Origin of the sequence: Bradyrhizobium sp. CCBAU 51627 (assembly GCF_028128765.1) — a bacterium.
GTDB lineage: Bacteria > Pseudomonadota > Alphaproteobacteria > Rhizobiales > Xanthobacteraceae > Bradyrhizobium.
The window spans coordinates 1,370,605-1,426,575 of record NZ_LBJG01000024.1 but is presented as its reverse complement, the minus strand read 5'-3'; the positions used below and the strand labels follow the sequence as shown (position 1 = coordinate 1,426,575).

Sequence of the window (55,971 nt, the reverse complement as noted above, 5' to 3'; positions counted from 1 at the left end):
CTCGCGCGACGGCTGCGCCTCGGCGACGCTGTCGAACAGATCAGCCGTCAATGGTTCCGCTCATTTGGCATCGTGGAAGATCACACCCAGCGTGTGGCGTTGGCCGGACCTGATCCGGCTGACGCCATGGCGCAGGTTAACGCGGTAGGTGCCGCGTGTCCCCTGCACCGGGCGGTGATGCACAGCGAAAGCGACCGCATCGCCCTGCGCCAGCGGCACGACCTCGGCGCGCGACTGCATGCGCGGGCGCTGTTCCGTCAGCACGAACTCGCCGCCGGTGAAGTCGCGGCCGGGCTCAGACAGCAGGATTGCGACCTGAATCGGGAAGACGTGCTCGCCGTAGAGGTCCTGATGCAGGCAATTGTAGTCGCCCGCCTCGTATTGCAGCAGCAGTGGCGTCGGCCGCGCCTGCCCGGCCTCGTGGCAGCGCTTCAGGAACGCCGCATATGCGGCGGGGTAGCGGATGTCGATCCCCATCGCCTCGTTCCATCTGTTGGCGACGGCATGGAAGTGCGAGTACAGCGCCGGACGCAGCTGCGCGATGATATCTGGCAGCGGGTAGGAGAAATATTTGTACTCGCCGCGGCCAAAGCCGTGGCGGCCCATGACGATGCGGCTGCGGAAGTGCGCGTCGTCAGGATAGAGCGCAGAGATGGTATGGCATTGATCGGGCGTTAGCAGGTTCTTCAGGACGGAGCAGCCCTGGGAGTCGAGCTCGGCAGCGATTTGGGGCCAGTCGAGGGCCTCGACGCGGGTGGCGATGTCGACGGATGGTTTCTGGGGCAATTTGCGTGCTGTTGCTGTCATGGCTGCGACCTTCGCAAAGCAGACTCGCCCTCCGCCACCCGATTTCCGACACTCTCCCCCGTCGTTGCGAGCGAAGCGAAGCAATCCGGAATCCCTTTGCGGAACCAGTTTGGATTGCTTCGTCGCAAGAGCTCCTCGCAATGACGTGGAGAGAGCGTCAGCCCCGCACCGGCAGCGTCACCACGTCGTAGCCGTGCCTGATCGTGCGCTTCAGCACGGGATCTTCCAGCTCGAGTTCGAAGCGCTCGGCGGGGCGGATGCCGCCCTTGGCCGCGAATGTGCCGCCGAACATGACGCAGCCGTCGGGGAATTTGCCGCCTTCGAAGCCGCGCGCAATGAGGTCGACGACCGGCAGCATCGCGTCCAGCGTTCCCTCCTGGTAGAGCATGCGCTCGCCCTTGATCGTGGCGTAGGAGCGCAGGATCATCTTGTCCCAATGGCCGATGACGTCCTCGAGCTCCCACAGCGTGGAGGCGATCGGCTTGTCGCACATCTGCTTGGAGACCGTGACGTTGTAGGCCTCGACCTTGCGATCGGTATGGTCTGAGCCGCAGCCCACGAAGATGCGGCCCTGCCAGCCGATCAGCACGAACTCGACCTCGCCCGAGGAATCGCCGCCGGTGCATTCGATGCTGTCTTCCTGGGTCAGCCGCCGCGCCGAAGCGCGATAGTAGATCGGCGTCGATGCCGGCGGAGCGATGCCCATCTCCTGCAGCTCGGCGATGTGCTTGTCGCGCGCGACGGGATCGCGGCCGGTCCAGCCAGCGATGACCATCTGGTCGAGCGCCAAGGTCAGCGGCGTGGTGGAGTCCTGGGCGTCTACGGTGAAAGTGAGGTCAAACACGAATGACGGCCTCCATGCCGGCAGCAAGTTCAAAGATACGACGATCAGAGCCGCCCGCGCCTGCCAACATCAGGCCGACAGGCACGTTGCCCTCACGATGCGCGGGCAGCGAGATGGCGCAGCCGTCGATCATGTTGATCAGGGTGCAGTTGCGTAGCGCGCGGAGATTTTGCGTGGTGAACGCCTTGTCGTCGGCAAGGTCTGCGATCTTCGGCGGCGTGTTGGCCGTGGTCGGCAGCACCAGGGCATCATAGGGAGCGATGCGTGCATTGACACGGGCGATCAGCGAGCGACGCTCGTTGAGCAGGTCGATATAGTCGGCCGCGCTCTGCGCCTCGCCGCGCATGATGCGCACGGCGACGCGAGGATCATAGACGTCGCCCTTGGCAGTGATGAGATAGCGGTGCCAGGCGTAGCTCTCGGCGGCCGCAAAGCCGCCCTTGGCGTTCATCGGGCCGATGTCGTGGAATTCCGCCATCTCGATGCGTTCGATGATGCCGCCGTGGTCGGAAAGTGTCTTCAGCGTGCGCTCGAAGGTCTCGGCGACCTCCGGATCGAGATCATCGAGCGCAATCGTGGTCGGCACCGCCAGCCGCATGCCCTTCACGGGACGCGGCTTCAGCGCGACGATCGGCTCGCTGGCGAGCACGGCATCCATTATGGCACAGCAACTGACCGATCGCGCCAACGGCCCGATGCTGTCGAGCGAGAACGACAGCGGCACCGTGCCGTCGAGCGGCACGCGACGCTGCGTCGGCTTGTAACCGACGATGCCGTTGAACGCCGCCGGAATGCGGCAGGAACCGCCGGTGTCGGTGCCAAGCGCACCGTGCGCCATGCCGTCGAGCACGGACACCGCCGCACCCGAGGACGAGCCGCCGGGCACGTGGCCCTCCGCCCGGTTCCAGGCCCCCTTCGGCGTGCCGTAATGCGGATTGATGCCGATGCCGGAATAGGCGAACTCGGTCATGTTGGTCCGTCCGATCACGACGAAGCCGGCCTTGCGCAGGCGCGCCACCGCTGGCGCGTCATGCTCGGCCGGATCGGAATCATCGAGCGCGCGGGACCCGGCCCGCGTCGTCTGCCCCTTGATGTCGAACAGATCCTTGATCGAGAGCGGGATGCCGGCATAGCGCGACGGCGCGGCTTTGGCTTTGCGCAGGCCGTCCATCGCATCCGCAACCGCCAGAGCAGCGTCCTTGTCGACATGCAGAAAGGTGCGCTGCCCCTCGCCGGCGGGATCGGCGATCCTGGCGATGCAGGCTTCGACGAGTTTTCGGGAGGTCGTGCGACCGCTTTCGAGGTCATCGGCCAATGTGGCGAGGGTCGGGGCGTTCGGCATGTCTGGTTCGCCTGCGTCAGGCGCGGCCAAAACGGTGCCGCGCTATTTCAATCCAAAATAGGCGCGCCGCAGCGCCTCGTTGTCGGTCATCTCGGCAACCGTGCCGGAAAAGCGAATGCGCCCGCCTTCCAGAACAAATACGCGGGTTGCCACTTCAAGGAAACCGATATTCTGCTCTGCGATCAAAAGCGCCATCCCGCGCCCCTGCAGGCCGTTCAGGATGCGGATGACCTCTTTGACAAAGAGCGGCGACAGCCCGGCCGAAGGCTCGTCCATGACGAGAAGCTTCGGCTCGGCCGCGAGCGCCTTGGCGATCCCGAGCATCTTGCGCTGCCCGCCCGACAGGCTGGAGGCGGCGTCGCGGCGCTTGTCGCGCAGAACGGGAAAGAGGCCATAGAGCTCGTCGAGGCGCCGGCGGGGATTGGCATGTCCCAGGGCCTGAGCCCCCACCAGGATGTTCTCCTCGATCGACAGGTCGGGAAACACCGCAAGCTCCGACATGTAGGTCATGCCGAGCTTCATGCGGTCGCTGGACCGCATATGAGCGATATCCTGCCCGCCGAGCACGATGCTGCCGTGACGGGCCTCGACGAGGCCGACCAGCGATTTCAGGAACGTGGTCTTGCCGGCACCGTTGGCGCCAAGCAGCAGGACCGTCTCGCCGGATTTAACGTCGAGATCGACACCCCACAGCACCTGCATGGTGCCGTAGCCCGCGTCGACGCCTTGCGCCTGGAGAAGAGGCGTTACTTCAGGCGGCATGCTCGCCTCCCAAGAACACCTCGATCACTTGCGGTTCCTTCACGGCCGCCGCGAGCTTACCCTCGAAGATTTCCCGACCGGCATTGAGAACGATGACGCGGTCGGTGATGTGCTCGATGAAGCCCATCAGATGCTCGACGACGATGATGGACATGCCGCCTGCCGCGAGCTGCTTGATCCGCTCGGCAATCCAGTCGAGCTCAGCGGGATTGAGCCCGGCGGCGAGCTCGTCCAGCAGCAGCAGGCGCGGTCGCGTCGCCAAGGCGCGGACCAGATCCAGCATCTTCTGCTGCGCACTGTTGAGATCGGCTGCCGGCCGGTCGGCGACGGCGGCCAAACGATATTCGTCGAGCAGCGCATCGAGCGACGGCGGCGTTCCGCCGATATGGCCATAGGCCAGGGCCACCCTGACGTTCTCCCGCACGGTCAGCGACATGAACGGCTTCGGCACCTGGAAAGTCCTGTTGATGCCGCGACGGACCAGCCTGTGGGACGCAATGCCGCCAATCGACTCGCCCTCGAAAGCGACCTCGCCGCCGTCGGGCGCGTAGAGACCTGAAATCACGTTGATGGCCGTGGTCTTGCCCGAACCATTCGGACCGACCAGCCCCAGCACCTCGCCCGGCGCGGCGTGAAAGCTGAGGCCGTCAAGTGCAACGAAACCGCCAAAGCGTTTCACCAATTTATGGACGTTGAGAATGGGTTTTGTGTCAGGGGACATGCCAGCCCCTCCGCGTCGCCAGCGAGACCAGCCCTGCCGGCAGGAACAACACCAACCCCATGATGAGAAGACCGTAGATGAGCTGGAAATATTGCGGGGTCGTGAACCCGATCAGATTGTAGACGCCGTAAAGGATCAGGACGCCGATGATCGGTCCGGAGATCGTCGCGACACCTCCGAACAGCGCGAAGACGATCGCGAAGATGCTGAACTCGCCGCTGAAGACGTTGTCGGGATAGAACACGGAAACGTACCAAGCATAGATGCCGCCGGCGAGTCCCGCCACCAGCGCCGACGCCAGCCAGGCCGCGATGCGCATCCTGACGACGTTGACCCCTGCCATCGACGCACTGACCGCATCCTCGCGGACGGCCTGCAGCGCAAGCCCGAAGCTCGAATTCTTCAGGAAGACGACGCCGCTCACCGTCAATGTCAGCACCACCAGCGCAGCATAATAGGCGTGCGACGGATTGAACGTACCTGTCAGCGACACGCCATACGGCCCCTTGGTGATGCCCTCCAATGCGGGATTGGCGACCAGGTGCAGCACAGCGAGCGACGCGGCGAGATTGGCAATGGCAAAATAGGCGCCGGAGAGCCGCAACAACGGTGTCAGCAACAGGCCGAGCAGCACGCCGACCAGCCCCGCCGCCAACACCGCCACAAGCGCCGGCGATTGATAGTGCATCACCAGCACCGCGAATCCATAGGCCCCGGCCCCGAAGAAGCCGACATAGCCGAACGGCAAATAGCCGGTGAAGCCATAGATGATGTTGACGCCCTGCGCGAGGATCAGGAACGTGACGAAATTGAACAGCAGCAGATGGTTCTGGTAGAGGCCCGGCAGCACCGCAAACACTGCGATCAGCGGCACCAGAATGAACAGCACATGCTTGACGGCATTAGGCAACGCGCACCCGCCTTCCAAGCAGGCCGCTCGGACGTAGCAAGAGGATCAAGATCAGCAGCACATAGGGCAGAAGGTCCGCCCATGAGCTGAGATAGGTCTGCACCAGCATGTAGCAGACACCGTAGACGACACCGCCGAGGGCAGTACCGAGCGGATTGCCGAGCGAACCCAGCACGACGATCGCAAACGACGTCACAGTGGCGTCCGCGCCGAAGGCCGGCGTGATCGAACCGAACATGAACGGCGCAAACACGCCCGCAACCGCAGCAAGCCCGAGTCCGATTCCGAAGGCCGCGGCGGAGACGCGATCAACATCGATACCCGAGGCCAGCGCCTCGTCGCGTCGCGACATCACGGCCCGCGTCAAGGTCCCGAGCCGCGTGCGATAGAGATAGACGTAAACGAGACCGATGGCGACCAGGCTGGTTCCGGCAGCAATCACCCAGGGCGCGGGAAATCCCTGACCGAGGATGCGGATCGGACCGGTCTGCGGCTTGCCGCCGAACAGCTGGACCTTGATGGTCGAGAAGACCGTGCCGAGCAGACGGCTCTGGATCGAGCGCTCACTGGTGCCGGCGAAGATCGTGGTGATGGCTTCGACCACCTGCGACAGGCCGAAGAACAGGATGATCGACAGCATCTCGGGATTTGCGGATCCCTGCAGACGCGGCACCAGTACCCAATAGAGCAGCGTGCCGACCAGCAGAAACACCACGAAGGCCAGCGGCACAGCAAACAGCGGGTCGATTCCGGCCAGGGTGGCGACACCCAGCGCGACGAAGGCGCCGAGCATCAAGACGTCGCCATGCGCAAGATTGACGATGCGCATGACGCCGAAGACGAGATTGAGCCCCATACCAACCAGGCTGAAATACAGCCCGAACAGGACGCCGGCGACCAACGCGTAGGTCAACATCAGCAGCCGACTCCCAAGCCTTGTGCCAAGACTTGTCCCAGGACTTGCTCAGCGCGGTTTCCTGTCATGGACGCGGATAGACCGGCTTTCCGGTCGCCGTCTCGTGAGGATAGATCGAGATGAACTTGAGATGCCCGTGATCGCCAAGCTCGAGCTGGCCGAGCGGCGTCAATTCACCGATCTGACCGCCCATCTCGTCGAGTGCGAACGTCCCATCCAGCGTTTGCAGCTGATTGGACAGGCTGAAGGTCGCCTTGCGCAGTTCGAGCTGGTCGAGGCTGGTCGCGACCGACAGGGTCTTTTCGATCACCAGAGCCGTGGTGTAGCCGGCGACCGAGTTGAAGCCGAACTCGACCTTGCCATCAGGATATTTCTTGTCCCAGGCCGCCTTGTACTCGGCCATGTTCATCCCGAAGTTCACGGGATATTTCAGCTCTTGCGGCGGGACGTAGGTGAAGACGTGCTCGAGTCCCTTCTCGCCAACGTTCTTCTCGAGCAGCTCGGTCTCCAGGCCCGCATAGATCGAGAACAGCATCTTGAAATTGACGCCGACGTCCTGGACGTTGCGGAGGAAGGCGATGTCGTTCGGCGCATAGCCGAAGTGAATCACCGCGTCCGGATTGGTGTTGGCGATGTTGTTGATGATGACGGTGTAGTTGGTCGTCTCGGTCGGAACGCCTTGATCGTAGACGATCTCGATCGGCGCCCCCGATTCCTTGACGAACTTTCGGAAGGCATTGGCTTGCGTGCCCGTGAACTCGTTGGTCGAATAAAGGATCGCGACCTTCTTGATGCCGAGGCCGGGTCCATCATGCGAAACGAAATCGGCGACAGGCTTCGGCCAGACGGTCGACACCGGGTCGGCCATCAGGGCGATGTAGGGATTGTCCTTGGAGAAGAAGCTGGCTCCCGTCCCGGTCTGGTCGAACAGGAACATCTTGTGGTCGCGGGCAATCGCGACCGCAGGCGCGGTCAGCACCGAGCCGGAATCGGCAACCAGAAGATCGACCTTATCCTGGGTGATGAGCTGGTTGTACAATGTCGCCGCGGTCGCCGTGTTGCTCTGGTCGTCATAGGCGACGAGCTTGATCGGGATCTTCTTGTCGAACGCCTTCACATAGACGCCGCCCTCGGCGTTCTTCTGTTCGACCCACAGCTTCAGGCCATAGTGAACCGGCATGGAGATCGAGGCATAGCGCCCGCTCGACGCGTAGAGCGTGCCGATCTTGATCTCCGCCGGCGCATCCGCAGCAAGGGCCGGCGCAGCGAAGGTCAGACCTGCAACCAGCGCAACGCCTACGGTTCTCAACATGGAATCCTCCCGATCTCTTCTTGTCTCGGCACTTATGTACCGTGCCGACTTACTGGCACACAAGCACGCCAATCGCAATTGTGCGCATGGTGGAATACATGGCGTGCAGAGCTCTGTGCTGAACCGTTGACGCGCGATGGTCAATTGGCGCATCAAGATTGAAACGGACGAGCATCAAGTTCTCGCCTTTGGGAGGAGCTGCCGACATGGCCGAACCGCAGCGCGCGCGACCGAAACCGACGCCGGAGACCCAGCACTTCTGGGATGGCACCAAAGCGGGCGAATTGCGCCTGCAGCGCTGCGACGCCTGCGCGCATGTCTACTTTCCGCCGCGCCCGTTCTGCCCGTCCTGCGCCTCGCGCAAGGTCTCCGTGTTCAAGGCGAGCGGCAAAGGCTTCCTCTACAGCTACGTGATCAACCACCGCCCTGCAGCGCCCGGTTTCACGCCGCCCTATGCCATCGCCGTGGTGGAGCTTGCGGAGGGGCCGCGGATGATGAGCAACATCATCGACTGTGCGCAGACGCCGGAGGCACTCGAGCTCGACATGAAGCTCGAAGTCGCCTTCCAGGAGCTCGACGACAAGATCACCCTCCCCGTGTTCCGTCAGGCGAAAGGGTAGATCATGCGCAAGAACCAGGTTGCCGTCGTCGGCGCGGCCGAGACCACTGAGCTCGGTGTCATCCCCAACGCCTCGCAGCTCCAGCTTCACGCGGACGCGGCGCTCAACGCCATCGCGGATGCCGGACTGAAGCTCTCCGACATCGACGGTTTCGCCACCGCGGTCGAGACGCCGCAGCAGGTCTGCCACTATCTGGGCATCAAGCCGACCTGGGTGGACGGCACCTCGGTCGGCGGCTGCTCCTTCATGCTGCACGTCCGCCATGCGGCTGCGGCGATCGAGGCCGGCCTGTGCAAGACCGTGCTGATCACCCACGCCGAGAGCGGCAAGTCGATGATCGGCAAGCAGCCGCGCTTCACAGCGCCGGACAGTCTCAACGGCCAGTTCGAGGCGCCCTATGGCGTCTACGGCCCGCCCAGCATGTTCCCGATCCCCGTGCTGCGCTTCATGAAGACCTATGGCATCACGCATGAGCAGCTCGCCGCGGTCGCCGTCGTGCAGCGCGAATGGGCAGCGAAGAATCCGCGCGCGATGATGAAGGACCCGATCACGGTCACTGACGTCCTCAACTCGCGCATGATCGCCTATCCGTTCCGCCTGCTGCAGTGCTGCCTCGTCACCGATGGCGGCGGCGCCTTGATCCTGACCTCGGCCGACCGCGCCAGGGATTTTCCGCGCAAGCCCGTCTACATCATGGGCACCGGCGAGAGCGTGGAGACGCCGATGGTCAGCCAGATGGAGACCTTCAATTCCTCCCGCGCGTTCAAGACCGCGGGACCTCTGGCCTTCAAGGAGGCGGGCATCAAGCACGGGGATGTCGATCATCTCATGATCTACGATGCGTTTGCGCATCTGCCGTTGTTCGGCCTCGGCGATCTCGGCTTCATGCCGTATGAGGAGACCGGCAAGTTCATTGCCGACGGCAATACGCGGCCCGGGGCGAAGCTGCCGCTCAACACCAATGGCGGCGGCCTCTCCTACATGCATTCGGGCATGTACGGCATGTACGCGCTGCAGGAAAGCGTGCGCCAGATGCGCGGGATTGCGCCGGCGCAGGTGCCGAACGCGAAGATTTCGGTGTGCCACGGCGTCGGCGGCATGTTCGCTGCAAGTGGCACGATCGTGTTTACGAACGAGAGGTAGTGACTCGTCGTTCCGGGATGGTCCGAAGGACCAGACCCGGAACCTCGAGAATCCGGGTTCACGCTTCGCGTGCCCCGGAATGACGGAAACAACAGGAGGCATCCCCATGACGAAATCACTGCAGGACAAGGTCATCATCGTCACCGGCGCGGGCCGCGGCATCGGGCGCGAGATCGCGCTGCTCTGCGCGGCCGAGGGCGCCAAGGTGGTGGTCAACGATCCCGGCGGGGCCGCCGACGGCGCCGGTTCGAACGCCGCGCCCGCCGAGGAAGTGGTCGAGGAGATCAAGAAGCGCGGCGGCACGGCCGTGGCCAATTTCGAGTCGGTCGCCGAAGCGATCCCCGCCAGCAAGATCGTCAAGACCGCGACCGATCATTTCGGGCGGCTCGACGGTGTCGTCAACAATGCCGGCATCCTGCGCGACATGATCTTCCACAAGATGAGCGTCGAGGCGTTCGAGGCCGTCATCAAGGTTCATCTGATGGGCTCGTTCTATGTCAGCCACGCCGCGGCGCGGATCTTCCGCGAGCAGGAGAGCGGCTCCTTCGTGCATTTCACCTCGACTTCGGGCTTGATCGGCAACTTTGGCCAGGCCAACTACGCCGCCGCCAAGCTCGGCATCGTGGGTCTGTCGAAATCGATCGCGCTCGACATGGGCCGCTTCAACGTCCGTTCGAACTGCGTCTCGCCGTTCGCCTGGACTCGCATGATCGGCACCATCCCGACCGAGACCGAGGCCGAGAAGGCGCGCGTCGAGAAGATCAAGCAGATGGGTCCGGAGAAGATCGCCCCGCTCTGCGGCTACCTGCTCGGCGATTCCGCCAAGGACGTCACCGGCCAGATCTTCGGCGTGCGCATGAACGAGATCTTCCTGTTCAGCCAGAACCGTCCGATCCGATCGGTGCAGCGGAGCGAAGGCTGGACGCCGCAATCGATCGCGGAGCACGGCATGCCGGCACTGAAAGGCTCGTTCTACAAGCTCGACCGCTCCGCCGACATCTTCACCTGGGATCCGGTTTGAGCTTGTGCGAATAGTGAGTGGCGAATAGCAGACTATTCGCTACTTGCCATTCTCAATTCGCCTCCTAACCCGTATTCCGCAGGCCCGCCGAGATGCCGTTGATCGTCAGTTGAATCCCGCGCAGCACCTGCTCGTCCGGGTTCTGCGCGCGGTGCTCGCGCAAGAGCTCGACCTGCACGTGGTTGAGCGGGTCGAGATAGGGGAAGCGGTGCCGCACGGAGCGTTCAAGCAGCGGGTTGCCTTGCAGCAGGCGGTCCTGCCCCATGATCTCGAGCAGCGTCTCGATGCAGGAATGCCATTCGCGGCGAATGCGGCCGAAGATTTTTTCGCGCAGGGCCTCGTCCGGTACCAGCTCGGCATAGCGCGAGGCGATCGCGATGGAGCTTTTCGCCAGCACCATGTCCATGTTCGACAGCAGCATGCGGAAGAACGGCCATTCCTGGTAAAGCTCTTTCAGGAACGGCATGCCCTTGTCCGGGTGTTCGGCGATCCACTGCTCGACCGCGCTGCCGAAGCCGTACCAGCCCGGCAGCATCAGGCGGCATTGCGCCCAGGAGAACACCCAGGGAATGGCGCGAAGATCCTCGATCGCGCGGGTCTTCTTGCGCGAGGCCGGCCGGCTGCCGATGTTGAGTGTCGCGATTTCGTTGATCACGGTCGAGGACCAGAAATAGTCGACGAAACCTTCGGTCTCGTAGACGAGGCCGCGATAGGCCTTGAAAGCGAGGTTCGATAATTCGTCCATCGCGACCAGGTACTCGCGGCGCGGCGCGCTCTGGCTCGGCTGCAACAGGCTGGCGTCCAGGGTCGCCGCCGCCAGGATTTCGAGATTGTTGCGGCCGACTTCGGCGTTGGAATATTTCGACGAGATGATCTCGCCCTGCTCGGTGATGCGGATCTGGCCGTTCACGGCCCCGCCCGGCTGCGCGACGATGGCGTCATAGCTCGGTCCGCCGCCGCGACCGACCGAGCCGCCGCGGCCATGGAACAGACGCAGCCGCACATGGTGTCGCTCGAACACGTCGACGAGGCCGATCTCGGCCTTGTAGAGCTCCCAGCCCGAGGTGACGAAACCGCCATCCTTGTTCGAGTCGGAATAGCCGAGCATCACCTCCTGCACGCTGCCGCGGCTGTCGACGAGGCGGCGGTAATCGTGCAGCGACAGCATGCGATCCATGATGCCTGACGATGCCTGCAGGTCCTCGATGGTCTCGAACAGCGGCACGATGTTGATGGCGCTGCGCCCGGACGGATGGACCAGGCCGACCTCCTTCAGCAGCACCGCCACCTCGAGCATGTCGGACATGCCCTTGCACATCGAGATGATGCATTGGGGGATCGCGTCCGAGCCGAACATCGCATGCGCTTCCGCGGCGGCATGGAAGACGTTGAGCTCGCCCATGGTCTCGTCGCTGTACTTGACGAACGGCGAGACCAGCGCGCGCGTCGAGCGCAACTCGTTGGTCAGCAGCGAGATGCGCGCCTCCTCACCGAGCGCGAGATAGGACATGCCGGGATTGGCGGCATCGATCAGCTCCGCGATGGTGCGTTCATGCACGGCCGAGTTCTGGCGGATGTCGAGCCGCGCCAGATGGAATCCGAAGCAATCGACCGCGCGCCTGAGCAGCCGCAGCCGGCCACGCGCGATGACGCGGGCATTGTTGGAGATCAGCGAGCGGTGCAGCACGTCGAGATCGGCTTGCAGCTCCTTCACGCTCGTATATGGCGCGCCCTTGCCAACGGGACGGCGGGTGATCTCCACCTCGAGCTTTTCAGCCGTCGCGGTCAGGCGGGCATAGATGCCTGAGACCGCGAGACGATAAGGCTCGCCGCTCCGGTGCGGCGAGGTGTCGGGCGAGCGCTCCGCCAGCGTGCGCAGCTCCTCGGAGACGTCGGCGAGATGGGCTGCGATCGACAGTTCCGAGCCAAGCACGTGCAGCTCTTCCAGATAGAACTGCATGACCCGGCTCGACTGCAGCCGCAGCGTGCCGCGCATCACGTCGGCGGTGACGAAGGGATTTCCATCGCGGTCGCCGCCGATCCAGCTTCCCATGCGCAGGAACGAGGCGAGCTCGCCGGCCGCCTGCGCGCCGCCCTCCTCCAGCCGGTCCTCCAGCGCGTTGACCAGCCGCGGCACCTCGCGCAGGAAGGTGTAGTCGTAGAACGACAGGCCATTGGCGACCTCGTCGAGCACGGTGAGCTTGGTCCGGCGGAGCAGATTGGTCTGCCACAGCGTCAAGACCTCGCGGCGGAGCTGCTCGTCGCTCGCGGCGGCCTCCTCCGCGGTCAGCGCGACGCGCTCGCGGCGATCTAGCAAGGCCGCGACCTCCATCTCGCGGTCCATGGTGCTCTTGCGCCGGACCTCGGTCGGATGCGCGGTCAGCACCGGGCTGACGAGCGCGCTCCTGAAGAACTTGCGCAATGCGTCGGCGCCGATGCCCGCGCTCTTGGCCTTGGCGAGCGTCTCCGCCAGGACACCGGAGCTGCCGTTCTTGCCGGCGCGCATCTGGCGGATGTTGTTCTGGTCCTCGGCAATGTTGGCGAGGTGGGAGAAATAGCTGAAGGCGCGGACGATCCGCACCGTCTCGGAGATCGACATGCTGTCGAGGATCTGCTCGAGCTCGCGGCGGGCGAGCCGGTCCTCGTCGCGGTGGAACCGGATCGAGGTCTGCCTGATACGCTCGACCAGGTCGAACACGTCGGCCCCCTCCTGGTCGCGCACCGTGTCGCCCAGGATGCGTCCGAGCAGGCGGATCTCGTCGCGTAGCCGCGCATCCGCCTCCAGCGCCTGGACGTCCTCGGGACGGCTCGGGCGAAGATCGGTGGCATCGGACGATACGGTCTGGAGGGACATGGCTCGCTCCCTGTTCGAGCTCCCAAACGGCTCCTCAGTCCGGAGGAGTGTGCGATATTTTTCTACCGCAGTGCAAGATGAACTTGGTGGCGGCGCGGCAAAGTCATCGATCTTTGTTGCACACGAGCCGTCGATCTCGCGGCGCAGGCGCCCGAGCTTTGCTCTCCGTTCCGCCCTCGTCGAGAAGAAAGGGCGCAGGGAAGGCCGGGCGCCGGCTGGCACCCAGGGTCCGCACGCGAAAAACGCACGCGGGGTGACCACAGGTGACGCCGGGACATCCCGGCCTTCCCTGCGCAATGGTTTTACGGCTTATGGCGTGCTCTCCCCGGGGAGCGATGCACTATTGCCCCCGTCGCGCTGCGGATGACTGATGCGCGCACCCGGTCGGGCCGCCGCATCACCACAAGACTTGACGCACAGACTTCGGGCGTCAGGACCACACGCTTTTGCCGTCCGCGGACGTCGCTCCCAAACGTTCGAAGGTTCGCGCGTGCTCACCCCCGAGGCCAAAAGCAACGCTGCGACCGCGCCGTGTCGATCCCGCGGATCGCGATGGCTCACGAGGCCTGGCCCGCCCTGCCATCCCGTCACGCGCCGGCGCTACCGCGTCCATCGCATCCCGGCCTACGTATCGTGACGATCGCGAAACGCCCCTTTGACGGGTCGGGATAGACTGCGATATATCCGAAATAGCAAATTCGGTCAATCAGAAAATATCGCATTTGAGCTCTTGACCTTCATGTGGCGTGTCTTGCCCGACGGCAATGCGAGGAATCGGGCGCGCAACAGCGGCTCAGCACCGTCGTGCCCAGGACAACGTCCGCTCCACCACGGACTGCCGACCCGCGGTTGCCGCCTCTCTGTTCGTCTTTGGGGCCAAGAGGCGACAATATTCAGCAGCCAACTGGCGGGAAGGAGATTCCATTTGCGTCGCCGGGGCTGAAAATGTGACCGCATCTCGCGACGAGGCCGGCCGAGTTCTTCTTTGGGGCAAACAGGAAAAGTGACAGCCAATCGAACCTTTTTCCGCGGCATCCGCCGACACGTTTCAACGTCGAGATCCAGATGCTAGATTTCCGGTCCCTGCCGAATAGGAGGACGACATGCCCGATAGCGTCTACAAGGTCATTGAACTGGTCGGTACCAGCACCGACTCGTGGGAGAAGGCGGCCGCCAATGCGGTCGAGCGAGCCGCTAAATCTCTCCGAGACCTTCGCGTTGCAGAGGTCGTCAAGCTCGATATGCAACTGGATGACAAGGGAAAAGTCGAAGCCTATCGCGCCAAGCTCAACGTATCGTTCAAGTTCGAGGGCTCCTGAGCCTCAGCACCTCGCCCCCTTGCGGACGAGGATGGCTCATTGGAAAAGGCGCGTTGCGCGGTCCGCCCGACCGGACGTGGCCCATCCCGGAAGTTGGCACTAGTCCGACTGGGGCTGATATGCTTTGATGCGAAGGGGCGTATGGCGCGCGTTGGCCACATGTACATGGTCATTCGCAAGTACACGAAGGTTCGTTCGGTTGCGGACGCCGCTCGTCGCGCCAAGAGCGGCGTCGGTGAGATCCTAAGACAATCGCAGGGATTTAGATCTTACCATGTGCTGGATGCGGGCGACGGTGTCGGTATCGCCGTGATGATATTTGACGACCGCGAAAGCGCCAACGCAGCGAACGCCAAGATACTGGCGTTTGTTCAGGCAAGTCTACATGACCTCGATCTTGGGGTTCCCGAAGTCAGCAGCGGCGAGGTTCTGGTGGACATCGAGTCTAATGGGTCTTCGGGCACAAAGTAGCCCCAAGCGTCGCCAATAGCGTGGCGGGTGCGGCCCTTGCTCACGTCATCGACCTGATATCACCCTCGCGTTTGCAACGATCGCGCCCTGGACCTGCGCGTGCCGCCCGTCAGGAATAGTCGACTGCGGGTGCTATTCGAGGAGCAGCAACGACATGAAGCAACACACCTTCGAAGCATTTTCAATCTCGACGACCGGATGGTCACCACTCGTGCTTATTGGCGCCGCGATGCCGCCAAGGGATCCCGATGAAGAGGAGGAGGACGAAGACGACGAAGAGGTCGATGATGCTGACAATCCGCCCGTCGTGCGCGAGCCGGACGAAGACTAGACTGGCGCAGGTTCGGCAGTCGGCGCTATAATATCTCTCATGGGCTGGGATGCGAAAGACATAACGCTCCTCACTAAGCTCTGGTCCGCAGGACAGAGCGCCACGCAGATTGCGCGCCGTCTCGGATGCAGTCGTAACGCGGTCTGCGGCATGCTGACCCGTCAGGGCCTGAAGCGCGGCCGCAGGCCGCCCACAGCAAGGCCCAAGATAAGGCGCCCCCCGAAACTGAAGCCGATGACGTCAACAGCCTGCGCCCGTGCAGTCGCAAAGAAGGTGTCGCGGAGCACAACGGAGAGGCAGCAGCCCAAGGAATTCAGCAGGCAGCAGCTTTACGCCATGCTGGCCGAGGCGGTCAAAAATACTGGCTAAGAGCTCACCACGAACGTCCTTGCGCTCCCGTCACTGTCCGGCCCGCTCGACGGGTTCGGCTGTCGTGCACCTTCCCAAGTTCGTTTGCTTCAGGTCATGAGCTGCCCTCGGCAGCCTGCACTGCCTCGGTCGGCTCACCTCCTGGAAGCAGATGTCGCTCCGCTTTGAGCGCAGGTCAGCGACGGGCCGATAGCGGTGGTCGCGTCTCGTCAATCTACCAGCAACCATACGGAAGTGAACGCGAGCGGTTCCACCTAAACAAGAGTAGATGACTGCTCCATCTCTGGATAGTCTCGGCGGGTGTTTGGAAGGCACTGAGCATGATACCAGCAGACTACGTCTTTGGCTCAGCTATCGCGTTGGTCCTCGCGTTGAACCTTTATCTTGGCCCGCGCATCGAAAGCGAGCGTGTTGCCATGCAATGGGGTCCAGGCAGCGAGCCAACTTGGTACGCCCCAAAATGGCTCGCAATGTGGGGGATGATTGCCTTCATGGCGGCCGTCCGGCTCTTCATTTGGCTGGCTTCAACATATGCGCCGCAGCATGTGCACGGTGCTGAATTTGGAATAGTCATTTTCTCGCTGATCGCCGCCGGTTCCCACCTGTTCGTTTTGATGAAGGCAAGCGCGCCCCTCTGAAAGTATTCGCGCAAGTCGGCTGTGGGTCAGACGCGGCGCCATGAAACTCGGCGCGAAGGTTTGCTTGCCGGCCACGAGCGGACGAGACATCACTGGCGAACGAACGTTCCGCAGCGTAAGCTGCCGACACCAGCCCTCCAGAGGTTGGGCATCATTTGGGGGAGAACGCCAAGATGTCCCGTAACCATGCGATAGGATTATCTTTTGCGGCCGCCTTGCTGCTCGGTAGCAGCTTTAGCACTGGGCACGCGAAGCCATTGATGATCGTGGGGCTTGACGAGAAGCTTCTGTGGGACGACAGCGGCAAGCCCGTCTTGTCCGCCGCGGGCAAGGATCAGGTTCTCATCGTCGATCTCGCCTCTCCTGAAACCCCGAAGATCGTTGCCGCCCTGCCGCTGAAGAACTCGGTGGTGGGACCGCCCGTGAACGTTGCGATCGATCCCAGCGGAACGATTGCGCTGGTCGCCGACTCCGTCGATGTGGTCAAGGACGGAGCGGCGTTGAAACAGGTGCTCGACAACAAGATCTACGTCGTCGATTTGCGGGCCGATCCGCCCAAGCTGGCCGCGACGCTCACTGGCGGGAAGCAGCCATCCGGGCTCAGCTTCAGCCCAGACGGCAAGATGGCGCTCGTCGCCAATCGCGGAGACAATTCGATCAGCGTGCTTTCCGTGAATGGCACTGACGTGAAGATCACGGACACCGTTGCGATGCCGGACAGTCCGTCGCACGTGGCGTTCACCCCGGATGGCAAGCGAGCCCTGGTCGCCCGCTTCCCTGCTCACAAGATCTCGATGCTGGACGTCGCAGGCGACAAGGTGACGTACAGCAAGATCGACCTGCCGGCCGGCCAGTGGCCCTACAATGTCGCGGCTGCTCCCAGCGGAAAAATCGCGCTGACCTCGGACAACGGCAACGCAGGTGCCTCTGACGGAAGCGTGGACACCACAAGCGTCATCGATCTGGAGAGCAATCCGCCGCGCATCATCGATCGCGTGGTCGTCGGCGACGGTCCCGAGGGTCTTGCAATCAGTCCGAAGGGCGACGTCGCGGTTTCCGTGATTCTGCGCGGCTCCAACATGAAGAACGCATATTTCTACGAAAAGAACGGCAGCATCACGGTGCTGAAGATTGATGGGAAGAAAGTAAGCAAGATCCAGGATATCGAGGTCGGCGGGTTACCGGAGGCCGCGGTATTCACTCCCGACGGCAAATACCTTCTCGTCGGCAACTATCTGACACAGGACTTCTCGATCCTTAAGGTCGATGGCACGAACGTGACGGATACGGGCAAGCGCTTCCAGGTGCCAGGACATCCCGCCTCGGCCAGGATGGGGCCGTAGCTTGTATCCGTTGTCGCCCGGAAGTCGAAGGCCCGCGTCAAACCGGGCCTTCATTCTGTCACCAGAAGATTGGTGTTGCCTTTGACTAGGCCGGCACGATCACCTTGCCGATCGGCCAGAGCGCGATACCCGCGAGCTTGAGATGGGCCCAGGCAAAGGGAATGCCGATGATGGTAATCGCGAGGACCAGCGCGGTCACGAGATGGCCGAGCGCCAGCCACCAGCCGGCGAGCACGAACCAGATGATGTTACCGATCACCCCGAGCGGGCCGGTGCCGATATCCTCGACACCAGTGACCTCGTAGCGGCTGACCGCCCGCGAGCCGAACGGCAGCAGCGTGTAGACGGCGATGTTGAACGCCGCCCGCGCCCAGGGCAGGCCGATGATGGTGATGGCCATGATGATGGCGGCGACCAGCCAGCCGAACGCCATCCAGGCGCCGCCGATGAGGATCCAGAGGATGTTGAGGAGAATGGATACGGGGGCCATGGGATGATCCAGAAGACGATGACGCCGTTGATATAGGATCGAAATCTGTCCCTGCGAAGACGCCAAGACAGCCCGGATGGAAGAGAGCGTCATCCGGGATCGTGCCACAGGCTGGAGCGGTCCGGGATTGCGCTGCGCTCCCGGCGGGCCAAGGACCGTTAAATCTTCCGGCCCACCTGCTCCCAATAGGGATCGCGCAGGCGGCGCTTGAAGATCTTGCCGGAATCTTCGCGCGGCAGTCCCGTGCGGATCTCGATGTGCTTGGGCACCTTGTAATCGGCAAGGTGCGCCTTCAGGCTGGCGCGGATGGCAGCCACGTCCAACGCACGACCTGCCTGCGGCTCGACCACCGCCATCAGCGCCTCGCCGAACTCGGTATCGGGGATGCCGAACACCGCGCAATCATGCACCCCTGATACGGCATGCAGCACCGACTCGATCTCGGCCGGATAGATGTTGACGCCGCCCGAGATCACCATGTCGCGCTTGCGGTCGCAGATGAAGACATAGCCGTCTTCGTCGATATAGCCGACGTCGCCGGAGGTGATGAAGCCGTCGCGATCGATCTCGGCGCGCTTCTCCGGCTTGTTGTGATAGGTGAAGTCGGCCATATCAGGCATGCGGGAATAGATCTCGCCGATCTCGCCGACGCCAAGCACCCGGCCGTTCTCGCCGATGAAACGCAGCTCGGCGCCGGGCGAGATCTTGCCGACGGTGCCGGGCTTCTTAAGCGCATCCTCTGATGTTGCGAAGGTGACGGCGCTGGACTCGGTCGAGCCGTAGAACTCGTAGATCACCGGCCCCCACCATTCGATCATGGCACGCTTGACGTCGGCCGGGCACGGTGCGGCGGCGTGGATGACATGGCGCAGCGAGGAGACGTCGTACTTCCTGCGCACATCCTCCGGCAGCTTCATCAGGCGGATGAACATGGTCGGCACCATGAAGATGGTGTCGATCTTGTAACGCTCGATCAGCTGCAGAAACTCCTCCGCCTCGAAGCGCGGCATCAGCACCAGCGCGCCGCCGAGTTTTCCGGCGCGGATGCCGAACGAGTTCGGCGCGGAGTGATAGAGCGGGCCCGGCAGGATCGCACGCGCCCCGGGCTTCAGGCCGTAGATCATCGCGCGCATGCGCTCGCCCGCGGCCTGCTGCTCCGGCGTTGGCGCATTGCGTCGCACGCCCTTGGGGTGGCCCGTGGTGCCTGACGTGTAGATCATGTTCATCGGCTGCGGCACCACCGGGCCGTCATAGGGCTGGAATTGCGCGAGCCAGGATTCGAAATCGATCGCGAAATCCGGCGGCGCCAGATGCTCGGGATCGATCTGGTAATTGGATAGGATTTCCGGCGGCGTCGGCACGCTCAGCACGGTGACACCTGCAGGAATCGCACCGCGCAAGGCGTGCAGCATGTCGGCATGCCCGATCAGCACGGATGTGCCGGTGTCGTTCAGGATGTAGTTGATCTCCTCCGGCTTGAAGTGCCAGTTGATCGGCACGCCATAGGCGCCGAGACGCATCGCGGCGTAGGCTGCTTCAAGGAAGGCAATGTCGTTGCGCATCAGCATACAGACGCAGTCGCCTTGCTTGACGCCGATTTCGGCGAGGCCGGAGGCGATGCGGTCGGCGCGGCTGGCGACTTCGGCGTGAGTGCGATGGCGCTCGCCGGAAACGATGCCGAGGAAATGGGGCGTTTCGCTCATTGTTGGTTTTCTTTGTTGTTCAGCGACGGGCTTAGTTATTCGTCATCACCGGGCTTGTCCCGGTGATGACGGAAAGTGCTAATCTGCAAACTTCGCCGCGCGCTTCTCCAGATTGGCGCGCACCGCCTCAGTCTGGTTGGCGCTGCCGATCAGCTTCTGCTGCTCGACCGACTCCGCAAGCAGCGCGGGGCCCGGATCGACCGAGAGGTTGTTGAGCATCCGCTTGGCCGCGCGGATCGCATCGGGGCTCTTGCCTGCGATTTCGCGCGCGGCTTCCAGCGCCGCCCCGCGCGGGTCATCGCAGATGCGGGTGGCGAGGCCGTAAGCCATCGCCTCTTGCGCGGAGAAGATGCGGCCGGTGTAGGTGAGCTCGCGCAAGATGTCGTCGCGCACGAGGCTCGCCAGGATCGGCGTTCCCGCCATGTCGGGCACGAGGCCCCATTTGATCTCCATGATCGACATCCGCGCGTCCGCCGAGAGAAAGCGCATGTCGGCCCCGAGCGCGAGCTGGAAGCCGCCACCGAAGGCAACGCCGTGCACGGCCGCAATCACCGGCACCGGAAGCTGGCGCCAGCCCCACACTGCCTGCTGCGCGAAGTTCGCCTTCCCATGCGTACGGATGGTGAGATCGCGATTTTCGCCACCCGGAATTCCGTTGCCGCCCTTCTCCTTCATGGCGGCAAAACGCCCCATGTCGAGACCGGCGCAAAACGCGCGGCCTTCACCTGAGAGCACGACGACGCGCACGCCTTTTTCCTTCGAAAGCCGGTCGGTTGCAGCGACAAGGGCCTCGAACATCGCCTGATCGAGCGCATTCATCTTGTCTGCACGCACCAGGCGCACGTCGGCGACGCCTTCCGAGATCGAGATCGAGACGCGATCTTCCATGGACGAATTCTCCCCTGTTCTTGTTCGGTGCCGCTTTACAGAAAGCTGCCAGCCGGATTTAGTCAATCGACCAATTAACTGACGATACGTACGGGAGAAACAGCCATGTTCAAGGAGAATCTTCTGGCTGGGCGGCGCATTCTCGTCACCGGCGGCGGCACCGGGCTCGGCAAGTCGATGGCGGCGCGCTTTCTGCAACTCGGCGCCGAGGTGCACATCTGCGGCCGGCGCAAGATCGTCTGCGACGAGACCGCGACCGAGCTTATGGATTTGTATGGCGGCCGGGTCACCAGTCACGGCGTCGACATCCGCAACGCGCTCGCGGTCGATGAGATGGTCGAGACCATCTTTCGCGACGGTGGTCTCACCGACCTCATCAACAATGCCGCCGGCAATTTCATCTCGCGCACCGAGGAGCTGTCGCCGCGCGGCTTCGACGCGGTCGCCAACATCGTCATGCACGGCACGTTCTACGTGACCCATGCGGTCGGCAAGCGCTGGATCGCGGACAAGCAACCCGGCAACGTCGTCTCGATCACCGTGACCTGGGTGCGCAACGGCTCGCCTTACGTCGTGCCGTCGGCGATGAGCAAGTCCGCGATCCACGCCATGACGATGTCGCTGGCGACCGAATGGGGCCGCTACGGCATTCGCCTCAACACTATCGCGCCGGGCGAAATCCCGACCGAAGGCATGAGCAAGCGCATCAAGCCGGGTGATGAAGCCGGCGCGCGCACCAAGGCGATGAACCCGATGGGCCGGGTCGGCACCATGGAGGAATTGCAGAACCTCGCGACATTCCTGATTTCCGGCGGCTGCGACTGGATCAACGGCGAGACCATCGCCATGGACGGCGCCCAGGCGCTCGCGATGGGCGGCAATTTCTACCAGCTCCGCGACTGGAGCGACGACGACTGGAAGACCGCGCGCGAAAGCATCATGGCGCAGAACGAGAAGGATCGGGCGAAGCGGGGATAACGCTCTCTCGTGCCCCGGACGCAGCGCAGCACGCCGCTTTCGGCGTGGTGCGCTGCTGAGCCGGGGCCCATCCCTCCTTGCGCGCAGCAGCAACATGGGTCCCGGGTCTGCGCAGCAGCGCAAGGGCGCTGCAGCGCGCCCGGGACACGGAAACAACCACCGCCCCTCCCCCATCTTGTCTTCCCCCGCGGATGACGCCACACTCTCCGGCACAAAAACAAAACGCTACGGGAGAGACATGTCCACACAGCGATTGGCTGATCTCGCCGACATGGTGCGCGAGCGCGCGAAAAGCCGCGGCGATGCCATCGCCTACGAGTTCGAGGGCCACGCCACCAGCTTCGCCGAATTCGACGTCAGGACCAACAAGGTCGCCAATGCCCTGATCGCGATGGGCGTGAAGAAGGGTGACCGCATCGCCTATCTCGGCAAGAACAGCGACATCTATTTCGAGCTGCTGATGGGCGCGATGAAGGCCGGCGTGGTGATGGCGCCTGTGAACTGGCGGCTCGCCGGGCCTGAGGTCGCCTTCATCGTCGCCGACTGCAAGGCGCCGGTGCTGTTCGTCGGGCCGGAATTCATCACCCTGGTTCGCCAGATCAGGGACCAGCTTCCGGGCGTACGCACCATCATCACCACCGAAGGCGGCGCGCCGGAGTGGCAGGATTTCACCGCCTGGCGCGATGCGCAGAGCGGCGATGATCCGAACGTACCGATCGACACGAAGGACATCGCAATCCAGCTCTACACGTCAGGCACGACGGGCAAGCCGAAGGGCGCCATGCTGAGCCACGCGAATTTCCTCAATCTCGTGCAGACCGGCAATGCCGAGGACAAGCCGGAGTGGAACCGGTGGTCGACCGATGACGTCTCGCTGGTGGCGATGCCAATCTTCCACATCGGCGGCTCCGGCTGGGGCGTGATGGGGCTCTACCACGGCGCCCGAGGCGTGATCGCGCGGGAGTTCGATCCGGCCAAGGTGCTGGATTTCTTCGAGCAGTCCGGCATCACGAAACTATTCATGGTGCCGGCGGCGATGCAGTTCGTGGTGCGGCAGCCGCGCGCGAAGACGGTCGATTTCTCCAGGCTCAAATACATGCTCTATGGCGCCTCCCCGATTCCGGCGGCTCTGCTGAAGGAATGTCTCGAGGTCTTTAAATGCGGCTTCGTGCAGATGTATGGCATGACCGAGACGACCGGCACCATCGTCGCGCTGCCGCCCGAAGATCACGTCGAAGGTCTCGAGCGGATGCGCTCGGCCGGTAAGGCGCTGCCGGGCATCGAGCTCGCCATCCTCGACGCCGACGGCAAGCCGCTGCCGCCGCGCCAGGTTGGCGAGATTGCGACGCGCTCGGGCTCGAACATGGCGGGCTACTGGAATCTGCCCGAAGCGACCGCCGCGACGCTGCGCAGCGACGGCTGGCTGCGCACGGGCGATGCCGGCTACATGGATGAGGACGGCTATCTCTACATCCACGACCGCATCAAGGACATGATCATCTCCGGCGGCGAGAACATCTATCCCGCCGAGGTCGAGAGCGCGCTGTGCGATCACCCCGATGTCGCCGAGGCCGCCGTCATCGGCGTACCCGACGAGATCTGGGGCGAGGCGGTCAAGGCCGTCGTGGTGATGAAGCCCGGCAAGCAGGCCACCGCCACCGACATCATCAATTTCACCCGCGAACGCATCGCCGGCTACAAGACGCCCAAGAGTGTGGAGTTCCTGCCGGCGCTGCCGAGGAATCCGTCAGGCAAGATCCTGCGGCGGCAGCTGCGCGAGCCGTATTGGGCGGGGAAGGAAAGACGGGTGAATTGATCGGCGGTGCCGTAGGGTGGGCAAAGGCTCAAAGCGCCGTGCCCACCGTTCTTCCAGATTAGCGAGAGGTGGTGGGCACGCTTCGCTTTGCCCATCCTGCGAGACTGTGCAAGCCTCAATGCTTCCCCGGCCCCATATAGCCGAACAAGAACCCTGCCACTTTCCGCATCTGGATCTCCTCGCTGCCTTCGGTGATGCGGTAGCGGCGATGGTGGCGGTAGATGTGCTCGAACGGCTTGTGGCGTGAGTAGCCCATACCGCCGTGGACCTGCATGGCGCGGTCGGCGGATTCGCAGCAGAGGCGGTTTGCCCAGTAATTGCACATGGAGACGCGGTCGGAGAGCGTGCGCTCGATCTGCTCCTCGGTGAGCTGATCCATCTCCCAGGCGGTCTTGCGGATCAACAGGCGCAGCATCTCGGCTTGCGTGGCAAGCTCGACCAGCGGGAACTGGATCGCCTGATTCTCGGCCAGCGCCTTGCCGAACGGCTTGCGCTCGCGCGCGTATTTGACGCTCTCGTTGATGCAGTACACGGCCGCGCCCAGCGAGCTCGCGGCCTGGCGAATGCGGTTCTGATGCACGAAACATTGCGCCAGCGACAGGCCGCGGCCGACTTCGCCGAACTGCGCATCCTCGGGCACGAACACATCCGTGAAGCTGACGCGGGGATGATCAGTCGGCATGTTGAAGGTCCACATGTATTCCTCGACCTTGACGCCGTGGCTCCTGGCGGGCACCAGGAAGCAGGTGATGCCGCGGGCATCGCCGTCATTGCCTGACGTGCGTGCGAACAGCGCGCAATGCGTGGCGACGTGCATGCCCGTCGTCCACATCTTCTCGCCATTGATGATCCAGCCCTTGACGTTGTCTCTGACAGCAGGCACCGCACGCGTCTCCATGTGGGTCGCGTCCGAGCCGTGATGCGGCTCGGTCAATCCAAACGTGATGCGATATTTGCCCCTGATCGAATCGTCGATCATCGCCTTCTGGTCGTCGCGGCCGTAGCGGTCGAGCATGGTGACGATGGGGAAATTGCCGACGATCGAATGCTCGTTCTGCAGGTCGTTGTGCAGGCCGAGACCCTTGGCCGCAAAGTGCTCGCGGATCACGGCCATCCAGAGATTGGAGCCGTCCCTGCCGCCATATTGCCTCGGCACTGGAAAGCGCAGATGCCCAGCGGCATCGGCGAGATCCTTCGCATTGCGCAGAAGTGCTTCCCATTCGTGCCGCGGCAGGCCGCCATTCTCGAAATCGGTGCGCGCCCATTCGCGGCGATGATCGAAGAAGCGGATGTTGTCGTCGGCCTCTTCCAGCGGCTTGATCTCGCGTTCGATGAAACGATCGAGCTCTCCCAGATAGGCGACGAGATCGGCAGGCAATGAGAAATCCACAGCTTCTCTCCCGGATTGATTCTTGTCGTTTGCGTTAAGGCGCTAGGGGCGTCTTTGCTTCGCACGATTAAGGTGAGAAGAGCGCGCGCAAGTCAAGCAAGCCGAGACGTGTGACGCGCGCAAAGCGCACCCGCGCAATTCGATGGCGCGCCGGCGCCCACGCGCGGTAGTATGACCCCGATATTCCTGACGAGAAAATGCGGAGAACGCGCGATGGAGCTGAAATTTTCCAAGGTGGAACGCAAGGGGCCGATCACGATCGTCACGCTGTCGCGGCCTGAGGTCTACAACGCGCTGCACATTGATGCGCATTTCGAGCTCAACAAGGTGTTCGACGATTTTTCCGCAGATCCTGCGCAATGGGTCGCAATCGTCACCGGCGCCGGCGACAAGGCATTCTGCGCCGGCAACGATCTGAAGTGGCAAGCCGCCGGCGGCAAACGCGGCTGGGACAAGGGCGGATTTGCAGGTCTCACTTCGCGATTCGACTGCGACAAGCCGATCATCGCCGCGGTGAACGGCGTCGCCATGGGCGGCGGCTTCGAGATCGCGCTGGCCTGCGACCTCATCATTGCGTCGGAGAATGCGACCTTCGCACTGCCGGAGCCGCGCGTTGGCCTCGCCGCGCTCGCGGGCGGCCTGCATAGGCTGCCGCGGCAGATCGGCCTGAAGCGCGCCATGGGCATGATCCTCACCGCGCGTCATGTCAGCGCCAGGGAAGGCCGTGAGCTCGGCTTCGTCAACGAGGTGGTGCCGCAGGGCGAGGCGCTCGCGGCCGCGCTGCGCTGGGCCGAGATGATCACCAAGAACTCGCCGATGTCGATCCGGGCCTCGAAGCAGGCGATCCAGAAGGGGCTCGGCGTCTCGCTGGAGCAGGCGATCACGGAACAACGGGAGTATCCGGCGGTGCAGGCGATGGTGGCCTCACAGGATTACATCGAGGGACCAAAGGCGTTCGCGGAGAAGCGGCCACCGAAATGGATGGGGAAGTAGGCGGTCCTTTCCGGCGTCATTGCGAGCGCAGCGAAGCAATCCAGAATCTTTCCGCGGAGAAAGTCTGGATTGCTTCGTCGCAAGAGCTCCTCGCAATGACGAGGAGACAGCTACCCGCCCCGCCCCAGCTCCCGCTTGTAGGACCCATAGTTCGGCTGATCGACTGCGAGCTTGTCCATGGTGGTGGCCCAGAGATGCTCGGCAAGACCGGGCGTCGCGAGATCAACCTCGCCCTTGGCGATCCGCTCGGCGAGCACGCGATTGAGATCGACCACAGATCCGTCGATACCAAGCAGCGCGCGCAGGCGCGCTACCTCCCTCGCATCGCTCGCCTCTTCCAGCGTCAGCTGCCGCGCGACGAGATCGAGGATGTTGATGGCGACGCGCAGCTTGAAAGCCTGATGGCCGGAGATCAGCGGCGCGATGTCATTGCGGAGGAAATCGCCGACCGCTCTGGTCAGCTCGATCGGCGTCGGTTCATCCTGCATGCCTAACCTCCCCGCGGCGCCAGCAGCCGCAACAGATCGATCTCGGTTTCGCTGGCGCGGCGACCAATCATGGCGCGCTCCATCGAATGGTCAGGCCCCTGGCGAAACCGCTGCATCATGCCGCCGCACATGATGCCCCAACGCAGCGTCCCCATCACTTCCCAGAATTTTACGCGTTCAGGATCAACCCTGCGGCCAGCGGCCTCATAGCCGGCGAGCAGCTCCTCACGCGAACCAAAGCCGCCGACGGGCTTGTCGATCTCGCCGAAGCGCCAGGAGTTGACGCAGACCCAGCCGAGATCCTCCATGGGGTCACCGAGATGAGCGAGCTCCCAGTCGAGCACGGCGCGGACGCCTTCGGCGCCGATGATGAGGTTGCCGTTGCGGAAATCGCCATGCACCAGCGTGGTCTCGCCGGAGGGGCCGGGATCGTGGTCGCGCAGCCACCGCAGCGCCAGCTCGAACACGGGCTTCGGCCAGTTCAGGCTGCGATAGTCGCGCTCGAACTCGGAGATCTCTTGGGTCGCGCCGCGGCTGCGCAGCTCGGGCAATTGGTCCAGCGCCAATCGATGAAGAGCTGCGAGAATGCCACCGATCTGCCCCGCGAGACGCGGGCGCACCGCTGCGAACTCATCATCGCGAAGAATCTTGCGCGCGATGGTCTCACCCTCGACGCGCTGCATGATGAAACCGGTGCCGAGATCATCCTCCGGTGTCAGCACATGCATCACGCGTGGCGACGGCACGCCCGCGTCATAAGCGAGCTGCATTAACCGCGCTTCGGCTGCAAGGCCGGCCGCGCGCGTCGGGGCCGCGCCGTAGCCCTTCGGCGAGCGGCGCAGGATCGCGCCGATCGGCCCGTCGGGATGTGTTATATCGAACCGCCAGGTTTCCTGACTGGCGCCGCCCGACAATTTGGCCGCGCCGGTGACGCCGGTCGCGCCCGGGCACCAGCGCGTAACGCTGCGTGAAAGTTCCGCCTCGATCATTTGCCTTTGAACTGCGCGGGCCGCTTCTCCAGGAACGCGCCGACGCCCTCGCGGAAGTCCTGGGTATCGCCGGCGCGGAGCTGACACTGGAATTCGAGATTGAGCTGATCCTCGAAGGAGTTTTCCGGGCTGTCCCAGTAGAGCTTGCGGATCAGCGATAGTGCGACCGTCGGACCGCTGGCGAGCTCGCGCGCGAGCTTCATCGCCTCTTCCATCAGCACGCCGTCATCATAGACGCGGTTGACGAGGCCCCATTCCAGCGCCTTCTCGGCCGGCAGGCGCTCGCCCATCAGCGACAATTCGATCGAGCGCGCGCGGCCGATGAGGCGCGGCAAGAGCCAGGTCGAGCCGCAATCCGGCACCAGGCCGATGCGGCGGAAGGCCTGCAGGAAGTACGAGGAACGCGCGCACAAAATCATGTCGCCGAGCAGCGCGAAGCTCATGCCCGCGCCGGCGGCCGGGCCGTTCACCGCAGTGACAATCGGACAGTGCAGATTGCGGATGCGGCGCAGGAACGGATGAAAGCCGGTCTCGAGCGTCAGGCCGGCCTTGGTCTTCTTCGATTGGTTGTTGCGCCCTTGCAAATTCGCGCCCGTGCAGAACGCGCGGCCCGCGCCGGTCAGCACGACGCAGCGCACCTCGTCCTTCTTCTCCTCGATCGCATCGAGCGCCTCGGCAAGACCGCCCAGCATGTCAACGGAGACTGCGTTCATCACCTCCTGATGGTCGAGCTTGAGAATTGCGACCAAGCCATCGAAATCGAGCGTGACGTGTTTGAACTGCATGGTTTCCTCGTGCGTTGCGGCCCGCGTCAGTTTCGCAGGCCGGAATTAATTTTGCCGGGGCGCATATTTGATTTTTGGCACGGTCTTGTCCATGGTGATCGGCGTATAGCAGGCAATCTTGTGCGCAGCGGCTGGTGCGCCGCGCACCAGGAAGAGGAAATGTGCCATGAATCTCTTCGACCTCTCCGGCCGCGTCGCCGTGATCACCGGCGGCAATGGCGGCATCGGACTTGGCATTGCACAGGCGCTCGCGGGCCAGGGCTGTAACGTCTCGATCTGGGGCCGCAATGCCGACAAGAACAAGGCAGCTGCCGCAAGCATGGCGGGGCTGTCAGGCAAGGTCGATATACGCGTCTGCGACGTCACCGATCCCGCCTCGGTCAATGCGGCGATGAAGGCGACCCTCGACATTTTCGGCCGGGTCGACGGCTGCTTCGCCAACGCCGGCATCGGCGGCGGCGGCCGCAGGTCCTTCATCGAGCGCACCGAGGAGGAATGGCGCACGATGTTTGCGACCAATCTCGACGGCGTGTTCCACGCTTTTCAAGCGGCCGCAAAGCACATGACCGAGCGCGCCAATGCCGGCGATCCTTTCGGCCGGCTGGTCGCGACCTCGAGCCTCGCCTCGATCTTCGGCACCGCCCGCAACGAGCATTATGCTGCGACCAAGGCCGCGATCAACGCGCTGGTGCGCGCGCTCGGCGTCGAGCTCGCCCGCCACGGCGTCACCGCCAATGCGATCCTGCCCGGCTGGATCAAGAGCGATATGACGGCGGGTCTGATGGCCAACGAAAAATTCGTCGCCAACGTGATGCCGCGGATTCCGATGCGCCGCTTCGGCGAGGCATCCGATTTCGGCGGCATCGCGGTGTACCTGATGAGCAAGGCGTCGTCGTATCACACCGCGGATACGTTCGTGATCGACGGCGGCTATACGGCGTTTTGATTTCGACAACCATTAAAGGAGGGGCAAATGTTCTCACATGTCATGATCGGCACCAACGACCTCGACAAGGCCAAGACCTTCTACGACAAGCTGCTCGGCACGCTCGAGGTGCGGCCGGCCAGGGTCGACGGCCACCGCATCTTCTACATCACCAAGACCGGCGTGTTCTCGGTGTCGAAGCCGATCAACGGCGAACCGGCGACGTGCGCGAACGGCGGCACCATCGGCTTTGCTGCCAACTCGCCGGAGCAGGTCGAGGCGTGGCATGCGGCCGGCATCGCAGCCGGCGGCACTTCGATCGAAGATCCGCCCGGTGTGCGCGAAGGTTCGGGCGTGAAGCTGTATCTCGCCTATTTGCGTGACCTCGACGGCAACAAGATCTGTGCGATGCACCGGATGCCGAACTGATTCCGCTGCAACCACCGCTGTCATGCCCCGGCTTGTCCGGGGCATCCAGTACGCCGCTGCTTCTCGATTCAATCATCGCTGTCTCTGGAATACTGGATCGCCCGGTCTTCGCCGGGCGATGACAGCGGAGTATGAGGCGGGCGCCTACCGCCTTCTCCAGCACCATTCAAACAACATTTCAAACGCCTTCGCGATATTCCATCGCATGGCATGGCTCGCGCGAAAATGCACGCTCGCACTTTCGCCGCGCTGCGACTATTCTTGCGTAGAGAACGATCTCAGCGACCCCGGGAGGAACAATGACAAAGCACGCCTACATTCCCCGCACCACCAACTACACGCTCAATCCCGGCGACGAGCTCAATGATCTGCGCATGTCGGACCAGGTTCGGCCGCTTTATGATCACGTCAAGAAGTTCATCCGCGACACCGTGGAACCGATGTCGATCGAATTTGCCAAGGCCGGCGAAGGCAAGGAGGATCGCTGGAGCTTCACGCCGAAGCAGCTCGAGGTGCTGGAGAAGGCGAAGAACAAGGCCAAGCAGGAGGGCTTGTGGAACTTCTTCCTGCCCGATGACGAGACCGGCCAGGGCCTGAAGAACCTCGACTATGCCTATATCGCCGCCGAGCTCGGCAAGAGCCCGTTGGCGTCGGAAACAATGAATTGCTCGGCGCCCGACACCGGCAACATGGAGGTGCTGGAGCGCGTCGGCACCAAGGAGCAGAAGGAGAAGTGGCTCAAGCCGCTGCTCAACGGCGAGATCCGCTCGGCCTATGTCATGACCGAGCCGAATGTCGCCTCCTCCGACGCCAAGAACATTTCGACGACCGCAAAGCTTGTCGGCGACGAGTGGGTGATCAACGGCGAGAAGTACTACATCTCCGGTCTCGGCGATCCACGCTGCAAGATCCTCATCGTGATGGTGAAGACCAATCCGGATGCGGCCCCGAGCAAGCAGCAGTCGCAGATCCTGGTGCCGCGCGACACGCCCGGCGTCGAAGTGCTCGGGCCGATGTACGTGTTCGGCCAGGACCACGCCCCGCGCGGCCACATGCACATGCGCTTCAACAATGTCCGGGTGCCGAAGGAGAACATGTTGCTTGGCGAAGGCCGCGGCTTCGAGATCTCGCAGCTTCGCCTCGGCCCGGGCCGCATCCATCACTGCATGCGCACCATCGGCAAGGCCGAGAAGGCGCTCGATCTGATGGTGCAGCGCGGCCTCACCCGCGAAGCCTTCGGCAAGAAGATCGCCCATCTCGGCGGCAACATGCAGATCATCGCGCAGGCCCGCTGCGAGATCGAGGCGATGCGGCTGATGGTGCTGAAGGCCGCCAAGGCGATGGACGTGCTCGGCAACAAGGAGGCCCGCGTCTGGGTCTCCATGGTCAAGGCCATGGTGCCCGAGCGCGCCTGCAAGATCATCGACCAGGCGATCCAGATGCACGGTGCCACCGGCATCTCGCACTGGACCCCGCTGGCCGAGATGTACCAGGACGTCCGTCACCTGCGCTTTGCCGACGGTCCGGACGAGGTGCACTGGATGGTGGTGGGCCGCCACGAACTGAGCATGGCGTAGCCTCTCCCTTTCACCTCTCCCCGCAAGCGGGGAGAGGTGAAGCAGGAGACCTAAGTCGCCGGCGCGAGCTTGTCCTGGGTCTTGGTCTCGAAGTCACTCGCGTCGTGGCGCTCGTGGAGCTGGCTGGCGGGATCGCCGGAGACGCGGTTGACCATGCGGCCGCGCTTTACGGCGGGACGCTGCGCGATCTGGTCGGTCCAGCGCTGGACATTCTTGTAGTCCTGCACCGACAAAAACTCGCCGGCGCCGTAGACGAGCCCCTTGGCGAGCGCGCCGTACCACGGCCACACCGCCATGTCGGCGATCGTGTACTCCTTGCCCGCGAGATATTCGTTGTCGGCCAGGCGACGGTCGAGCACGTCGAGCTGGCGCTTGACCTCCATCGCGAAGCGGTCGATGGCGTATTCGATCTTGAACGGCGCATAGGCGTAGAAATGGCCGAAGCCGCCGCCGAGATAAGGCGCACTGCCCATCTGCCAGAACAGCCAGGACATCGCCTCGGTGCGGGTCTTGATGTCCTTGGGCAGGAAGGCGGCGAACTTCTCGGCGAGGTAGAACAGGATCGATCCGGATTCGAACACACGGACCGGCTCCGGGCCCGAGCGATCCATCAGCGCCGGGATTTTCGAGTTCGGATTGATGTCGACAAAGCCGCTGCCGAACTGGTCGCCATTGCCTATTCTGATCAGCCAGGCGTCATACTCTGCGCCCTTGTGACCGAGCGCCAGCAGCTCCTCCAGCATGACCGTGACTTTCACCCCGTTCGGCGTCGCCAGCGAATACAGCTGGAGGGGGTGCTTGCCGACCGGCAGCTCCTTGTCGTGGGTCGCGCCGGCGATCGGTCGGTTGATGTTGGCGAACTGACCGCCATTCTCCTTGTTCCAGGTCCAGACTTTGGGCGGCACGTAGGCGGGGGCGTCGGTCATGCGAAGGGCTCCGGCGGAAAGATGCGCCTGCATTAATTAGCCCGCGAAGAGCCGATGGCAAGCCCCGCCGGCCCTGCGTCCGACGCGGGCCTCGGCGCGGTGTCATGCATCCGAGTTAGCCCGTCGCCACCCCGCGGGGCTGGTGGTCCGGCCGCACTGGCCGACCTGTCTTGAGGCTCTCAACTATCTTCTGCAGCAGAGTGGTTCGTCCACGAGGCAACGCCTGCGCGCAAGATGCTCGTCCAAATCCGGCGTGGCATCACGGGCAACGAAGGGCTAGCGTCGAACGGTCCACGCAACGCAAAACAAGAAGACCAACCCGAAGGGCGCAGGGAGAGAAACATGAAATCGCCGATCTGCGACATGCTGGGGATCGAGTTCCCACTGCTCGCCTTCAGCCACTGCCGCGATGTCGTTGCCGCCGTCAGCCGCGCCGGCGGCTTTGGCGTGCTCGGCGCCACCGTGCATACGCCCGATACGCTCGAACGCGAGCTGCAATGGATCGACGCGCATGTTGATGGCAAGCCCTATGGCATCGACGTGCTCATCCCTGAAAATATCGCGACGTCTGGCGAAAAAGACGTGACCTGGAGGAGCCTGGAAGCGCGCGTGCCGCAGGAGCACCGCAAATACACCAGGGATCTGCTGAAGAAGTACGATATCGAGCTGACGACCACCGAGGTCGCCGCTGACCAGCCGCAGCCGTTCGATGCCAAGACGGCGCTGGAGCTGCTCGAAGTGTCCTTCAATCATCCGATCCGATTGATCGCGAATGCGCTCGGCGTGCCGCCGAGGGCGATGATCGAGATGGGCAAGAAGCACAACGTGCCGGTTGCCGCCCTCGTCGGCGCCAAGGAGCACGCGCTGCGCCAGGTCGCGGCCGGTGTCGACATCCTCGTGGTGCAGGGCACCGAGGCCGGCGGGCATTGCGGCGAGGTCTCCACCATGGTGCTGGTGCCGGAGGTGATCAAGGCGATCAAGAAGGTCCGTGACGTGCCGGTGCTCGCAGCCGGCGGCATCATGACCGGCCGGCAGATGGCTGCGTGCATGGCGATGGGCGCGGCCGGCGCCTGGACCGGCTCGGTGTGGCTTGCCACCGTCGAGTCCGAGACCAGCGAGATCTTCCGCGAGAAGATGATCGCGGCGTCCTCGCGCGATGCGGTCCGCTCGAAAGGGCGGACCGGAAAACCGGCGCGGCAGCTCCGCTCGGTCTGGACCGACGCCTGGGACCGCGCGCCGGAAAGCCCCGGCGCGCTGCCAATGCCGCTTCAGAGCATCATCAGCCGGGATGCCTTCAACTCGATCGATCGCGCAGCAGCGAGCGGCAATGCCAGGGCGCGCGATCTCGTCAGCTATTTCGTCGGCCAGGGCGTCGGACTGATCGACAGCGTGAAGTCGGCCGGCGCCGTGGTGCAGGAGTTCAAAGAAGAGTTTGCCGAAGCCGTCGAACACATGAATGCGCTGGTGGCGGAGTAGGCCCTCCTGTCATTGCGAGCGCAGCGAAGCAATCCAGACTGCCTCTGCGGAAAGATTCTGGATTGCTTCGCTGTGCTCGCAATGACGCAACAACTGACATCGTGAATTAAAGAATGACCGACAAGACCAACACCCCTGAAGACCGCATCCCCGTCATCGTCGGCATCGGCGAGATCGTCGACCGCCCGAAGGAGATCACCGAGGGCCTCGAACCGCTCGATCTCCTCGAACAGGCGCTGCAGCGCGCCGAACAAGATGCCGGCGCAAAGCTGCTCGGCGAGATCCAGTCGCTCGACGTCGTCAACTTCCTGAGCTGGCGTTATCGCGATCCGGAAAAGCTGCTGGCGCAACGCCTCGGGATCCAGCCTGCGCATTGCTATTACGGTCCGGTCGGCGGCGAGACCCCGATCCGCTATATCCATGAGGCGGCAAAACGCATCGCACGAGGCGAATGCACGGTGGCGGCGGTCTGCGGCGCCGAAGCGCAATCGACGGTGACCAAGGCCGAGCGCGCAGGCGTCAAGCTGCCATGGACACCCTTCGCGCACGATGTCGCGGAGCCGAAGCGCGGTGCGGCGTTTCAGAAGCCGCTCGCCGTGAAACTTGGCGTGTTCCGCCCTGTCACGGTCTATCCATTCTACGAGGCCGCCTCCTCCGCGCATTGGGGCCAGACGCCGCGCGAGTCCATGGCGGAGTCAGGAACGCTGTGGTCGCGCTATTCGGAGGTGGCCGCCAAAAATCCCAATGCCTGGCTGAAGCGGCGCTATGCGCCGGAGGAGATCACGACGCCGACGGCGGACAACCGCCTGATCGCGTGGCCCTACAACAAGCTCATGGTGGCCAACCCAAGCGTCAACATGGGTGGCGCGCTGCTGCTCACCAGCCTTGCCAAGGCGCGCGCGCTCGGCATCGCGGCGGGCAAGCTGGTCTTTCCGCTCGGCGGCGCCTCGGCCGAGGACCCGCCCGACTATCTCCTGCGCGACCAGTTCTATGAGAGCCATCCGCAGAACGCGGTTTTGAGAGCCGTGATGGACATCGCCGGCGGCAGCGGCAAAAAATTCGATGCGATCGAGCTCTATAGCTGCTTCCCCTGCGTGCCGAAAATGGCGCGGCGGACGCTGGGCCTTTCCGCCGACGTACAGCCCACCGGGACCGGCGGCCTCACCTTCTTCGGCGCGCCGCTCAACAGCTACATGACCCACGCGACCTGCGCGATGGTGCGGCGCTTGCGCGAGGGCGCCGGGCTCGGCCTGCTCTACGGCCAGGGCGGCTTCGTGACCAAGCATCACGCGCTGGTGGTGTCGAAGGCGGCGCCGCGTGAGACGATGGCGCAGGGGACGAACGTGCAAGGCGAGGCCGACCGCAACAAGCGAGCGGTGCCGGAGTTCGTCACGGAAGCATCGGGCAAGGGGAAGGTCGAGAGCTTCACGGTGCTCTATGGCCGTGGCGGCGAGGTCGAGCACGGCGTGGTGATGCTGCGCACCGAGGATGATCGGCGCACGCTTGGGCGGATTCCTGCGGGTGATCGTGCGACGCTGGCGCGATTGCTCGACATGAACCGCACGCCGGTGGGTTCGCTCGGCGAGATCGCGATGGCCGCCGATGGCGTGCCGGAGTGGCGGGTGGCGTAACGACGTCGCGTTTCAGGCGGCGCGGACCGAGCTCAGGAACTTGCCGACCTCGAGCTTGAGGCGATTGGAGTCGCGGGACAGCATCTGTGCGGCCGACAGCACCTGAGACGAAGCCGACCCGGTCTCTGCGGCGCCGCGCTGAACGTCACCGACATTCGACGACACCTGCTGGGTACCCTGGGCGGCCTGCTGCACGTTGCGGGCGATCTCCTGAGTGGCCGCGCCCTGCTGCTCCACGGCCGCAGCGATCGCCGAGGAGATCTCCGACAAGCGCGCAATGGTGCCGCTGATTTCGCTGATGGCGCTCACCGACTCCTGCGTTGCGGACTGGATGCCGCCGACCTGCTGGCCGATCTCGCCGGTGGCCTTGGCGGTCTGCTCGGCGAGCGCCTTCACCTCGGAAGCAACGACGGCGAAACCACGACCGGCCTCGCCCGCACGCGCCGCTTCGATGGTGGCGTTCAGCGCCAGGAGGTTGGTCTGGCCGGCGATGGCGTTGATGAGCTCAACGACGTCGCCAATTCGCGCGGCGGCCCGGGACAACTCGCTGACACGGTCGGTGGTGGCGTGGGCCTGCTTGACCGCTTCGCTCGCGATCCGGGATGAATCCTGGACCTGCCGGCTGATCTCACGCACCGACGATGACATCTCCTCGGCGGCCGTCGCCACCGAATGAACGTTGGCGGAAGCTTCTTCGGAGCCTGCCGCGACCGCGACCGACAATTCCTGTGCGCCGCCCGCGGTCGACGACAAGGTCGAAGCCGAGGCCTCAAGTTCGGTCGCGGCCGACGAGACGGTCTCGACTATCTCGCCGATTGCAGCCTCAAAGCCGTTGGCGAGCTTCGTCATGTCGGCTTTGCGCTGGGCCTCGGCACGGCGCTGCACCGCCTGCACCTCGTCACGGCTGAAGCGGATGATGGTCTGCACGGTCTGCAGGTTGCGCAGCGCCTCGCCAACCTCGTCGTCGCGCTCAATGACGATGCGATTGTCGAGCTTGTCCTGGACCAGGTTGACCAGGGTATCGTTGAGGTGCTGCATCGGCCCCTGGATCGCCCGCACGGTCGCAAGGCCGGCGAAACCGACGATGCCCGTGCCCGCGACGGCCAGCAGCGACAGGATCAGACCGGCCGAACCACCGGCGGACAGCACCCCGACGACAGCGAGCGCCAACATGAACAGCGTCTGCAGCGCCATCATCGTCACGAGGCGCGCCTTCAGCGTCCTGGTGAATATGGCGAAGCCGTCGAGCCAGGAGCGGCGTCGGATGATGCCGCCGTCGATTCGATAGTCATGCGACCTGTTCTCGCGGATCGCTGCGTAAACCTGTTCGGCGAGCTTGCGCTGATCGGCCGGCAGCTTGGTCCGGATCGAGGTGTAACCCTTGACCTGGCCGTTCTCGCGGATCGGCGAAGCCGTCGCCAGCACCCAGTAGAAGTCGCCGTTCTTGCGGCGGTTCTTCACCGCGCCGAGCCACGGCTTGCCGGCCTTCAGCGTGTCCCAGAGATTGTCGAATGCCTCCGGCGGCATATCGGGGTGACGGACGATGTTGTGCGGCTGACCCACCAATTCCGCCGACGAGAAGCCGGCGGCCGCGATGAAATCATCGTTGAAATAGGTGAGCTTGCCTTTGAGATCGGTGCGCGAGACGATCAGCGTCTCGTCACTCACGGGATATTCGACGTCGTTGACAGGAAAATTCTTGCGCATTTGAGCCCCAAAATGAATTGACTACGAACTCATTCCAATTCGGACGGCCGCTTTTCGAGTCGTCTGTTGCAATTCTTGTAAAGCGAATTTAACTATCAATGAAACTGGCCCACCGTAGGTTTACGGGTAAATCTATATGATGCTACCTGTAAGCGACATCGGGCTACCGGTGGCACAAAAGAAATGAGCGGCGCTGGGAGCGCCGCTCATCCTTTTTGCGCCAAATGTTCGACAGCCTACGCAGCGCGGACATTGGTCAGGAATTTGCTGACCTCGGTCTTGAGCCGGCTCGAATCGTTCGAGAGCATCTGGGCCGCCGACAATACCTGAGAGGAGGCCGTGCCGGTCTCGGTCGCGCCGCGCTGCACGTCGACGATGTTGGAAGAGACCTGCTGCGTGCCATGGGCTGCCTGCTGCACGTTGCGAGCGATTTCCTGAGTCGCAGCACCCTGCTCTTCCACCGCGGCCGCGATGGCCGAGGAGATTTCCGAGAGCCGCTCGATGGTCGAGGAGATCTCCTTGATCGCGCCGACCGAGTCGTTGGTCGCCGCCTGGATGCCGGAAATCTGCTGGCCGATCTCGCCGGTCGCCTTCGCGGTCTGCTCAGCGAGCGCCTTCACTTCGGAGGCCACCACGGCGAAGCCGCGGCCGGCTTCGCCGGCGCGGGCTGCCTCGATGGTGGCATTCAGCGCGAGCAGGTTGGTCTGCCCGGCGATGGTGTTGATCAGCTCGACGACGTCACCGATACGCGAAGCAGCCCTCGAGAGCTCGCTGACGCGCTCGGTGGTGACGCGGGCCTGACCGACGGCGTCGCCGGCCATCCGCGCCGATTCCTGCACCTGGCGGCTGATCTCGCCGACCGACGATGCCATCTCCTCCGTGGCCGAAGCCACCGACTGAACGTTGGTCGAAGCTTCCTCCGACGCGCCGGCAACGGTGGTCGCCAATCTCTGCGAGCGGTCGGCAGTCGACGTCAGCGTCGAGGCGGAGGCCTCTAGCTGGGTGGAGGCCGACGACACAGTCTGGACAATCTCGCCGATCATCGTTTCGAATTCGCGAGTGATGTTGTCGACGCGGCGGCCGCGCTCGATCTTGGCTTCGGCGTCGGCCGCGGCGGCTTCGTCGGCAGCCTTCTTGGCGATCAGTGCCTGCTTGAAGATCTGGAGCACGTCGGCCATGGCGCCGATCTCCGTCTTCTCGCCGCGATGCGGGACCTCGGCGGACAGGTCGCCCTCGCCCAGCGCCTGCATCGGCAGGGTAATGGAGTTGATACCGCTGGAGACGTCGCGGACCAGATAGAAGCCGACGCCGAGGCCCGAGACGATGGCGGCGCCAAGGATGGTCGCGACCAACAGGAGCGCGTCGTAGTAGGTGTCGGCGGCGTCCGCAGCGGCACGATTGCCGCCACGATTGTTGAGCTCGATGGCCTTCTGCAAGACTTCATCGGACTTCAGGCCGATCTTGTTGACCGTCTTGGAATTCAGCTCGTGGGCTTGGTGGGGGACCTTGCCGAACTCCATGCGCGACTTCTCCATGACCTCCTCGACACCCCTCTGGTATTCGGCCCATAGCCTGGACCATTCGGTGTAGAGTGCGCGCTCCTCGGGCGAGACGATCATCGCTTCGTAGCTCTTGCGCGCCTTGACCAGGGCCTCGGTAACCGTCACCGCCGTCTGCTCGTTGTCGAGCTTTTCGTCGAGGGTCTCGGCAAGCATGTGCTCGCGCACCACGTTGCGGTACGTAATGACAGCCGCCCTGAGGTCGCCGAGCACGCGCACGCTCGGCATCCAGTTCGTGGTAATGTCGACCGTATTGGCATTGATGGCTCGCATCTTCATGACGGCGAGCACACCCATGCCGGCCATTGCGAGCAGCAGGAACGCCACGACACTGATGATCTTGGCACGGATGGAGGTCTTGGCGAACATGGTCGGGTCTCGTTGTGCTGGCGCGGGCTCGCGTATGGGGACGTACGAATCCCCCCAAGGACGCAGCACCGACGTCAAAGCATCTGGGCAGATGTCGACTGCGACCGAGCGGGTACGGAACCCCAAAGTAGTGAACAGGCGCCTAAGAAGGCCCTGCGTTCAGCGCATGAGCCTGACCGCGTCCGAGAAAAACTCGGGACCGCCGAAATTTCCGGACTTCAGGGCAAGCAACATCTCGCCCGCCTCGGCGCCGACTGCGCGCAAAACCGGCACGCCGGCCGCGATTTCCGCTCCTACGAGAAATCCAGGAATCCTTAACCGATCAACGACGGCACCGGACGTCTCGCCACCGGCGACGACCAATCGTCGCACGCCCGAGCTCACGAGAGTTTCGGCAATATCTGCCATCGTCTGCTCGATGGCGTGGCCGGCTGCGTCGCGACCATGGCGCGCCTGGAGTGCGGCGACCTGATCAGGTGTCGCGCTCGACGCAATCAACACCGGCCCATCGGCGAGGCGCGGTCGCGCCCAGTCCATTGCTTGCTGCACTTCACCCGCCCCCGTAAGAATACGGTCTGAATCCAGACGAAGCACCGGCATAACTCGTTCGGCGTTGGCGATCTGCTGCAGGGTGGCCTGCGAGCAACTTCCCGCAAGACACGCCACCTGTCCGCCGACAGCGGCCCCCTGCTCGCTGCCCATGGCGGCCGACTTGACCTTGCCGGTCGAAACCAGCGCGCGCGCGAGCCCGAGGCCGATGCCGGATGCGCCGACCGACAGCCGGTGATCGGCGGCGACGAGGCCGATGGTCTCGAGATCTCGGTCGAACACGGCGTCGATGATGGCCGCGCCGATGCCCTTGCCCGCAAGCTCGGCCAGCCGCACCCGAACGGCGTCCGTGCCGCGGGTGACGGTGGCGAGGTCGACGAGGCCGATCCGGGTTTTGCTCTGCCGCGCCAGCACGCGCACCAGGTTGGAATCGTGCATCGGGTTGAGCGGATGGTCCTTCAACGGGCTCTCGTTCAGCGGTACGGCGCCGACGAAGAGGTTGCCCTGGTAGAGGGTGCGGCCGGTCTCGGGAAAGGCCGGCGTCACCAGCACGATGGCCTCGCCGCAATCGGCGCGTAGCGCGTCCATCACCGGCCCGATATTGCCAGCGTCGGTGGAATCGAAGGTCGAGCAGATCTTGAACAGCACATGGCGCGCGCCGCGGCCGCGCAGCCATGTCTCGGCCGCGCGTGAGCGCGAAACCGCAAGTCCCGCCGCAATCGAGCGGCTCTTCAGCGACACCACGACAGCGTCGACCTCGGGCAGCCCCAGATCGTCCGCGGGCACGCCGATCGTCTGGACGGTACGCAGGCCTGCGCGCGTCAGCGTGTTGGCGAGATCGGAGGCGCCGGTGTAATCGTCGGCGATGCAGCCCAAGGCAAGGGTCACGGTCTCACTCCCGCATAGGGCTTGAACCAGGCAAGACCGTCGGTGGTCTTGCCGCGCGGATTGTATTCGCAGCCGACGAAACCGGCATAGCCGAGCCGGTCGAGCTCGTCGAACAGGAACGGATAGTTCAGCTCCTCATCATCGGGCTCGTTGCGCGAGGGAATGCTGGCGATCTGGATGTGGCCGATGATCGGCATCATCTCGCGCAGCCGCATGGTGACGTCGCCATGAATGATCTGGCAGTGATAGATGTCGAACTGGAGCTTCAGGTTCGGAAGCCGCAACTCCTGGATCAGGTCGCGAGCGAAATCGAAATCGTTGAGGAAGTAGCCGGGCACGTTGCGGGCGTTGATCGGCTCGATCACCACGTCGATGCCGTGCGGCGCGAAGAATTCCGCGGCCCATGCCACCGATTTATAGAAGGCCTCGATCGCAACGCGCTCGCTGCGATTGGCGATTCCGGCCATCAAATGCAGCCGCTTGACGCCGGTGGCCTTTGCATAAGGCAGCGCCGTCTCCAGGCTCGCCTTGAGATCGGAGAAACGCGACGGCAGCGCTGCAAAGCCCTTCTCGCCGGCATTCCAGTCGCCCGGCGGCAGGTTGAACAGCGCCTGCGTCAGGCCGTTGCGCTTGAGCCGCTCGCCGACCGCTTCGACCGGATGGTCGTAAGGGAAGAGAAATTCGACCGCGGTGAAGCCAGCCTGGGCGGCCGCGTCGAACCTGTCGAGGAATGGCACCTCTGTGAACATCATGGAGAGATTGGCGGCAAAACGGGGCATCGGGAATCCTCTTCTACTTGTCGCCCGGCAGCTTGACGCCTGTGACCTGCGCATACATGCGCGCCACGGACGCATCATCATCGCGGCCCATGCCGGCAGCCGATGTCATCAGGAACATCTGGAGGGCCGCGGCAGAGACCGGCACGGGGAATCTGGCGCTGCGCGCCATGTCCTGGATGATGCCGAGGTCCTTGACGAAGATCTCCACTGCACTGCGCGGCGTGTAGTCGCCATCGAGCACATGCGGCATGCGGTTCTCGAACATCCATGAATTGCCGGCAGAGGCCGTGATCACCTCATAGACCTTGCGGATGTCGAGACCCTGCTTGGCCGCGAACGCCATCGCCTCGCTGGCAGCGGCGATATGCACGCCGGCCAGCAACTGGTTGATCATCTTGAAGGCGGCGCCCTGGCCGGCGGCATCGCCGAGCTCGTACAGCTTTGCGGCCATGGCATCGAGGGCGGGGCGCGCTTTCGCAAAAGCAGCCGGGCTGCCTGAAGCGAGGATCGTCAGCTCGCCTTGGGCCGCCCGCTGCGCGCCGCCGGAGATCGGCGCATCCAGGTAATGCCGGCCGGTCGTTTCCAACTGTTTCGCGAGGCGCCGGGCGACGTCGGGATCCATGGTGGCGGATGAGATGAAGACACCATCCTTCGGGAGGGTCTCGGCGACACCGTCCTTCCCGAACAGGATCGCTTCGGTCTGGGCGGCATTGACGACGACGCTGACGACGATGTCGGCATCCTTGGCGGCTTCGGCCGGCGTCCTCGCGCCGGTGCCGCCCTCCTTCACAAAACGCGCGACGGCGTCCGCCGAAACGTCGCAGCCGGTCACGGCGTGGCCGGCACGCTTCAGCGATGTCGCCATGCCGTATCCCATCGAGCCAAGCCCGATGACCGCGATGCGCTGATTTGGTGACGTGGAGGCGGACATGCAACTAACCCTTGCGAACGTTTCCTGGACGGCCGGCCTTTGCGACGGCTTGATCTCGAATAACACGGCTTGGCCGCGCTGCCAAAGCGTGAGACAAGCGGGCATGACGGCCATGAGAACTGAAACGAGCAACGAGACAAGGCTGCGCGAGGATATCTGCCGGTTCGGACGGTCCCTGTTCGAGCGTGGGCTGACGCCGGGCTCCTCCGGCAACATCAGCGTCAGGCTGGATGGCGGCGGCTGGCTGGTGACGCCGACCAACGCCTCGCTCGGCTTCCTTGATCCCGCGAAATTGTCCCGGTTGGACGAGCAGGGCCGGCTGGTGTCGGGCGATGCGCCGACCAAGGAAGTTCCCCTGCACACCGCGCTCTATGACACCCGCGGCAACGCACGCGCGATCGTGCATCTGCATTCCACGCATTCGGTCGCACTCTCGATGCTGCCTGAGATCGACCCGCGCGCCGTGCTGCCGCCGATGACGGCCTATTACCTGATGAAATGCGGCGCCACCGCGCTCGTGCCGTATTACCGCCCTGGCGATCCGGCGGTCGCGGGTGCGATCAAGGGGCTGGCCGGGAAATATTCATCCGTGCTGCTTGCCAATCATGGCCCTGTTGTCGCCGGCGACACGCTGGAAGCGGCGGTTTTCGCGACAGAGGAGCTGGAGGAGACGGCAAAGCTGTATCTGCTGCTGCGCGGGATGAACCCGCGGTATCTGTCGCCGGAGCAGGTCACGGCTCTGGTGAAGGTGTTCGGGGTGACGCTGCCGGAGCATGGGCACGAGCACTGAGTGTTGCTGCAGAGTGCACCAGCGCCCCTCACCCACCGCTGTCATTCCCCGCGAAGGCGGGGAATCCAGTACACCGCGGCTTCTCTGTATATCTCTTACGTCTCGGAGTACTGGATCGCCCGATCAAGTCGGGCGATGACACCGAATCGGTTGCGCGAGCGTACCCAACAGTTGAGGCCTACAGCCCCAGATACGCCTTCCTCACGTCGGGATTGCCCTTGATCTCCGCAGCCGGGCCCTGCATCAGCACGCGGCCGGTTTGCAGAATGTAGGCGCGGTCGGCGATCTCGAGGCACTCGGCCATGCGCTGCTCCACGATCAGCACCGTCATGCCGGCATCGCGAATGCGCAGCACCGCCTGGAAAATCTCGTCGACGAGTTTAGGCATGATGCCCTGCGAAGGCTCGTCCAGCATCAACAGCCGCGGGCGCGTCATCAGCGCGCGACCGATCGCCAGCATCTGCTGCTCGCCGCCGGAGAGCGTCTCTGCGCGCTGCTCGAGACGTTCGGACAGGCGCGGAAAAAGCTCGAAGACAAGCTCCAGCGGCCCCTCGCGATCGGCCTCGCCGCGATAGAGAAAGCTGCCGAGGCGCAGATTGTCGCGCACCGACAGGCGCGGAAACAGCCGGCGATTCTCCGGTACATAGGCGATGCCGGCCGCCGTGATGTGGTGCTGCGCCATGCCGTTGAGCCGCTTGCCGTCGAACGTCACGGTGCCCGAGCGCGGACGCTCGGCACCGGCGATCGACTTCAGCAACGTCGACTTGCCGGCCCCGTTGGCACCGGCAACACAGACGATCTCGCCCTTGGTGACCTCGATGCTGACCGCGGAGATCGCGACCAGGCCCTGATAGGCGGTCGTGACTTCATGCACCGACAGCATGACGATCTCCCAGATATGCCTTGATCACCTTGGGATCGCGGACGACATCAGATGGCTTGCCCTCGACCAGGACCTTGCCGAGGTCGAGCACGATGGCGCGATCGACCAGCGGCATGACGATCTCCATGACGTGCTCGACCATCAGCACGGTGATGCCGGCATCGCGGACTTTTCGCACCAACGCCACGCCGGTCTGCGCCTCGGTCGGCGTGAGGCCGGTGAGGACTTCATCGAGCAGCAGCAATTTCGGTTCGGTCGCAAGCGCACGGGCCACTTCGAGGCGGCGCTTCTCGGCCGGCACGAGGTCGCTTGCGAGCACGCCGGCGCGGGGAGCAAGGCCGGTGAACTCCAGCACCTCATACGCCTTGCGGCGCGCCTCGCGCATCACCGTGTTGCGCACCAGCGCGCCAACGATGACGTTGTCGATCACAGTCATGGTCTCGAAGCTCTTGACCACCTGGAAGGTGCGACCGACGCCGCGCTGGCACCGCTCGGCCGCGGGCATGTGGGTGACATCCTCGCCGTCGAACCAGATCGAGCCCTGCGTCGGCGGCAGGACGCCGGCGATCAAATTGAACAGCGTCGACTTGCCCGCGCCGTTGGGCCCGATCAGTCCGACGATCTCGCCGCGGCCGACGGAGATCGAGACATCGCTGTTGGCGATGAGACCGCCGAAGCGCTGCCAGACGCCGCGGGTTTCAAGGAGCGCGGTCATCGCGTAGCTCCCTTCGCTTTCGAACGGGAGAACAAGCTGACCAGTCCCTGCGGCAGCGCCAGCGCGATCAAGACGATCAACGTGCCGTAAACGATGAGATCGACGCCGCGGCCGGAGCCGCCGATAAAGGAGCGCGTCAGCTCCGTCATCGGGATCAGGATGGCCGCTCCAAGCACGGGGCCCCAGAGTGTGCCGATGCCGCCGAGCACGGCCGGCAACGCCATCAAAAGCGAGAACTGGAAGCCCATCACGCTCTCGGGATCGATATAAGCGAGAAACTGCGCATAGAAGGCGCCGCCGATGGCGACCAGGAAGGCGGAGACGGCTGCCGCGCCCATCTTGGAATTGAACACGACGACGCCGAGGCTCTCGGCCGCTTCCGGGTTGTCCTTCACCGCGCGCCACCAGAATCCCCATTTGGAGTCCTCAAGCCACCAGGTGACGAACCAGGCGAGGCAGCACAGCGCCAACGCGAAATAGAAGTACGGCAGCTTGCTGCGCATGAACTGGAATTTCAGCCAGCTGTCGCCGCGCACGGGAATGGTGATGCCCATCGCTGCCCCCGCCCACTCCCAGTTCTGGAACAGCAGCAGCCCGATCTCGGCAATCACGATCGTCGCAATCACGAAGTAATGGCCACGCAGCCGGAAGAAGGGATAGCCGAGTCCCATCGCAATCACAGCCGCAATCGCGCCGCCGGCGAGCATGCCGAACCAGGGCAACACGCCGAACTTGGTGAACAGGAGCTCGGTGGTGTAGGCGCCGATGCCGAAATAGAGTGCGTGACCGAGCGAGATCTGCCCGCAATAACCGGACAGAATGTTCCAGCTCTGCGACAGCGCCGCATACATCAGCGTCAGGATCAGGATGTTCTGGACGTAGACATCCTTCACGAATAGCGGGGCAAGCGCTGCGAGTGCAGCCAGTACCGCGGCGACGATCAGATCGCGGCGGCGCCGCGCGGCAAAATTCCTGTCCATCACATCGACCCGAACAGGCCACGCGGCCGGATGAAGACGACGAGCAGGTAAACCGCATAGATGCCGACCGACTTCAGCGAGGGCGGCAGCATCAAAGCGGTCATCGCCTCGACCAGGCCGACGATGATGCCGCCGGCAAAGGCTCCGAACACGCTGCCGAAGCCACCGAGCGCCACGGTGACATAGGCAATCAGCGCGAAGGACGCACCAACATCGGGATATATGTAGAAGAACACCGCCATGATCGCGCCGGCGAGGCCGACCAGCCCGGCGCCGAGACCCCAGCCGAAGGCGAACACGCGGTTCTTGTCGATGCCGACCAGTGCGACCGCGCCGGGATCTTCACGGGTGGCTTCCAGCGCGCGGCCGAAGTCGGTGCGGTGAATGAAGAAATAGAGGCCGGCAAACGCAGCGATCGAGACCAGCGCGCCGACCAGTTGCGGCTCCGGCAGGAAGATGCCGGCAAACGAGATGGTTTTGCCGCCGAGCCAGGACTGCGGAATGCTGCGATAGTCGGGCGTGAAGAAAAACTGTGCCAGGCCGCGCAAGACGATGGCCAGGCCGAACGTGGTGAAGATCTGCACCATACCGGCATTGGTCTTGGCCCGCATCGCAAAGCGTACAATCAATAGGTAGATTACCGCTCCGAACACGAACATCGCCGCGGCGACCAGCGGCGCCGAGAGCAAGGGGTCGATGGCGAAGAACGTGAACAGGAAGAACGACACGTACATCGCGATCATCAGGAACTCGCCATGGGCGAAGTTCGTGACGTCCATCAGGCCGAAGATCAGCGCGAGGCCGACCGCGATCAATCCGTAGAGAAGGCCCATGAGAAGGCCGCTCGCGAGACTCTGGATAATGGCTTGGGCTGTCATTGTATCGTCCCCCGAGATTCGCTCAGAATGAGAGCCGAAGCTACCTCCTCCGTCATTGCGAGGAGCCCTTGCGACGAAGCAATCCAGAGTGTCCCCGTGGATACATTTCTGGATTGCTTCGCTTCGCTCGCAATGACGTCGCGGGGAGGCAGCTCGATTGGCTAGACTGCCAAGGTGCTTGGTTCCTGCCCCGCTTACTTCATCGGCCAGATCGCTTCCGCGATCGCGGCCTGCGGCGGGAAGATGGTGACGAACTTGCCGCCGACATATTGCAGCAGTACCGGGTCGGCGTCGTTGTTCTGGCCCATCTCGTCGAACTTGACGCGCTTCCAGGGCATGATGGTCTGCTCGCCCGGGATGTCGGTTGCGGCGAGCGCATCGCGGATCTTCTCGCCGTCAGTCGACTTGGCACGGCTGATGGCATCCGCCAGAATGATCAGGCCCATGAACTGGCGCGAGGTGAGGTCGTTGAAATCCTTGCCCGAACGGGCCTTGAACATCTCGTTGATCTTGCCGACCATCGGGCGCTTCTGCGCGAGATCCAGCGAGAAGGTGCCGCGCGAGATCACGCCTTCGAGCTTGTCGCCGACGGCATCATAGAGCGCCTTCTCGGAGAAGCCGGCGTCCTGCGCCACGATCGCGTTCGGCTTGTAGCCGAGCTCGGCCATGGTCTTGACCAGCAGAATGCCGTCGGTGGTGTAGCTCGAAGGCATCAGCACATCGGCGTTGGCGGTCTTGAGCTGCTGCACCTCGGCCGAGAGCGAGGGCGAGTTGGCGCGGTACTTGATGTCGGTGACGATCTTGTAGCCGCGTTCGCTGGCGATCTTGGTCTGGGCATTGCCGGAATCGGTGCCGAAGATCGTATCTTCGTGGAACAGCGACAGCGTCTCGATCTTGGTGCCCTTTTTCTTCATGGCGTCGAAGAAGTCGAACATTGCCGCCGAATACATCTCGTCATGCGGGGCGGCGCGGAAGTAATATTTGAGGCCGCGGCGATGCAGGCTGGGCGAGGAGTTGTCGGCCGAGACGAACGGGATCTGGTAGCGCTCGCAGATCTGGCTGACGGTGACGGCAACCGCGCTCTGGTAGGTGCCGATGATGGCGCAGACCTTCTCCTGCGTGATCAGGCGCTCGGCTTCGGCGCGGCCCTTCTGCGGATCGGCCTGGTGGTCGGCGAAGACAAGACGGATCTTGGCGCCGCCGAGGCCGGGCAGGCCCTCGCCCTTCGCCAGCGGCAGGTCGAAATCGGCGCTCTTGTTGATGACCTCGAGCGCGGTCTCATAGGCCTTCTGCGCGTCGACGCCCTGCTGCGCACTGCCGCCGGAGAACGGATAGATCACGCCGATCACGACTTCGGAGCTCTGGGCCCGCGCCGCTAGCGGCACCAGCGCGGCAGTGGCGGTGGCTCCCAGCAGCACGTCGCGGCGAGTGATTGTCATGGCAAAGTCCCCTGTTCCTGAATTTCGGCTGATCGAATGAAGCGATTGGTGGATGCGGTAAAGCTCGAAGAAGCAGCAGACGCTGCCCACTAAATCACGGCCATGGCCCTGTTCTTGAGATCCGTCACCAGCATCAGGCCGGGCGAATGCGTGATCGCGAACGGAAGTTTTGCGGCATTGATCACCGATTGCGGCGTCACGCCGCAGGCCCAGAACACCGGGATCTCGTCGTCGGCGACAGGCACGGGATCACCATAGTCGGGCTTGGCAATATCCTTGATGCCGATCAGATGCGGATGACCGAGATGCACGGGCGCGCCGTGCACGGCCGGATAGCGAGAGGTGATCTGCACCGCGCGGATCGCATCGGCCGGCTTGAACGGGCGCATCGAGACGACCATCGGTCCCGCGAACGGACCCGACACGCCGCAGGCGATGTTGGTGCGGTACATCGGCACGCGCACGTTCTGCTCGATATGCCGGATCGGCATGCCCTCCTCGAGCAGAGCCTCTTCAAACGAAAACGAGCAGCCGAGCACGAAGGTCACGAGGTCGTCGCGCCAGTAGCTGGTGATGTCGGTGGGCTCATCGACGACTTCGCCATCGCGCCACACGCGGTAGCGCGGCACATCGGTGCGAATGTCGAGATCGGCGCCGAGCGCGGGAATGTGCGGGCTGCCCACATCCGACATACCGATGATCGGGCACGGTTTCGGATTGAGCTGACAGAAGCGGTGAAAGGCGCTGGCGTATTCCGCCGGCAGGATCGCCAGATTGCCCTGGACGAAGCCGGGGGCAACCCCGGCGGTCGAGCCGACCTGGCCGCTGCGGTAGGCGAGCCGCGCCTGGCGGCTGGGGAGCGTGTCAGGCGTTTCAGTTTGCTGCGCTGCCACCAAAACAGTCATGCGATCGACCTGCCTATAAACTCGACAAAGACAGCCAACACCAAGCGTGCTATAAAGTCTAATCTTCCTTTCTAATCGATATCGATAAATTCATTTTATCGATTTGGAACATCCTTCCAATGCTGGACTTCAGATCGATCGAAACCTTCCTCTGGGTTGTGAAGCTTGGCAGCTTCCGCGGCGCGGCAGCACGGCTCAATACGACCCAGCCGGCGATCTCCCAGCGCATCGCCCAGCTCGAACGCGAGATGGGCGTGAAGCTCCTGAACCGCGATCACCGCGTAGCGTCGCCCACCCCGAGCGGACGGCAGATGATGGTCTATGCGGAAAAACTGATCGGCCTCCGCGCCGCGATGATGGCGGAGATCGGCGACCGTTCGGCGATGCGCGGCGTGATGCGGCTCGGTGTTGCGGAAACCATCGTGCACACCTGGCTCCCGCGACTGGTGAAGAGTGTGAACGAGGTCTACCCGAACCTGTCGCTGGAGATCGAAGTCGACATCACGCCGAACCTCACCGCACGGCTGCTTGCGCAGGAGATCGAGCTGGCCTTCGTGGTCGGGCCGCTGTCGGCCTCCGGCGTGCACAACCGCGTGCTCGCCGATTATCCGATCGGCTTTCTCGCGAGCCCCTCACTCGGGCTCGGCGACGGCCCGGCGACGCTCTCCAATCTCGCGCGGTTTCCGATCATCACCTTCCCGCGCAAGACCAAGCCTTACGAGGCCGTGCGCGAGGTGTTCGACCGCCCTGAGCTGCCGCCGATCCGCCTGCATGCCTCCGCTTCGCTGGCCACCGTCATCCACATGGCGGTCGAGGGGCTCGGCATTGCCGTGATCCCCGATGCCATCGTCGAGAACGAGCTCGCCGACGGCCGACTGCAACTGCTCGACACCGATCTCGCGATCGCCCCGCTGACCTTCACCGCAAGCTGGCTCGCCTCGCCCGACGTCGTCGCGGTGGAGCGCGTCGCCGAGCTGGCACGGCAGATTGCGCAGAGCAGCCTCGCGGTTGACGCGGCCGCAGCGGCGCGTCATTGAGAAAGGCGCCGGACAACCTTCAACGTCAATCCGGGGCGATGCGACAGCATCGAACCCGGAACGACAACTGAGAGACCGACCGCATGAGCCGAGCCGCCACAAACCTGCAAATCGATTCCGCCCGCCTCTGGGGATCGATCCACGAGACCGCGCAGTTCGGCGGGACGGCCAAAGGTGGCGTAAGGCGATTGACGCTCAGCAGCGAAGACAAACAGGTTCGAGACTGGTTCCGAAAAGCCTGTGAGGAGGCTGGGCTTGAAGTGCATGTCGATGCCCTCGGCTCGCAATTCGGCCTGCGCAAGGGCCGAGACATGTCGAAGCTGCCTGTCGGCATCGGCTCGCACCTCGACACCCAACCGACCGGCGGCAAGTATGACGGCATCCTGGGAACGCTGGGCGCGCTCGAAGTGATCCGCACGCTGAACGACGCCGGCATCGAAACCGAAGCTCCGATCTGCGTCGTCAACTGGACCAACGAGGAAGGCTCACGCTTTGCGCCGGCGATGATGGCCTCCGCCGCTTACGTCGGCGACTTCACCACCGACGACATCCTGTCGCGCAAGGATATCGAGGGCACGACCGTCGGTCAGGCGCTCGATGCCATCGGCTATCGCGGCGACAAGCCGGTCGGCTTCCAGAAGCTCGGCTGCTTCGTCGAGCTGCACATCGAGCAAGGCCCGATCCTGGAGGCCGAGGGCAAGACCATCGGCGTCGTCGATTCCGGCCAGGGCGTGCTCTGGTACGATGGCAGGATTTCCGGCTTCGAGAGCCACGCCGGCTCGACGCCGATGCCGCTGCGGCGCGATGCGCTGGCGACGCTGTCCGAGATCGTACTGGCGATGGAGGCGATTGCCAAAAAGCACGGGCCGAACGCGGTCGGCACCATCGGCGAGGCCGTGATCGCGAACCCCTCGCGCAACGTCATTCCCGGCGAGATCGCCTTCACCATGGATTGCCGCAGCGCGGACGGCGCCATCATGGACGCGCTCGACCGCGACCTGCGCGCCGCGATTGCAGAGATCGCCGCGCGCCGCAAGGTCGAGGTCAAGATTGATCTCGTCTGGCGCAAGCCGCCGACGCACTTCGATCCGAAGCTGATTGCAGCGGTCGAGAACGCGGCCAAGACGCTCGGCTATTCCTCGCGTCGGATAACTTCCGGCGCCGGCCACGATGCCTGCAATCTCAACACCGTCATGCCGGCGGCCATGGTGTTCGTGCCGTGCAAGGACGGCATCAGCCACAACGAACTGGAAGATGCCACGCAGGGCGACTGCACCGCGGGCACCAACGTGCTGATGCACACCGTGCTGGCGATCGCCGGCGTCGTGTCCTGATCGGAGAGAGACATGCGCGGAGTTTTCGTCGACGCCAACGAAGCCCTTGCCGTGATCATGGAGCGGCTCGAGAAGCCAGGCGATCCCAGGATTCGGATCCACAGGGACCCCGACATCAAGCCCGAGCAGTATCCGGAAGTTCTCGACGGCGCCGAAATCGCGATCGTGGACCACACCGCACTGCCGACCGAGGTCGCCAAGAGGTGCACAGGCCTGAAGCACGTCGTATTCCTCGGCACCGGCGCGCGCAGCTACATGAACCCGGAGGAGCTCGCCGAGCTCGGCATCTCCGTGCACCTGATCAAGGGTTACGGCGACACCGCGGTGGCGGAAGCGGCGATTGCGCTGATGTGGGCCTCGGCCCGCGTCATCGCGATGATGGACCGCGAGATGCGCGCCGGAAACTGGCTGCGCGAGGACGGCATGCAGCTCACCGGCAAGACGCTCGGCCTGATCGGATTCGGCGGCATCGCCGCCGAGGTCGCGCGCATAGCCTCGGGCAGCGGCATGAAGGTGATTGCCTGGAACCGCTCGCCGAGGAGCCATCCAGGCGTGGAGTTCACCGATCTCGATACTCTGCTGGCGAAGAGCGACGTCGTGTCGCTACACCTGCTGCTCAATGACGAGACCCGCGGCATGGTCACGCGCGAGACAATCGCCAAGATGAAACCGGGCGTCGTCCTCATCAACACCGCGCGCGGCGCCATCGTTGACGAACAGGCAATGATCGACGCGCTGAAGTCCGGTCACATCCGCCACGCAGGCCTCGATGTCTTCAACATCGAGCCGTTGCCAGCCGACCATCCGCTGACGAAGATTCCGAACGTGACGCTGTCGGCGCATTCGGCGTTCCGCACGCCGGAAGCGAGCGTAAACCTCATTGAAGCAGCATGGGTCCATTGTCGCCGGATCGTGAAAGGATAAGAGCAACAACAATGGCCGACTATCGCACCGTCAAGGCAGAACCGCTCACCAACGCCATTCGCGCTATCGTCAAGGCCGGCGGCTCCTCGGACCGCGAAGCCGAGCTGGTGTCCACCAATCTCGTCGAGGCCAATCTGAGGGGACACGACTCTCACGGCGTCGGCATGATCCCGCGCTATGTCCAGAGCGTCGTGAATGGCGGCCTCGCCGTGAACCAGCACGTCAAGATTGTGCTCGACACGGGTCCGCTTCTCACCCTCGACGGCCTCACCGGCTACGGCCAGGTGATCGGCCATGAAGCGATGGAGCTGGCGGCCGAGCGCGCCAAGCGCAACGGCGTGTGCCTCGTCGGTCTTTCCAACTCGCACCATATCGGTCGCATCGGCCATTGGGCCGAGCAGTGCATCGATCACGGGCTGGTCTCGATCCACTTCGTCAACGTGATCTCGCGCCCGATCGTGGCGCCCTGGGGCGGCAGCGACGCGCGCCACGGCACCAACCCGTTCTGCGTCGGCATTCCGCGCAGGGACAAGGACCCCATCGTGCTCGACTTCGCCACCAGCAGGATCGCGCAAGGCAAGACCCGCGTCGCCCACAACAAGGGCGTCGAGCTCGAGCCCGGCACCATCATCGACAACGAAGGCAAGCCGACCACCAATCCGCGCTACACCGTGATCCCGCCGCACGGCGCCATCCTGCCGTTCGGCGAGCACAAGGGTTCAGGGCTCGCGCTGGTGTGCGAAATTCTCGGCGGCGCGCTCTCCGGCGGCCAGGTGGTCAAGGGCCCGTCCGACGGCAAGTACAACGTCCTCAACGGCATGCTTTCCATCGTCATCGATCCCGACAAGCTCGGCACCGGCGAGAACCTCGCGCGCGAGGTCGAGAGCTTCGTCGCCTGGCACACCGCCTCACCGCCCGCCCCCGGCGTCGATAAAGTCAGAATCGCCGGCGACCCCGAGCGCGAGACCAAGACGAAGCGGCTCGCCGAAGGCATTCCGGTCGATCCGACCACGTGGCAGGAGATTCTGGAGGCCGGCAAGAAGTTCGGGCTGGATCAGGCGGCAATCGAGACGATCGCGGGCTAATTGCGGGCCAGAGGCGCTCCTCTTCCCTTCTCCCCTTGTGGGAGAAGGTGGCGCGAAGCGCCGGATGAGGGGTTGTCGCCGCTTGCAAGACTGTCCGTTAGGATAGTCGCTCACCCGGCTCGCCGCTATCGCGGCGAGCCACCCTCTCCCACAAGGGGAGAGGGGAAGACCAACACCTAATCCACCATATCCGCGACCGCCTTGCCGCACGCCGTGGTATCGGCATTGCCGCCGAGATCCTTGGTGCGCAGCGTGCGTTCGGCGAGTGTGCGCTCGATGGCGTCGACGATCGACTTGCCGGCTTCCTTTTCACCGAGATGCTCGAGCATCATCGCGCCCGACCAGATCATGCCGATCGGGTTGGCGATGCCCTGCCCTGCGATGTCAGGGGCCGAGCCGTGCACCGGTTCGAACACTGAGGGGAAATCGCCCTCGGGATTGATGTTGCCTGAGGGCGCGATGCCGATGGTGCCGGTGCAGGCCGGACCGAGGTCGGACAGGATGTCGCCGAACAGGTTCGAGCCGACCACAACATCGAACCAGTCGGGATGCAGCACGAAATTCGCCGTGAGAATGTCGATGTGGTACTTGTCCCACTTCACGCCCGGAAACTTCTTGGCCATCGCCTCCACGCGCTCGTCCCAATAGGGCATCGTGATGGAGATGCCGTTCGACTTCGTCGCCGAGGTCAGATGCTTCTTCGGCCGCGACTGGGCGAGCTCGAAGGCGAATTTCAGGATGCGGTCGACGCCGGTGCGGGTCATCACCGTCTGCTGCGTCACGAACTCGCGGTCGGTGTCCGGGAACATGCGGCCGCCGACGGACGAATATTCACCTTCGGTGTTCTCGCGCACCACCCAGAAGTCGATATCGCCGGGCTTGCGGTTCGCGAGCGGCGACGGCACGCCGGGCATCAGGCGCACGGGCCGCAAATTCACGTATTGGTCGAACTCGCGACGGAACTTGATCAGCGAGCCCCACAGCGAGACGTGATCCGGAATTTTTGCCGGCCAGCCGACTGCGCCGAAATAGATCGCGTCGTGCTTGCCGATCTTCTCTTTCCAGTCGTCCGGCATCATCTGGCCGTGCTTCTCGTAATAGTCCCAGGACGAGAAGTCGAAATGATCGAACTGCAGGGATACGCCGTGCTTCTTCGCGGCTGCCTCCAGAACGCGCAGGCCTTCGGGCATCACTTCCTTGCCGATGCCGTCGCCGGGAATGACCGCGATCCGATATTGTTTCTTGCTCATCGAGAACGTCCCTGGTTGATCCGGCAGCCCGCCGCTTTTGACCGCACTGCAATGGACCAAAGTCGGCGGGAGTGCAACGCTGCACTGCAATGTTGACCATGGCGCGACCAAGCGCCTACTGATTTCATCCTTGTTCCTTTCTTGCGAGTACCATCTCATGGATCTGCATCTGCGCGGCAAGCGCGTTCTGATCACAGGCGCGTCCAAGGGTATTGGCGCCGCCGCCGCCGAGGCTTTTGCCGAGGAAGGCGCAAACCTCCTGCTCGCTGCGCGCAGCGGCGACCAGCTCAAGGCGCTGGCCGACCGCCTGCGGTCGGCGCACCAGATCGATGCTGCGACGAGTATCGTGGATCTGCGCAAGCCCGAGGACGTCGCGCGGCTCACCCGGGAAGCCGCCGACATCGACGTGCTCGTCAACAATGCCGGCGACATTCCCGGCGGCTCCATCGACAAGATCGACGAAGCGACCTGGCGGCACGCGTGGGAATTGAAGGTGTTCGGCTATATCAACCTCACGCGGCAGATCTACGCGCAGATGAAGGGGCGCGGCGGCGGCGTCATCGTCAACGATATCGGTGCAGCCGGCGAGAAGTTCGACGCCAACTACATTTGCGGCAGCGCCGGCAATGCCGCATTGATGGCCTTCACCCGCGCGCTCGGGGGAAAGAGCCTCGCCGACAACATCCGTGTGGTCGGCATCAATCCCGGCCCCGTTGGCACGGACCGTCACGTCACGCTGCTGAAGACGCGGGCCAAGCACCAGTTCGGCGACGAGAGCCGCTACAAGGAATTCCAGAAAGACCTGCCGCTCGGCCGCCCCGCGCATGCGCGCGAGATCGGCGACCTCATGGCCTTCCTTGCGTCGGATCGTGCCGGCTATACGTCCGGAGTGATCTACACGGTCGACGGCGGCATCAGCGCGGGGTGGGGTTAACTCCACCCTCGTCATTGCGAGCGAAGCGAAGCAATCCAGAAATGCATCCGCAGCAAAAAGTCTGGATTGCTTCGTCGCTTCGCTCCTCGCAATGACGGAGCCTAGAACAAGCATAGGAGTAACATAATTGTCTCAGGATCTGATCCGCGAAACCGCGTGCGCCGTGGTCGACAAGCTGCGGTCCGGCGACGTCTCGCCGCTCGAACTGCTGGACGTGCTGGAGAAGCGCATCAGTGAGGTGGACGGCAAGGTCAACGCGCTGCCGACGCTCTGCTTCGATCGTGCACGGGCCAGCGCGAAAGCGATGATGCAGAAGCCCGCCGGCGCGCGCGGGCTGCTCGCCGGCCTGCCGGTGCCGATCAAGGATCTGACCGATGTCGCGGGCGTGCTGAATACCCAGGGCTCACCGATCTTCAAGGACAACATTCCCGCGACGTCCGACCTCATGGTCGAGAACCTCGAGGCCAACGGCGCGGTGGTCTACGCAAAATCCAACACGCCCGAATTCGGCGCCGGCGCCAATACCTTCAACGAAGTGTTCGGCGCGACGCTCAATCCCTGGGATACGACCAAGTCTGCGGCCGGCTCCTCCGGCGGCGCCGCGGTGGCGCTCGCCACCGGCATGGCCTGGCTCGCGCAGGGCTCCGACATGGGCGGCTCCTTGCGCAGCCCCGCGGCCTTCTGCGGCATTGTCGGCATGCGGCCGAGCATCGGCCGCGTCGCGCATACCCCCAAATCGAGCATTGATCGCAATCTCGGCGTCGTCGGACCGATGGCCCGCAACGTCGAGGACCTCGCGCTGCTGTTGGACGCCATGAGCGGCGATTA

Annotated in this window: 55 protein-coding genes (2 of these 55 cut by a window edge); 24 read left to right on the top strand and 31 right to left on the bottom strand. The window is 63.8% G+C overall.

The window, feature by feature from the left end; all coding sequences use genetic code 11:
- The 9 genes from alkB to XH88_RS21490 form a co-directional block, all read right to left on the bottom strand.
- Nucleotides 1-51 carry the start of a DNA oxidative demethylase AlkB gene (gene alkB, locus XH88_RS21530; protein WP_271670241.1) on the bottom strand. Its footprint begins 603 nt before the window's first position, so only the first 51 of its 654 coding nucleotides appear in the window; the start codon lies at nt 49-51; its stop codon lies beyond the left edge, outside the window.
- A gap of 9 nt (nt 52-60) precedes the next feature.
- The gene (locus XH88_RS21525; protein WP_271670240.1) at nt 61-807 is read right to left on the bottom strand and encodes a 2OG-Fe(II) oxygenase; all 747 of its coding nucleotides are present in this window, start codon (nt 805-807) and stop codon (nt 61-63) included.
- Nucleotides 808-964: 157 nt separating this feature from the next.
- Entirely contained in the window at nt 965-1,651 is a 687-nt protein-coding gene (locus XH88_RS21520) for a DUF2848 domain-containing protein (protein ID WP_271670239.1), read from the bottom strand.
- Entirely contained in the window at nt 1,644-2,993 is a 1,350-nt protein-coding gene (locus XH88_RS21515) for an amidase (RefSeq protein WP_271670238.1), read from the bottom strand. Before XH88_RS21515 ends, XH88_RS21520 begins: the two co-directional genes overlap by 8 nt.
- Nucleotides 2,994-3,035: 42 nt before the next feature.
- A complete protein-coding gene (locus XH88_RS21510; RefSeq protein WP_271670237.1) occupies nt 3,036-3,755 on the bottom strand; it encodes an ABC transporter ATP-binding protein in 720 nt (239 codons plus the stop codon).
- The gene (locus XH88_RS21505) at nt 3,745-4,476 is read right to left on the bottom strand and encodes an ABC transporter ATP-binding protein (RefSeq protein ID WP_271670236.1); all 732 of its coding nucleotides are present in this window, start codon (nt 4,474-4,476) and stop codon (nt 3,745-3,747) included. Before XH88_RS21505 ends, XH88_RS21510 begins: the two co-directional genes overlap by 11 nt.
- The gene (locus tag XH88_RS21500) at nt 4,466-5,386 is read right to left on the bottom strand and encodes a branched-chain amino acid ABC transporter permease (protein WP_271670235.1); all 921 of its coding nucleotides are present in this window, start codon (nt 5,384-5,386) and stop codon (nt 4,466-4,468) included. The genes XH88_RS21505 and XH88_RS21500 overlap by 11 nt, the downstream gene beginning before the upstream one ends.
- Nucleotides 5,379-6,302 carry a branched-chain amino acid ABC transporter permease gene (locus tag XH88_RS21495; protein ID WP_271670234.1) on the bottom strand — a complete coding sequence of 308 codons (924 nt, stop codon included), beginning with the start codon at nt 6,300-6,302 and terminating at the stop codon, nt 5,379-5,381. Before XH88_RS21495 ends, XH88_RS21500 begins: the two co-directional genes overlap by 8 nt.
- A gap of 64 nt (nt 6,303-6,366) precedes the next feature.
- Nucleotides 6,367-7,614 carry an amino acid ABC transporter substrate-binding protein gene (locus tag XH88_RS21490; RefSeq protein ID WP_271670233.1) on the bottom strand — a complete coding sequence of 416 codons (1,248 nt, stop codon included), beginning with the start codon at nt 7,612-7,614 and terminating at the stop codon, nt 6,367-6,369.
- 206 nt (nt 7,615-7,820) lie between these two features.
- Here XH88_RS21490 and XH88_RS21485 point away from each other — a divergent pair, with 206 nt between their 5' ends.
- The 3 genes from XH88_RS21485 (at nt 7,821) to XH88_RS21475 (ending at nt 10,398) form a co-directional block, all read left to right on the top strand.
- Nucleotides 7,821-8,234, top strand: a complete 414-nt coding sequence (locus tag XH88_RS21485; protein ID WP_271670232.1) for a Zn-ribbon domain-containing OB-fold protein — start codon at nt 7,821-7,823, stop codon at nt 8,232-8,234.
- 3 nt (nt 8,235-8,237) lie between these two features.
- A complete protein-coding gene (locus tag XH88_RS21480; protein WP_271670231.1) occupies nt 8,238-9,377 on the top strand; it encodes a thiolase C-terminal domain-containing protein in 1,140 nt (379 codons plus the stop codon).
- A gap of 106 nt (nt 9,378-9,483) precedes the next feature.
- Nucleotides 9,484-10,398, top strand: coding sequence for an SDR family NAD(P)-dependent oxidoreductase (locus tag XH88_RS21475; protein WP_271670230.1), 915 nt, complete (start codon nt 9,484-9,486; stop codon nt 10,396-10,398).
- A gap of 64 nt (nt 10,399-10,462) precedes the next feature.
- Here XH88_RS21475 and ppc read toward each other — a convergent pair whose 3' ends face one another.
- The gene (gene ppc, locus XH88_RS21470) at nt 10,463-13,252 is read right to left on the bottom strand and encodes a phosphoenolpyruvate carboxylase (protein WP_271670229.1); all 2,790 of its coding nucleotides are present in this window, start codon (nt 13,250-13,252) and stop codon (nt 10,463-10,465) included.
- A gap of 1,103 nt (nt 13,253-14,355) precedes the next feature.
- Here ppc and XH88_RS21465 point away from each other — a divergent pair.
- The 6 genes from XH88_RS21465 (at nt 14,356) to XH88_RS21440 (ending at nt 17,723) form a co-directional block, all read left to right on the top strand.
- Entirely contained in the window at nt 14,356-14,571 is a 216-nt protein-coding gene (locus XH88_RS21465; protein ID WP_061878534.1) for a dodecin family protein, read from the top strand.
- 159 nt (nt 14,572-14,730) lie between these two features.
- Nucleotides 14,731-15,042, top strand: coding sequence for a hypothetical protein (locus tag XH88_RS21460; protein ID WP_271670409.1), 312 nt, complete (start codon nt 14,731-14,733; stop codon nt 15,040-15,042).
- 154 nt (nt 15,043-15,196) lie between these two features.
- Entirely contained in the window at nt 15,197-15,373 is a 177-nt protein-coding gene (locus XH88_RS21455) for a hypothetical protein (protein ID WP_271670228.1), read from the top strand.
- Nucleotides 15,374-15,412: 39 nt separating this feature from the next.
- Nucleotides 15,413-15,742, top strand: a complete 330-nt coding sequence (locus XH88_RS21450; protein WP_271670227.1) for a GcrA family cell cycle regulator — start codon at nt 15,413-15,415, stop codon at nt 15,740-15,742.
- 320 nt (nt 15,743-16,062) lie between these two features.
- Complete coding sequence (locus XH88_RS21445; RefSeq protein ID WP_271670226.1) at nt 16,063-16,380, top strand: hypothetical protein; 318 nt, start codon at nt 16,063-16,065, stop codon at nt 16,378-16,380.
- A 260-nt stretch (nt 16,381-16,640) separates the two neighbouring features.
- Nucleotides 16,641-17,723 (top strand): beta-propeller fold lactonase family protein, encoded by a 1,083-nt coding sequence (locus tag XH88_RS21440; protein ID WP_271670225.1) that lies wholly within the window; start codon nt 16,641-16,643, stop codon nt 17,721-17,723.
- A gap of 85 nt (nt 17,724-17,808) precedes the next feature.
- Here the strand turns inward: XH88_RS21440 and XH88_RS21435 are convergent, their stop codons facing one another.
- The 3 genes from XH88_RS21435 to XH88_RS21425 form a co-directional block, all read right to left on the bottom strand.
- Entirely contained in the window at nt 17,809-18,213 is a 405-nt protein-coding gene (locus tag XH88_RS21435) for a YccF domain-containing protein (RefSeq protein ID WP_271670224.1), read from the bottom strand.
- 158 nt (nt 18,214-18,371) lie between these two features.
- Complete coding sequence (locus tag XH88_RS21430; RefSeq protein ID WP_271670223.1) at nt 18,372-19,916, bottom strand: acyl-CoA synthetase; 1,545 nt, start codon at nt 19,914-19,916, stop codon at nt 18,372-18,374.
- Between the two features lie 78 nt (nt 19,917-19,994).
- Nucleotides 19,995-20,804, bottom strand: a complete 810-nt coding sequence (locus XH88_RS21425) for a crotonase/enoyl-CoA hydratase family protein (RefSeq protein ID WP_271670222.1) — start codon at nt 20,802-20,804, stop codon at nt 19,995-19,997.
- A 105-nt stretch (nt 20,805-20,909) separates the two neighbouring features.
- On the opposite strand from XH88_RS21425, the gene XH88_RS21420 reads away from it, so the two are divergent.
- Both XH88_RS21420 and XH88_RS21415 read left to right on the top strand, forming a co-directional pair.
- Nucleotides 20,910-21,782 carry an SDR family oxidoreductase gene (locus XH88_RS21420; protein ID WP_271670221.1) on the top strand — a complete coding sequence of 291 codons (873 nt, stop codon included), beginning with the start codon at nt 20,910-20,912 and terminating at the stop codon, nt 21,780-21,782.
- Between the two features lie 238 nt (nt 21,783-22,020).
- Nucleotides 22,021-23,598: a fatty acid--CoA ligase gene (locus XH88_RS21415; protein ID WP_271670220.1), complete on the top strand. Its 1,578-nt coding sequence runs from the start codon at nt 22,021-22,023 to the stop codon at nt 23,596-23,598.
- A gap of 115 nt (nt 23,599-23,713) precedes the next feature.
- On the opposite strand, the gene XH88_RS21410 is transcribed toward XH88_RS21415, so the two are convergent.
- Nucleotides 23,714-24,988, bottom strand: coding sequence for an acyl-CoA dehydrogenase family protein (locus XH88_RS21410; RefSeq protein ID WP_271670219.1), 1,275 nt, complete (start codon nt 24,986-24,988; stop codon nt 23,714-23,716).
- Nucleotides 24,989-25,201: 213 nt separating this feature from the next.
- Between XH88_RS21410 and XH88_RS21405 the strand changes: the two genes are divergently transcribed.
- Entirely contained in the window at nt 25,202-25,981 is a 780-nt protein-coding gene (locus tag XH88_RS21405; RefSeq protein WP_271670218.1) for an enoyl-CoA hydratase-related protein, read from the top strand.
- A gap of 110 nt (nt 25,982-26,091) precedes the next feature.
- Here XH88_RS21405 and XH88_RS21400 read toward each other — a convergent pair whose 3' ends face one another.
- Genes XH88_RS21400 through XH88_RS21385 form a run of 4 tightly spaced genes read right to left on the bottom strand, consistent with a single transcriptional unit; the run spans nt 26,092 to nt 28,411 of the window.
- Nucleotides 26,092-26,469, bottom strand: a complete 378-nt coding sequence (locus XH88_RS21400) for a DUF6285 domain-containing protein (protein ID WP_271670217.1) — start codon at nt 26,467-26,469, stop codon at nt 26,092-26,094.
- Between the two features lie 2 nt (nt 26,470-26,471).
- On the bottom strand, nt 26,472-27,458 hold the full coding sequence (locus XH88_RS21395; protein WP_271670216.1) for a phosphotransferase family protein: 987 nt from the start codon (nt 27,456-27,458) through the stop codon (nt 26,472-26,474).
- Entirely contained in the window at nt 27,455-28,243 is a 789-nt protein-coding gene (locus XH88_RS21390; protein WP_271670215.1) for an enoyl-CoA hydratase/isomerase, read from the bottom strand. Before XH88_RS21390 ends, XH88_RS21395 begins: the two co-directional genes overlap by 4 nt.
- A 45-nt stretch (nt 28,244-28,288) precedes the next feature.
- Complete coding sequence (locus XH88_RS21385) at nt 28,289-28,411, bottom strand: hypothetical protein (RefSeq protein WP_271670214.1); 123 nt, start codon at nt 28,409-28,411, stop codon at nt 28,289-28,291.
- Between XH88_RS21385 and XH88_RS21380 the strand changes: the two genes are divergently transcribed.
- The 3 genes from XH88_RS21380 to XH88_RS21370 all read left to right on the top strand — a co-directional run bounded on the left by XH88_RS21380 (nt 28,410) and on the right by XH88_RS21370 (nt 31,174).
- Nucleotides 28,410-29,189 carry an SDR family NAD(P)-dependent oxidoreductase gene (locus XH88_RS21380; RefSeq protein ID WP_271670213.1) on the top strand — a complete coding sequence of 260 codons (780 nt, stop codon included), beginning with the start codon at nt 28,410-28,412 and terminating at the stop codon, nt 29,187-29,189. The genes XH88_RS21385 and XH88_RS21380 overlap by 2 nt on opposite strands.
- 27 nt (nt 29,190-29,216) lie before the next feature.
- Nucleotides 29,217-29,597: a VOC family protein gene (locus XH88_RS21375; RefSeq protein ID WP_271670212.1), complete on the top strand. Its 381-nt coding sequence runs from the start codon at nt 29,217-29,219 to the stop codon at nt 29,595-29,597.
- Between the two features lie 299 nt (nt 29,598-29,896).
- Nucleotides 29,897-31,174, top strand: a complete 1,278-nt coding sequence (locus tag XH88_RS21370; protein WP_027558632.1) for an acyl-CoA dehydrogenase family protein — start codon at nt 29,897-29,899, stop codon at nt 31,172-31,174.
- Nucleotides 31,175-31,224: 50 nt separating this feature from the next.
- Here XH88_RS21370 and yghU read toward each other — a convergent pair whose 3' ends face one another.
- Complete coding sequence (gene yghU / locus XH88_RS21365; protein WP_271670211.1) at nt 31,225-32,100, bottom strand: glutathione-dependent disulfide-bond oxidoreductase; 876 nt, start codon at nt 32,098-32,100, stop codon at nt 31,225-31,227.
- 342 nt (nt 32,101-32,442) lie between these two features.
- Between yghU and XH88_RS21360 the strand changes: the two genes are divergently transcribed.
- Together XH88_RS21360 and XH88_RS21355 are read left to right on the top strand one after the other, a co-directional pair.
- Nucleotides 32,443-33,576, top strand: coding sequence for a nitronate monooxygenase (locus XH88_RS21360; protein WP_271670210.1), 1,134 nt, complete (start codon nt 32,443-32,445; stop codon nt 33,574-33,576).
- Nucleotides 33,577-33,689: 113 nt separating this feature from the next.
- Entirely contained in the window at nt 33,690-35,207 is a 1,518-nt protein-coding gene (locus tag XH88_RS21355; RefSeq protein WP_271670209.1) for an acetyl-CoA acetyltransferase, read from the top strand.
- A gap of 12 nt (nt 35,208-35,219) precedes the next feature.
- On the opposite strand, the gene XH88_RS21350 is transcribed toward XH88_RS21355, so the two are convergent.
- From XH88_RS21350 to ltnD, 5 genes are all read right to left on the bottom strand, one after another.
- Nucleotides 35,220-36,914, bottom strand: a complete 1,695-nt coding sequence (locus XH88_RS21350; protein ID WP_271670208.1) for a methyl-accepting chemotaxis protein — start codon at nt 36,912-36,914, stop codon at nt 35,220-35,222.
- A gap of 236 nt (nt 36,915-37,150) precedes the next feature.
- Nucleotides 37,151-38,842: a methyl-accepting chemotaxis protein gene (locus XH88_RS21345; RefSeq protein ID WP_271670207.1), complete on the bottom strand. Its 1,692-nt coding sequence runs from the start codon at nt 38,840-38,842 to the stop codon at nt 37,151-37,153.
- A gap of 159 nt (nt 38,843-39,001) precedes the next feature.
- Nucleotides 39,002-40,279 carry a 3-oxo-tetronate kinase gene (gene otnK / locus XH88_RS21340; RefSeq protein ID WP_271670206.1) on the bottom strand — a complete coding sequence of 426 codons (1,278 nt, stop codon included), beginning with the start codon at nt 40,277-40,279 and terminating at the stop codon, nt 39,002-39,004.
- Nucleotides 40,276-41,058, bottom strand: coding sequence for a 2-oxo-tetronate isomerase (gene otnI, locus XH88_RS21335; RefSeq protein WP_271670205.1), 783 nt, complete (start codon nt 41,056-41,058; stop codon nt 40,276-40,278). Before otnI ends, otnK begins: the two co-directional genes overlap by 4 nt.
- 13 nt (nt 41,059-41,071) lie before the next feature.
- A complete protein-coding gene (gene ltnD / locus XH88_RS21330; protein WP_271670204.1) occupies nt 41,072-41,989 on the bottom strand; it encodes an L-threonate dehydrogenase in 918 nt (305 codons plus the stop codon).
- 103 nt (nt 41,990-42,092) lie between these two features.
- Between ltnD and otnC the strand changes: the two genes are divergently transcribed.
- Nucleotides 42,093-42,779, top strand: a complete 687-nt coding sequence (gene otnC, locus XH88_RS21325; RefSeq protein ID WP_271670203.1) for a 3-oxo-tetronate 4-phosphate decarboxylase — start codon at nt 42,093-42,095, stop codon at nt 42,777-42,779.
- A gap of 178 nt (nt 42,780-42,957) precedes the next feature.
- On the opposite strand, the gene XH88_RS21320 is transcribed toward otnC, so the two are convergent.
- The 6 genes from XH88_RS21320 to XH88_RS21295 form a co-directional block, all read right to left on the bottom strand.
- Nucleotides 42,958-43,662, bottom strand: coding sequence for an ABC transporter ATP-binding protein (locus XH88_RS21320; protein ID WP_271670202.1), 705 nt, complete (start codon nt 43,660-43,662; stop codon nt 42,958-42,960).
- A complete protein-coding gene (locus XH88_RS21315; RefSeq protein ID WP_271670201.1) occupies nt 43,646-44,377 on the bottom strand; it encodes an ABC transporter ATP-binding protein in 732 nt (243 codons plus the stop codon). The genes XH88_RS21320 and XH88_RS21315 overlap by 17 nt, the downstream gene beginning before the upstream one ends.
- Nucleotides 44,374-45,357 (bottom strand): branched-chain amino acid ABC transporter permease, encoded by a 984-nt coding sequence (locus tag XH88_RS21310; protein ID WP_271670200.1) that lies wholly within the window; start codon nt 45,355-45,357, stop codon nt 44,374-44,376. Before XH88_RS21310 ends, XH88_RS21315 begins: the two co-directional genes overlap by 4 nt.
- A complete protein-coding gene (locus tag XH88_RS21305) occupies nt 45,357-46,235 on the bottom strand; it encodes a branched-chain amino acid ABC transporter permease (protein WP_092296099.1) in 879 nt (292 codons plus the stop codon). The genes XH88_RS21310 and XH88_RS21305 overlap by 1 nt, the downstream gene beginning before the upstream one ends.
- A gap of 194 nt (nt 46,236-46,429) precedes the next feature.
- Nucleotides 46,430-47,674, bottom strand: coding sequence for an ABC transporter substrate-binding protein (locus XH88_RS21300; protein WP_271670199.1), 1,245 nt, complete (start codon nt 47,672-47,674; stop codon nt 46,430-46,432).
- Nucleotides 47,675-47,763: 89 nt separating this feature from the next.
- Nucleotides 47,764-48,579 (bottom strand): putative hydro-lyase, encoded by an 816-nt coding sequence (locus tag XH88_RS21295; protein WP_271670198.1) that lies wholly within the window; start codon nt 48,577-48,579, stop codon nt 47,764-47,766.
- Nucleotides 48,580-48,698: 119 nt separating this feature from the next.
- Between XH88_RS21295 and XH88_RS21290 the strand changes: the two genes are divergently transcribed.
- From XH88_RS21290 to XH88_RS21275, 4 genes are all read left to right on the top strand, one after another.
- Nucleotides 48,699-49,616 carry a LysR family transcriptional regulator gene (locus tag XH88_RS21290; RefSeq protein ID WP_271670197.1) on the top strand — a complete coding sequence of 306 codons (918 nt, stop codon included), beginning with the start codon at nt 48,699-48,701 and terminating at the stop codon, nt 49,614-49,616.
- A gap of 83 nt (nt 49,617-49,699) precedes the next feature.
- On the top strand, nt 49,700-50,950 hold the full coding sequence (locus XH88_RS21285; protein WP_271670196.1) for a Zn-dependent hydrolase: 1,251 nt from the start codon (nt 49,700-49,702) through the stop codon (nt 50,948-50,950).
- A gap of 12 nt (nt 50,951-50,962) precedes the next feature.
- Nucleotides 50,963-51,874, top strand: a complete 912-nt coding sequence (locus tag XH88_RS21280; RefSeq protein ID WP_271670195.1) for an NAD(P)-dependent oxidoreductase — start codon at nt 50,963-50,965, stop codon at nt 51,872-51,874.
- A gap of 11 nt (nt 51,875-51,885) precedes the next feature.
- A complete protein-coding gene (locus tag XH88_RS21275) occupies nt 51,886-52,959 on the top strand; it encodes a malate/lactate/ureidoglycolate dehydrogenase (protein WP_271670194.1) in 1,074 nt (357 codons plus the stop codon).
- Between the two features lie 176 nt (nt 52,960-53,135).
- Here the strand turns inward: XH88_RS21275 and XH88_RS21270 are convergent, their stop codons facing one another.
- Nucleotides 53,136-54,209, bottom strand: coding sequence for a tartrate dehydrogenase (locus tag XH88_RS21270; protein WP_271670193.1), 1,074 nt, complete (start codon nt 54,207-54,209; stop codon nt 53,136-53,138).
- Nucleotides 54,210-54,366: 157 nt separating this feature from the next.
- Here XH88_RS21270 and XH88_RS21265 point away from each other — a divergent pair, with 157 nt between their 5' ends.
- Together XH88_RS21265 and XH88_RS21260 are read left to right on the top strand one after the other, a co-directional pair.
- Nucleotides 54,367-55,143 (top strand): SDR family oxidoreductase, encoded by a 777-nt coding sequence (locus XH88_RS21265; RefSeq protein WP_271670192.1) that lies wholly within the window; start codon nt 54,367-54,369, stop codon nt 55,141-55,143.
- A gap of 127 nt (nt 55,144-55,270) precedes the next feature.
- On the top strand, nt 55,271-55,971 hold the 5' end (the start) of the coding sequence (locus XH88_RS21260) for an amidase (RefSeq protein WP_271670191.1). It continues 718 nt past the right edge of the window; the window shows 701 of its 1,419 coding nt (coding positions 1-701); the start codon lies at nt 55,271-55,273; its stop codon lies off the right edge, out of view.

Excerpts from the sequence above, each read along its gene's own strand:
- XH88_RS21525 (WP_271670240.1), bottom strand. The coding sequence starts at position 807 with ATGACAGCAACAGCACGCAAATTGCCCCAGAAACCATCCGTCGACATC.
- XH88_RS21515 (WP_271670238.1), bottom strand. The coding sequence starts at position 2,993 with ATGCCGAACGCCCCGACCCTCGCCACATTGGCCGATGACCTCGAAAGC.
- XH88_RS21510 (WP_271670237.1), bottom strand. The coding sequence starts at position 3,755 with ATGCCGCCTGAAGTAACGCCTCTTCTCCAGGCGCAAGGCGTCGACGCG.
- XH88_RS21505 (WP_271670236.1), bottom strand. The coding sequence starts at position 4,476 with ATGTCCCCTGACACAAAACCCATTCTCAACGTCCATAAATTGGTGAAA.
- XH88_RS21495 (WP_271670234.1), bottom strand. The coding sequence starts at position 6,302 with ATGTTGACCTACGCGTTGGTCGCCGGCGTCCTGTTCGGGCTGTATTTC.
- XH88_RS21490 (WP_271670233.1), bottom strand. The coding sequence starts at position 7,614 with ATGTTGAGAACCGTAGGCGTTGCGCTGGTTGCAGGTCTGACCTTCGCT.
- XH88_RS21485 (WP_271670232.1), top strand. The coding sequence starts at position 7,821 with ATGGCCGAACCGCAGCGCGCGCGACCGAAACCGACGCCGGAGACCCAG.
- XH88_RS21480 (WP_271670231.1), top strand. The coding sequence starts at position 8,238 with ATGCGCAAGAACCAGGTTGCCGTCGTCGGCGCGGCCGAGACCACTGAG.
- XH88_RS21475 (WP_271670230.1), top strand. The coding sequence starts at position 9,484 with ATGACGAAATCACTGCAGGACAAGGTCATCATCGTCACCGGCGCGGGC.
- ppc (WP_271670229.1), bottom strand. The coding sequence starts at position 13,252 with ATGTCCCTCCAGACCGTATCGTCCGATGCCACCGATCTTCGCCCGAGC.
- XH88_RS21465 (WP_061878534.1), top strand. The coding sequence starts at position 14,356 with ATGCCCGATAGCGTCTACAAGGTCATTGAACTGGTCGGTACCAGCACC.
- XH88_RS21460 (WP_271670409.1), top strand. The coding sequence starts at position 14,731 with ATGTACATGGTCATTCGCAAGTACACGAAGGTTCGTTCGGTTGCGGAC.
- XH88_RS21455 (WP_271670228.1), top strand. The coding sequence starts at position 15,197 with ATGAAGCAACACACCTTCGAAGCATTTTCAATCTCGACGACCGGATGG.
- XH88_RS21450 (WP_271670227.1), top strand. The coding sequence starts at position 15,413 with ATGGGCTGGGATGCGAAAGACATAACGCTCCTCACTAAGCTCTGGTCC.
- XH88_RS21445 (WP_271670226.1), top strand. The coding sequence starts at position 16,063 with ATGATACCAGCAGACTACGTCTTTGGCTCAGCTATCGCGTTGGTCCTC.
- XH88_RS21440 (WP_271670225.1), top strand. The coding sequence starts at position 16,641 with ATGATCGTGGGGCTTGACGAGAAGCTTCTGTGGGACGACAGCGGCAAG.
- XH88_RS21435 (WP_271670224.1), bottom strand. The coding sequence starts at position 18,213 with ATGGCCCCCGTATCCATTCTCCTCAACATCCTCTGGATCCTCATCGGC.
- XH88_RS21430 (WP_271670223.1), bottom strand. The coding sequence starts at position 19,916 with ATGAGCGAAACGCCCCATTTCCTCGGCATCGTTTCCGGCGAGCGCCAT.
- XH88_RS21425 (WP_271670222.1), bottom strand. The coding sequence starts at position 20,804 with ATGGAAGATCGCGTCTCGATCTCGATCTCGGAAGGCGTCGCCGACGTG.
- XH88_RS21420 (WP_271670221.1), top strand. The coding sequence starts at position 20,910 with ATGTTCAAGGAGAATCTTCTGGCTGGGCGGCGCATTCTCGTCACCGGC.
- XH88_RS21415 (WP_271670220.1), top strand. The coding sequence starts at position 22,021 with ATGTCCACACAGCGATTGGCTGATCTCGCCGACATGGTGCGCGAGCGC.
- XH88_RS21405 (WP_271670218.1), top strand. The coding sequence starts at position 25,202 with ATGGAGCTGAAATTTTCCAAGGTGGAACGCAAGGGGCCGATCACGATC.
- XH88_RS21400 (WP_271670217.1), bottom strand. The coding sequence starts at position 26,469 with ATGCAGGATGAACCGACGCCGATCGAGCTGACCAGAGCGGTCGGCGAT.
- XH88_RS21395 (WP_271670216.1), bottom strand. The coding sequence starts at position 27,458 with ATGATCGAGGCGGAACTTTCACGCAGCGTTACGCGCTGGTGCCCGGGC.
- XH88_RS21390 (WP_271670215.1), bottom strand. The coding sequence starts at position 28,243 with ATGCAGTTCAAACACGTCACGCTCGATTTCGATGGCTTGGTCGCAATT.
- XH88_RS21380 (WP_271670213.1), top strand. The coding sequence starts at position 28,410 with ATGAATCTCTTCGACCTCTCCGGCCGCGTCGCCGTGATCACCGGCGGC.
- XH88_RS21385 (WP_271670214.1), bottom strand. The coding sequence starts at position 28,411 with ATGGCACATTTCCTCTTCCTGGTGCGCGGCGCACCAGCCGCTGCGCAC.
- XH88_RS21375 (WP_271670212.1), top strand. The coding sequence starts at position 29,217 with ATGTTCTCACATGTCATGATCGGCACCAACGACCTCGACAAGGCCAAG.
- XH88_RS21370 (WP_027558632.1), top strand. The coding sequence starts at position 29,897 with ATGACAAAGCACGCCTACATTCCCCGCACCACCAACTACACGCTCAAT.
- yghU (WP_271670211.1), bottom strand. The coding sequence starts at position 32,100 with ATGACCGACGCCCCCGCCTACGTGCCGCCCAAAGTCTGGACCTGGAAC.
- XH88_RS21360 (WP_271670210.1), top strand. The coding sequence starts at position 32,443 with ATGAAATCGCCGATCTGCGACATGCTGGGGATCGAGTTCCCACTGCTC.
- XH88_RS21355 (WP_271670209.1), top strand. The coding sequence starts at position 33,690 with ATGACCGACAAGACCAACACCCCTGAAGACCGCATCCCCGTCATCGTC.
- XH88_RS21350 (WP_271670208.1), bottom strand. The coding sequence starts at position 36,914 with ATGCGCAAGAATTTTCCTGTCAACGACGTCGAATATCCCGTGAGTGAC.
- XH88_RS21345 (WP_271670207.1), bottom strand. The coding sequence starts at position 38,842 with ATGTTCGCCAAGACCTCCATCCGTGCCAAGATCATCAGTGTCGTGGCG.
- otnI (WP_271670205.1), bottom strand. The coding sequence starts at position 41,058 with ATGCCCCGTTTTGCCGCCAATCTCTCCATGATGTTCACAGAGGTGCCA.
- ltnD (WP_271670204.1), bottom strand. The coding sequence starts at position 41,989 with ATGTCCGCCTCCACGTCACCAAATCAGCGCATCGCGGTCATCGGGCTT.
- otnC (WP_271670203.1), top strand. The coding sequence starts at position 42,093 with ATGACGGCCATGAGAACTGAAACGAGCAACGAGACAAGGCTGCGCGAG.
- XH88_RS21320 (WP_271670202.1), bottom strand. The coding sequence starts at position 43,662 with ATGCTGTCGGTGCATGAAGTCACGACCGCCTATCAGGGCCTGGTCGCG.
- XH88_RS21315 (WP_271670201.1), bottom strand. The coding sequence starts at position 44,377 with ATGACCGCGCTCCTTGAAACCCGCGGCGTCTGGCAGCGCTTCGGCGGT.
- XH88_RS21310 (WP_271670200.1), bottom strand. The coding sequence starts at position 45,357 with ATGGACAGGAATTTTGCCGCGCGGCGCCGCCGCGATCTGATCGTCGCC.
- XH88_RS21305 (WP_092296099.1), bottom strand. The coding sequence starts at position 46,235 with ATGACAGCCCAAGCCATTATCCAGAGTCTCGCGAGCGGCCTTCTCATG.
- XH88_RS21300 (WP_271670199.1), bottom strand. The coding sequence starts at position 47,674 with ATGACAATCACTCGCCGCGACGTGCTGCTGGGAGCCACCGCCACTGCC.
- XH88_RS21295 (WP_271670198.1), bottom strand. The coding sequence starts at position 48,579 with ATGACTGTTTTGGTGGCAGCGCAGCAAACTGAAACGCCTGACACGCTC.
- XH88_RS21290 (WP_271670197.1), top strand. The coding sequence starts at position 48,699 with ATGCTGGACTTCAGATCGATCGAAACCTTCCTCTGGGTTGTGAAGCTT.
- XH88_RS21285 (WP_271670196.1), top strand. The coding sequence starts at position 49,700 with ATGAGCCGAGCCGCCACAAACCTGCAAATCGATTCCGCCCGCCTCTGG.
- XH88_RS21280 (WP_271670195.1), top strand. The coding sequence starts at position 50,963 with ATGCGCGGAGTTTTCGTCGACGCCAACGAAGCCCTTGCCGTGATCATG.
- XH88_RS21275 (WP_271670194.1), top strand. The coding sequence starts at position 51,886 with ATGGCCGACTATCGCACCGTCAAGGCAGAACCGCTCACCAACGCCATT.
- XH88_RS21270 (WP_271670193.1), bottom strand. The coding sequence starts at position 54,209 with ATGAGCAAGAAACAATATCGGATCGCGGTCATTCCCGGCGACGGCATC.
- XH88_RS21265 (WP_271670192.1), top strand. The coding sequence starts at position 54,367 with ATGGATCTGCATCTGCGCGGCAAGCGCGTTCTGATCACAGGCGCGTCC.